This is a genomic window from Methylobacterium cerastii, assembly GCF_022179125.1.
In the GTDB taxonomy this organism is placed as follows: domain Bacteria; phylum Pseudomonadota; class Alphaproteobacteria; order Rhizobiales; family Beijerinckiaceae; genus Methylobacterium; species Methylobacterium cerastii.
On the sequence record NZ_BPQG01000029.1, the window covers coordinates 55807 to 98709 of the forward strand.

Genomic DNA, 42903 nt, shown 5'->3' on the forward strand with positions numbered 1-42903 from the left:
ACCCGCGTCCCGCCGGCGGTGGCATCGGGGATCGTGTCCCAGCCGTAATGGCCCTCGCCGGTGCCGCGCATGGCTTCGGGGAACAGCAGGACCTCGATCGCGGTGCGCGGGTTCTCGCCCTTGGTGGCGGTGCCGACGAAGGTGCCCTCCTTCACGTCGTCGAGGCTGGCCTTCACCACCGAGACGAACTTCGTGTCGTCGCCGAGCGCGATCGTCTCCGACACGCCGTCGATGGTCTTCAGGGTGATCGCGCCCGGCGCGACCGCCTCGATCGTGCCGCGCAGGCGCTCGACGACCGGGGCGGCCTGGGCGCCGCCGACCGAGAGGAGGCCGGCGAGGGCGAGAAGCGGGAGGCGTGTCATGAGGGGCCTGTCGTTTAGGAGGGCCTGACGGTCCGGCACGATCGTGCGGGAGCCTGCGGCCGTGGCGCGTCCGCTACCATGCCGGCGCCGGGCCCGGCACCCGCCGGCCGGCGCGGCCATCCGCCTCGCCGGGGCTCGCCCGCGGGACCTTGCCGGGAAACCTTTCCGGCCGATCTGGTGTTCGAACCGACGGGCCTCTCGCCCGCTCCACCACCGGACAGGCATGCAGATCCACCTCGACGCGGTCGGCGGCATGGCCGGCGACATGTTCGTCGCCGCCCTCCTCGACGCCTTCCCCGAGCACGCCGAGGGCGTGTCGGCAAGCGTGCGCGCCGCGAGCCGGGCGGGCGTCGCCTGCCGCGTGCTGCCCCACAACGACGGCATCCTCCAGGGCAGCCGCTTCCTGGTCTTCGGACCCGGCGCGCCCGACCCCACGCCGCAGGCCGCGCTCGCTGCGACGCACCGGCACGAGCACGGCGACCACGAGCACGGCGACCACGATCACGACCATCACGATCACGCGCATCCCGATGCGCACGGTCCGTCCCACACCCACGACCACGCAGGCGACCACGATCACCGGCCGTGGTCCGAGATCCGCGCATCGCTCGAACGGGCCGACCTCGACGCGGCGGTGCGCGGGCATGCGCTCGCGATCTTCGGCCACCTCGCCGAGGCCGAGGCGCGCGTGCACGGCATCCCGGTGGAGCGGGTCGCGTTCCACGAGGTCGGCGCCTGGGATTCGATCGCCGACATCGCCGCCGCGGCCCACCTCGTCGCCGCGCTCGGCGCCACCCGCTGGAGCGTGGGCGCCCTCCCCCTCGGCTCCGGGATGGTGCGCACGCAGCACGGCCTGCTGCCGGTGCCGGCCCCGGCGACCGCGCTACTGCTCGAAGGCTTCGCGACCCGCGACGACGGCGTGCCGGGCGAGCGGGTGACGCCGACGGGCGCCGCGATCCTGCGCCATCTCTGCGGCGGCGCCGAACCGGCGCCGACCGGCCCCCGGCGGCTCGGGCGCTCCGGCGTCGGATTCGGCACCAAGCGCCTGCCCGGCCTGAGCAACTGCGTCCGCGCCCTCGCCTTCGACGAGACGGCGCCAGTGGCGTCCCCGGAGGCGCATCCGGACCACCGCACCATCGCGGTGATCGCGTTCGAGGTCGACGACCAGTCCGGGGAGGACCTCGCCATGGGGCTCGATCGGCTACGGATGCGCGATGACGTGCTCGACGTCGTGCAGATGCCGGTCTTCGGCAAGAAGGGCCGGATGATGGCGCATGTCCGCCTGCTCGCCCGCGCCGACGCCCTCGATGCGGTGGCGGCGGCCTGCTTTTCCGAGACCGCCACGATCGGCCTGCGCCACGCGCTCGTCGACGGCCGCGCCCTGCCCCGCCGGGCCGCCACCGTCGCGGTCGCCGGCCGCGACGTGCGGGTCAAGCTCGCCGAGCGCCCGGGCGGCCGCACCGCCAAGGCCGAGGCCGACGACGCCCGCGCGGAGGGCGGCCACGCCGCCCGGACCGCCCTGCGCCGCGAGGCCGAGCGGCTCGCCCTCGACACCCCGGAGCCGAAATCGTGAGTTCGCCCCCCATCCGGCTCGAGGCCGTCCTCGTGGAGATCGGTTCCGTCGCCGTGGCGGTGAGCGGCGGCGTCGACAGCGTGACGCTGGCGGCGCTCGCCCACCGCGTCCTCGGCCCCGACGCCGCGCTGATGGTGCATGCCGCCTCTCCCGCCGTGCCGGCGGAGGCCACCGCCCGCGTCCGCGCCGAGGCGGCGCGCGCCGGCTGGAGCCTGCGGGTGATCGAGGCCGGCGAGTTCTCCGATCCCGCCTACCGCGCCAACCCGGTGAACCGCTGCTTCTTCTGCAAGACCAACCTCTACGGCGCGATTGCCCGCGTCACCGACCGGACGATGGCTTCGGGCGCCAACCTCGACGACCTCGGCGAGTACCGCCCCGGCCTCGACGCCGCGGCCGAGCACGGCGTCCGCCATCCCTACGTCGAGGCCGGCCTCGACAAGGCGGCGGTGCGGCGCCTGAGCCGCGACCTCGGCCTCGGCGCGGTGGCGGACTTGCCCTCCGCCCCCTGCCTGTCGAGCCGGGTTGAGACCGGCATCCGCATCGAGCCGGAGGTGCTGGCCTTCATCCACGCGGTCGAGCGCCGCGTCGGCGCCGCGCTGGGAGCGGGGGGCGATGCGAAGCGCGCCGTGCGCTGCCGCGTGCGCGCCGCCGGGATCGTGGTCGAGCTCGACCCCACGAGCCTCGCCGCGCTCGACGGGCCCGGGCGGGGCGAGCTCGAAGGCTGGATCGCGGCGCAGGCGCCGGGACGCCTCGCTGCCGGCGCCGTCCGCTTCGAGCCCTATCGCACCGGCAGCGCCTTCCTCGTCGGCCGCGGGGTCGGGGCAGGAGCGTCGGCATGAGCGTGTCCGACGAGTTCACCCTGGACTTCGCCCGCGCCGACCGGATCGGCCTCGAGGAGGCGGTGTACTGCGCCGGCAAGTCGCCCGCGCAGGTCGACGCGATCCTCGATGCGGCGGCCGAGCGGGCGGCGCGCTTCCTCCTCACCCGCCTCGACCCGGACAAGCACGCCGCCCTGCGCGCCGTCCATCGGGAGGCGCTGGATTACTGCCCGGTCTCGCGCACGGCCGTCTTCGGCGTGGCGCGCGCGGTGGAAGGGCCGGCCCGCATCGCCGTGGTCGCCGCCGGCACCTCCGACGTGCCGGTCGCCCGCGAGGCGTTGCGGACGCTGGCCTACCAGGGCCGCGCCGCGACGCTCGTCGCCGACGTCGGCGTCGCCGGCCTGTGGCGGCTGACCCGCCGGCTGGAGGAGATCCGCGCCCATCCGGTGGTGATCTGCGTCGCCGGCATGGACGCGGCGCTGCCGAGCGTGCTCGGCGGCCTCGTCGCCGGCGCGGTGATCGGCGTGCCGACCTCGGTCGGCTACGGCGTCGCGGAGGGCGGCCGCACGGCCCTCGACGCGATGCTCGCGAGCTGCGCCCCCGGCCTCGCGGTCGTCAACATCGACAACGGCTACGGCGCGGCCTGCGCCGCCCTGCGCCTGCTCCACGCCGCCGAACGCCTCGCGGCCGCCTGAACCGACCCGTCGTCCGAACACAGGAGAATCCCATGGAACGCCGCAGCTTCCTTCAGAGCGCCGTCGTCGGCGCGGGCCTCGCCGCAGCCGGCGGAGGCGCCGCCACCGCGGCCGTCGACCCGGCGGCCCTGCCCGGCAACCGGCCGTCCGATCCCGCGAGCCTCCCCCTCGTCACCGATCCGGGCGAGCGCCGCGGCGAGATGCTCTACCGGTCCTTCGGCCGGCATTCCGACAAGATCTCGGCCATCGGCATGGGCGGGTTCCACCTCGGCAAGAGCGCGGTGACGGACGACGAGGCGACGCGGCTGATCCACCAGGGGATCGAGCGCGGCATCACCTTCATGGACAATTGCTGGGACTACAACGAGGGCCGCTCCGAGCTGCGCATGGGCGCGGCGCTGCAGGACGGCAGCCGGCGCGACAAGGTGTTCCTGATGTCCAAGATGGACGGGCGCACCAAGGAGGAGGCGACGAAGCAGATCGACGCCTCGCTGCACCGCCTGCGCACCGACCGGATCGACCTCGTCCAGCACCACGAGATCCTGCGCTACGACGACCCCGACCGGGTCTTCGCCGAGGGCGGCGCGATGGAGGCCTTCGTCGAGGCCAAGAAGGCGGGCAAGCTGCGCTACATCGGCTTCACCGGCCACAAGGACCCGCGCATCCACCTGCAGATGCTGGAGGTCGCCCACGAGCGCGGGTTCCAGTTCGATTCGGTGCAGATGCCGCTCAACGTCATGGACGCGCATTTCCGCTCGTTCGGCCACCTCGTGCTGCCCTACCTCGTCCAGAACGGCATCGCGGCGCTGGGCATGAAGACCTTCGGCGACGGCGTCATCCTGAAGAGCGACGCGCCGATCGAGCCGATCGAGTACTTGCATTTCGGCCTCAACCTGCCGGTCTCGGTGCTGATCACCGGCATCCAGAGCCAGCGCGACCTCGATCAGGCCTTCGAGGCGGTGAAGACGTTCCGGCCGATGGACAAGGCGGCGGTGGCCGAGTTGCTCGGGCGCAGCCGGCCCTACGCGCTGGAAGGCAAGTACGAGCTGTTCAAGACCAGCGCGACCTTCGACGGCACCGCCAAGAACGCGGCGTGGCTCGGGGAGGACGTCCCGGGGGTGAAGACCCTCGCCCCGACGATGGAGTGATTTTTGCCAGGGTGTCGGTGACCGCTGGCGCCCGCCGCCTATCCCTTCGATGATCGATCCGACCCTACCGTCAGGACACACCATGAAGCGCCTCGCCGCCCTCGCACTTCCCGCCCTCGTCCTGCTGCCGCAGGCGGCATTCGCCCATCCCGGCCACGGCGAGGCCGCGGGCCTCGTCCACGGCTTCCTGCACCCGGTGAGCGGGGCCGACCACGTCCTCGCTATGGTCGCGGTCGGGCTGCTCGCGGGCCTGCGGGGCGGACGGGCCCTGTGGGCGCTGCCGGCCTCCTTCCTCGCGCTGATGGCGGTGGGCGCGGGGCTCGGCATGGCCGGGTTCGCGCTGCCGCTGGCCGAGGCCGGGATCGCCCTCTCGGTCGTCGCCTTCGGCCTCGCGGCGGTGTTCGGGCTTCGGCTGCCGCTCGCCGCGCTCGGTGCCCTCGTCGGCGGCTTCGCCGTCTTCCACGGTTACGCCCACGGCGCCGAGATGCCCGAGACCGCCTCCGGCCTCGTCTACGGACTCGGCTTCCTCGCCGGCACCGCCCTGCTCCACGCCGTCGGGCTCGGCCTCGGCCTGGTCGCGGCCGGAACCCGCCGTACGGTCATGGCTCCCATGCTCGGCGGCACGGTCGCCGTCCTCGGCGTCGCGCTGATCGCGAGCCATTTCTAAGTCGAGACCTCCGGCGGGCCAGGAACCCGCCGGAGTTTCGCCGCACGAGATCTACGGTTCATCTTTCAGGATCGCGGAGTTTTCCAAACCTCGACTGTAATCCTGCTAGTTTGGAACGATTATGATTTGAGCATGTGACGAACATGCCTCTTCCAATTTCGGCGCGGCCGGGTATGCGATGCTCCCCATGCGCGCGCACCGTCTCCTCCTCCCCCTGCTGGCCCTTCCCCTGCTCGCCGCCTCCGCGGTCGCCAAGGAGATCCCCGTCGGGCCTCACGTGACCCAGAACGGTCTCGAGGTCGCGGCGGTGTACCTGCAGCCGATCGAGATGGACCCGCCCGACATGATGCGCGCGGCGGCGCAGTCCGACCTGCACCTCGAGGCCGACATCCGCGCGGCCAAGGACAACCGCAACGGGTTCGCCGAGGGCGACTTCGTGCCCTTCCTGGCCGTCACCTTCGAGGTGGTGAAGCTCGACGGCGACAAGCCCACCGACCAGAAGGTGGCGGGCGCGCTGATGGGCATGGTCGCCAACGACGGCCCGCATTACGGCGACAACGTCAAGCTGTTCGGGCCCGGGCGCTACCGCCTGAAGCTCACCGTGGCGCCCCCCGGGCCGCACGCGCATTTCGGCCGCCACGTCGACAAGGAAACCGGGGTGGCCGAGTGGTTCAAGCCGTTCGACGTCACCCAGGACTTCACCTTCGCCGGCATCGGCAAGAAGGGCGCGTATTGAGGATGCGGACAGCGACCAGCCTCCTCGCCCTCTGCGCGCTCCTCCTCGCACCGCTCGCGGCGCGCGCCGACGACATGCCGGTGATCAAGGTCGAGATGAAGGACGGGGTGATCCTTCCCGCGATCATCGAGGTTCCGGCCAAGACCCGCTTCAAGCTGGAGATCTCGAACACCGGCGCCTCGCCGGTGGAGTTCGAAAGCCTCGAGCTGAAGCGCGAGAAGGCGCTCGCCGCCGGCTCGACCTCGTCGATCATCTTCCGCACCCTCGATCCGGGCAGCTACGACGTCTTCGACGACTTCCATCCGGAGGCGAAGGCGACGCTGGTGGCCAAGGATCCGGTGGCGAAGTAGCCGGTGGCCGGCGCGACCCTCAGCCCCGGCCGGGAGGCCTGGATCGACGCACGCCTCGCCGCCTTCGGCGACTGGCTCCGCCGGCACGGCGGCGTGCTGCGCGGCATCCAGTGGGTTGTGGTCGGCGTCTACGTCGTGCTCGTCGCCGTGCCCGCCTTCCTGCCGCTGCCGGACCGCTCCGCGCACCTCTGGTCGAACCTGACGCTGCTGGCGCAGTTCGCGTTCTGGGGCGTCTGGTGGCCGTTCGTGCTGGTCAGCATGGTGGTGGCCGGCCGCGCATGGTGCGGGGTCCTGTGCCCCGAAGGCACGCTCACCGAGTTCGCCAGCCGCTGGAGCCTCGGCCGCGCCGTGCCGCGCTGGATCACCTGGGGTGGATGGCCGTTCCTGGCGTTCGCCGGCACTACGGTCTACGGCCAGATGGTCAGCGTCTACGGCTACCCGAAGCCGGTGCTCGCCGTGCTTGGCGGCTCGACCGTGGCGGCGATCCTCGTCGGCGCCGTCTACGGGCGCAACAAGCGGGTGTGGTGCCGCTACCTCTGCCCGGTCAACGGCGTGTTCGCGGTGCTCTCGAAGCTCGCGCCGGTGAGCTTCCAGGTCGACGGCGCCGCCTGGAGCGCCTCGCCGAAGCCGCTCCGGGCCGACGGCTTCAACTGCGCGCCGCTCGTGGCGGTCAAGACCATGCGGGGATCGGGCGCCTGCCACATGTGCGGGCGCTGCAGCGGCTATCGCGGGGCCGTGCGTCTCGCCCGCCGCTCGCCCAACCACGAGATCGTGCACGTGGCCGGCGACGAGCCGTCGCTCGACCAGACCGTGCTGATCCTGTTCGGCATGATGGGTCTCGCCGTCGGCGCGTTCCAGTGGTCGTCGAGCCCCTGGTACGTCGACGGCAAGCAGTGGCTCGCCACCTGGCTGATCGAGCGCGGCGTGACTTGGCCGCTGGAGACCTCGGCGCCGTGGTTCGTGCTGACGAACTACCCCGAGCACAACGACGTGCTCACCCTCCTCGACGGCGCGATGCTGCTCGCCTACGTCGGCGCCGCCTGCCTCGGGATCGGCTTGGCGCTCACCGCGCTGGTGGCGCTGGCCACCCGCGCGGCCGGGCCGTGGTCGATGACCCGGTTCCACCACCTGACGCAGGCGCTGATCCCGATCGCCGGCTGCGGCGTCTTCCTCGGCCTCTCGGCGCTCACGGTCTCGTTCCTGCGTGGCGAAGGCATCGCCCTGCCCTACGTGAACGAGGTCCGCGCCGGCCTGCTCGCCGGGGCGAGCCTGTGGAGCCTGTGGCTGGCTTGGCGGATCGCCGGGCTGTCGGCCGCCGGCCCGCGCCGGGTCGCGGCCACCCTCTGCATCGGCGCCGCAGCCGGCCTCGCGGTCGCGAACTGGGCGCTTCTCTTCTGGATCTGGTAGCGCGCGCGCTTCCTCAACGCGAAAGCCGGGATATCCGCATGATCGGAGCCTTCGTCATCGCCTTCCGCGAGGTCATCGAGGCGGGCCTCATCATCTCGATCGTGCTGGCGGCCACCCGCGGCATCCCCGGGCGCGGCCGCTGGGTCGCCCTCGGCATCGTCGGGGGCCTGGCCGGCGCCGCCCTCGTCGCGCTGTTCGCGGAGAAGATCTCGGACGCGTTCGAGGGCGCGGGGCAGGACCTGCTCAACGCCGCCGTGCTGATCGTCGCCGTGCTGATGCTGGTCTGGCACAACACCTGGATGGCGGCCCACGGACGCGAGCTCGCCGGCGAATTGCGGGCGGCGGGCGAGGCGGTCCGCTCCGGGCGGCGCACCGCGGCGGCGCTGGCGCTGGTCGTCGGCGCGGCGATCCTGCGCGAGGGCGCCGAGCTCGTGCTGTTCCTCTACGGCCTCGTGGCCTCCGGCGCGTCGGGCGCCGACCTGCAGGCCGGGGCGCTGGCCGGCGTCGGCGCGGGCGTCGTGCTCTCGGGCATCAGCTATTTCGGCCTCGCCTCGATTCCGAGCCGCTACGTGTTCTCGGTGACGAGCGCGCTGATCATCTTCCTCGCCGCCGGCCTCGCGGCGCAGGCGGCGCAGTTCCTGTCGAACGCCGGGATCGTCACCGGGCTCGACCAGATCCTATGGAACTCGTCCGGCCTGATCCCGGAGAACGGCTGGCCGGGCCGCGTGCTGCACGCGCTGGTCGGCTACACCGACCGCCCGACCGTGCTCCAGGGCATCGTCTACGTCGGGACGATCCTGGTGATGGTCGGACTGATGCAGATGACCGCCCAGAACAAGCGCCGGGCGCTGCGCACCGCCTGATTCGATCGCCCGGTCTATCCGGCCGGACGGTCCCTCCTCGCCATCGCGGGCTCGCCTTCGGCGCCCCGGGATGACCGGGCGGGTGCAGAGCAAACAAAAAGCCCGCCGCGATCGGATCGCGGCGGGCTTTCTCGTGCCGGGCTCCCTGTGCGGGAGCGGGCGGATCACTCGGCGGCGGGGGCGGCCTTCGCCTTGTCGGCCTTCGCCTTGTCGGCCTTGGAGACCTTGTTCTTGTCTGTGCGCTCGGCGATGCGGGCGGACTTACCGCGGCGGTCGCGCAGGTAGTACAGCTTGGCCCGGCGCACCTTGCCGCGGCGGACGACCTTGATCGAATCGATCAAGGGGCCGTGGACCGGGAACAGGCGCTCGACGCCCTCGCCGTAGGAGATCTTGCGGACGGTGAAGCTCTCGTTGAGCCCGCCGCCGGAGCGCGCGATCACCACGCCCTCGTAGGCCTGGACGCGGGTGCGCTCGCCTTCCTTGACCTTGACGTTCACGATCACCGTGTCGCCGGGCTGGAAATCGGGGATGGTCTTGTTGAGTCGAGCGACTTCTTCCTGCTCGAGCTGCTGGATGATGTTCATGAATAGCTCCGGCCGTCGCGCCGCGCCGCCCCGGATGGGCTTGCGGGCGTCAGGATTTCGGCATCCTGTTTTGAGTTGGCGCCGCGATACACCAAGTGCCCGCGCTTGTCGATTGCCGGCCCTGGTTGAGAAAATCACGTTCGCGGTCCACATGGAGGGCGGCGCGCATGCGCCGTTCCCGGCCGGCCTTGAACCGGCGCAGCGGACGAGGATTGTGTCAGATATGTTCATCCAGACCGAAGCGACCCCGAACCCCGCCACCCTGAAGTTCCTGCCCGGCCGGGTGGTGCTGCAAGAGGGCACCTTCGAGGCCAAGGATGCGGAGGGCGCCGCCCGCTCGCCGCTGGCGCAGCGCCTGTTCGACGTGCCCGGCGTCGCCGGCGTGTATTTCGGCCACGACTTCATCTCCGTGACCAAGGCCGACGGCGTGAACGAGTGGCCGCAGGTCAAGCCGGCGCTGCTCGGCGCGATCATGGAGCACTTCCAGTCCGGCGTTCCGGTGATGGCGGAAGGCGCGACGCAAGCCGAGGACGACGCGGAGGAGTTCTACGACGCGGCCGACCACGACACCGTGGTGACGATCAAGGACCTGCTCGAGACCCGCGTGCGCCCGGCGGTGGCTGGCGACGGCGGCGACATCACCTTCCGCGGGTACAAGGAGGGCGTCGTCTACCTGGAGATGAAGGGCGCCTGCTCCGGCTGCCCCTCCTCCACCGCGACGCTCCGGCACGGCGTGCAGAACCTGTTCAAGCACTTCCTGCCGGAGATCCGCGAAGTCCAGGCGGTCTGAGGCGGCCGGGCGCTTCCACCCGAAGCGCCCGTCACCCGAAGCACCCGTCACCCGAAGCGCCCGTGCAACACCTGCGCCCGAACCGCTCCGCGACGGCCGCCCCGCACTGACGGGCGCGGCCGTTTTGCCTTAGGCTCGCCCCTTCCTTCACAGGGTGAGCGGGAGCGAAGCCCCGGCGAACGGGAGTGGGCGTGCATATCCTGGCCATCGACACGGCACTCGAGCTCTGCTCGGCCTGCGTCGCCACCGAGACGACCGACGGCGTCGACCTGCTCGCGCAGGAATCGATGACGCTGGCCCGCGGCCACGCCGAGGCGCTGCTGCCCCTCGTCGAGCGGGTGATGGCCCGGTTCGCGGGCGGGTTCGAGGGCCTGTCGCGCGTCGCCGTCACCGTCGGCCCCGGCAGCTACACCGGCCTGCGCGTCGGCCTGTCGGCGGCCCGCGCCGTCGGCCTCGCCGCGAACATTCCCGTCGTCGGCGTCACCACCCTGTCGGCGCTGCTCGCGCCGCAGCTGGCGCTGAACGGCGACGGCCTGGTCGCCGCCGCGATCGATGCCCGCCACGGCGCGGTCTACCTCCAGGCGATGAGCGCGGGCGAGGGGATCGTCGTGCCGCCGACGCACCTGCTTCTCGAGGAGGCCGCCGACCGGCTCGGGGCCGGCCCGGTCATCCTCGTCGGCTCCGGCGCCGCATCGCTGGCGGCGGTGCTCCGCGCCCGAGGCGTCGCGGTGACGGTCGCGGGCGCCGCCGGCCCCGACATCGCCTGGGTCGCCTCGCTCGGCCTGGTCGCCGACCCGGCCCACGCCCTGCCCCGGCCGATGTACCTGCGCGGGGCCGACGCCCAGCCGCAGGACCGCGCGCGGATCGCCCGGCGATGACCCGCCCGGTCTCGCCCTTCTGGCCGCTGGAATGGTGGCTCGCCTGGTGGGAGGCCTGGGGCCCCGAGCCCTACGTCGCCCCCTTGCGCGAGGCCGACCAGGCGCGGACGCTGGCGCGTCTCCACGCCACCGCCTTCGCGCGGCCCTGGGACGCGCACGAGTTCGAGCGGATGCTGTGCGAGCGCGCGACGCAGGGGCACGCCCTGTGGCGCGCCGGCGCGATGCAGGGCTTCGTCCTGTCCCGCAAGGTCGCGGACGAGGCGGAGATCCTCACCGTCGTGCTGGCGCCCTCCGCCCGCGGCGGGGGCCTGAGCCACCGGCTGCTGCGCGAGCACCTCGGGCACCTGGCGCTGATCGGTGTCGCGCACGTCCACCTGGAGGTCGACGAGGGCAACGCCCCCGCGCTCAGGCTCTACGCCCGGCACGGCTTCACGCAGGTCGGCACGCGGACCGGCTACTACGCGCAGGCCGACGGCAGCCGCGCGACTGCGCTGACCATGCGGGCCGACCTGACGTGAGCGGCCGGTGACGCGCGTCGGGGTGGCCCTGCGGCTGGTCGTCTGCGCGTTGGCCTTCGCGCTGCTCGCCGGGCCGCACTGGCTGGCCCTGCGCTTCGGCGAGCGCCGCGGATGGGGCCTCGCGCCCGCCCTGTTCCACCGGGTGTTCCTGGCCCTGTTCTCGGTGCGGGTGACGCAGAGCGGCACCCCGCCCCGCCCCGGCGAGGCCGCCCTGGTGCTCGCCAACCACGTCTCCTGGCTCGACATCATCGCCATCGGCTCGCTGCGGCCGCTCTCGTTCGTGGCGAAGTCCGAGATCGCCGGCTGGCCGGTCGTCGGCACGCTCGCCGCCCTCCAGCGCACGGTGTTCATCGACCGGGCGCGGCGGGGCGCCACCGCCACCGTCAACGCCGCGATCGGCGACCGGCTGGCGCGGGGCGAGCTCGTGGTGCTGTTCGCCGAGGGCACCACCGGCGACGGCACCCGCCTGCTGCCGTTCCGCTCCTCGCTCGTCGGCGCGGCGCGGGCCGCGATCCAGGCCGAGACCGACCGCATCCGCCTGCAGCCGCTGGCGATCACCTATCCGCGCCGCAACGGCCTGCCCGTCGGCCGGGTCGAGCGCCCCGAGATCGCCTGGTACGGCGACATGGACCTCGCCCCCCACCTCGCCCTGTTCTTCGAGAAGGGGCCGATCGACGTCCACGTGGTCTGGGGTCAGCCGATCGCCTTCGAGGCCGGCACCGACCGCAAGGCCGTCACCGCCCAGGCCGAGGCGGCGGTGCGCGCCGCGATGAAGGGCGCAGGGTCGGCGCCGGGCCCTGCGGCGACGGTGGGACCCGCCCCCGCCCGGCCGCTCGCCGGGCTCCCGGATGGCACGGCGGCGGCCTGATCCCGTCAGGCCGGCTCGGACGCGTGCGGCACGGTCGCCGTCAGCCGCAGGTTCATCGCCTTCAGGACGCGCACCGTCGTGTCGAGGCTCGGGTTGCCGTCCTCGGAGAGCGCCTTGTAAAGGCTCTCGCGCGATAGCCCGGAGGTGCGGGCGATCCGCGTCATGCCGCGCGCGCGGGCGGCGACGCCGAGGGCGTGCCGGAAGAGCGCCGTGTCTCCCTCCTCGAAGGCCGCGGTGAGGTACTCCGCCAGCGCCTCGTCGGTCTCCAGGTAGTCGGCGGAATCGTAGGGCTGCGTCTCGGTCATGCGCCGTCTCCGTCCTGCAGGCCCGCCGCCAGGGCCTTGGCCTGCACGATGTCGCGTTGCTGGCTGCTCTTGTCCCCGCCGCAGAGCAGAACGATCAGGGCCTCGCCGCGGCGGACGAACTACAGGCGATAGCCCGGCCCGACATCGACGCGCAGCTCGCTCACCCCGGAGCCGACCGGTTTCGCATCGCCGGCGTTTCCCGCGGCGAGCCGGTCGATCCGGATCGCGATGCGGGCCTTGGCGCACTGATCCCGCAAGGCGCGCAGCCAAGCGTCGAAACCAGCCGTACGGCGGATGCGGATCATCATCTTTTGTATTCTATAGGATACGGTCTTGCAAGCGTTTGGGCCGGGTCGCGACGGCACGGCCGATCTATGGTAGACGCGTTCCGCCTCGGCGGCGGAGATGCTCGCGCGCCGTATCCCAAGGAACCCGGGACCCGACGCGGTGTCGAAAAAAGCCTTCGTCAAATCCTACGGCTGCCAGATGAACGCCTACGACGCCGCCCGCATGGCGGACGTCTTGGCCGAGCAGGGGTTCTCCGCCACCGACCACGTCGAGGAGGCGGACGTGGTGGTGCTCAACACTTGCCACATCCGCGAGAAGGCGGCCGAGAAGGTCTATTCCGAGCTCGGGCGCCTGCGCGTGCTCAAGGATGCGCGCCAGCTCGAAGGCCGCGACACCCGCATCGTCGTCGCCGGCTGCGTGGCGCAGGCCGAGGGCGCCGAGATCCTGCACCGCGCGCCCGTCGTCGATGTGGTGGTCGGCCCGCAGAGCTACCATCGCCTGCCGGACCTGCTGGCCCGCTCGCACGCCAAGCGCGTGGTCGACACCGAATTCCCCGTCGAGGACAAGTTCGACCACCTGCCGGCGCGGCGCACCGCGGGCGTCTCCGCCTTCCTCACGGTGCAGGAGGGCTGCGACAAGTTCTGCGCGTTCTGCGTCGTGCCCTACACCCGCGGCGCCGAGGTCTCGCGCTCGATCGCGGCGGTCGTGGCGGAGGCGGAAAGGCTCGCCGCCGGCGGGGTCCGCGAGATCGGCCTCGTCGGCCAGAACGTGAACGCCTACCACGGGCTCGCCAGCGATGGCGGGACCGCGACGCTCTCCGACCTGATCCGGGCGGTGGCGCGCGTGCCCGGCATCGCCCGCATCCGCTACACCACGAGCCACCCCAACGACATGGGCGACGACCTGATCGCGGCGCATGCCGAGATCCCGGCCCTGATGCCCTACCTCCACCTGCCGGTGCAGTCGGGCTCCGACCGCATCCTCGCGGCGATGAACCGCAAGCATACCGGCGACGCCTACCGGCGGATCATCGACCGGGTCCGCAAGGTCCGTCCCGACATCGCCCTGTCCTCGGACTTCATCGTCGGCTTCCCCGGCGAGACCGACGCCGAGTTCGCCGACACGATGCGTCTCGTTTCCGATGTCGGGTTCGAGAGCGCCTACTCCTTCAAGTACAGCCCGCGCCCCGGCACGCCGGCCGCCGAGCGCGCCGACGCGGTGCCGGAGGACGTCATGACCGCCCGCCTCCATGCGCTGCAGGCGCTGCTCGATGCGCAGCGCCACGCGTTCCAGCGCGCGGCGGTGGGCCAGGTGGTCGAGGTCCTGGTCGAAAAGGTCGGCCGCCGGCCGGGTCAGGTCGCGGGCAAGACGCCGCACCTGCTCGCCGTTCAGTTCGACGCCCCCACCTCCTGCATCGGGCGGATCGTGCCAGTGCGCGTCGTCGAGGCGGGGACCAACAGCCTGTTCGGCGAGGCGATCGAGGCCGCCGCGGCGGCGTGATCCCGGATCGCGCTGCGCGATCCGGCCCCCGCGACCGTGGGACGGCGGCAATCCGCCGGGTCTCATGGGCTCCTGCCCACGAGGCTCGGCATGAGCGATGAAGGGAGTGTTCGTGGCGTCATTCGACGGAACGGCCGGGCGCGGTGGCCCCTTGCGCGGGCGCGGGCCCGCCGCGCGGCCGGTCGGCCCCGGCGCTGTCCACGACGAGCCGGTCGAGGTCGCGCTGACCTTCGACGACAACCGCCTCGCGAGTCTCGTCTTCGGCCAGTACGACCAGAACGTCGCGCATGTCGAGCGGCGGCTGGAGGTGACGGCCACCGCGCTCGGCAACCACCTCGTGCTCAAGGGCTCGGCCGACGCCACCGAGCGCGCCCGCCGGGTGTTCGAGAAGCTCTACGCCCGGGTGCGGACCGGCTGCGGCACCCTGACGCTCGGCGACGTAGACGGCGCGATCCAGGAGGCCACCGTCCAGGGCCAGCTGTTTCCGGCGGCCGTGGTCGCCGCCGAGCCCGACCGGCCGCATTTCGAGCAGATCGCCACGCGCAAGCGCGGCGCGGTCCGCGCCCGGAACGCCGCGCAGGACGCCTACATCAAGGCCCTGCGCGCCAACGAGCTCGTCTTCGCCGAGGGGCCGGCCGGCACCGGCAAGACCTGGCTCGCGGTCGGCCACGCGGTCTCGCTGCTGGAGCAGGGGCACGCCGAGCGGCTGATCCTCTCGCGCCCTGCGGTCGAGGCCGGCGAGCGCCTCGGGTTCCTCCCCGGCGACATGCGCGACAAGGTCGATCCCTATCTCCGCCCGATCTACGACGCGCTCTACGACTTCATGGAGGCGCGCCACGTCGATCGCGGCCTGCAGACCGGGGTGATCGAGATCGCGCCGCTGGCCTTCATGCGCGGGCGCACGCTCACCAACGCGATCGTGCTGCTCGACGAGGCGCAGAACACCACTTCGATGCAGATGAAGATGTTCCTGACCCGGCTCGGCGAGAACTCCCGGATGATCGTCACCGGCGATCCGAGCCAGGTCGACCTGCCGCCGGGGCAGAAGTCGGGTCTCGTGGAGGCGGTGAAGGTGCTCGACGGCGTCGAGGGCATCGGCCGCATCACCTTCCGCGACGTGGACGTGGTCCGCCACGACCTCGTGCGCCGCATCGTCACCGCCTACGAGGGCGCGGCCCACGGCGAGGCGGATGCCGACCGCAACCCGAATCCGCGCCGCCGGCCGCTCGCGTGATGCCGCACGAGATCGACGTCGCGGTCGAGGACGCGCGCTGGGACGACGCGGTCCCCGGGCTCGAGGCCTTCGTGATCCGCGTCGTCGAGGCCGGACTCGCGGCGGCGCCCGATTCGCCCGCCGGCCCGGTCGAGGTCAGCGTCCTGCTCGCCGACGACGCGACCGTGCAGGACCTCAACCGGACCTGGCGGGGCAAGGACATGCCCACCAACGTGCTGTCGTTTCCGGCTGCCCCGCAGCCGGCGCAACCCGGCCTCGCGCGGCCGCTCGGCGACGTCGTTCTTGCGTACGACACGTTGGTGCGCGAAAGTGCCGAGCAGTCGAAGCCGCTCGCCCACCACATCGCGCACCTCCTGGTCCATGGCACCCTCCACCTGCTCGGCCAGGACCACGAGACCGGCGACGCGGACGCCGACGCCATGGAGGCCCTGGAGGTCGCGGCGCTCGCGACCCTCGGCGTGCCGGACCCTTACGCGGAACCCGTGGCCGGCTGAGCGGCGACGCCCCAAACGATCCCAGATACGAGAGACATGACCCACGATCGAAGTCGCGGCGCGGCCCAGGCCGCGCTCAGTTCCAACGAGGCGGAATCGGGTGCGCGCGAGCCCTGGTACGACCGTCTCCTCCAGGTGCTGCACCTGAAACCGCGCGATTCCCTGCGCGGCGACATCGAAGACGCCCTGGCCGAGCCTGATTCGGGCGAGAACGCGTTCTCGCCGCTCGAGCGCGCCATGCTCAAGAACGTGCTCGGGCTGCACAAGGTGCGCGTCGACGACGTGATGATCCCGCGGGCCGATATCGTCGCGGTCTCGGTCGAGACCGGCCTCGGCGACCTGCTCAAGCTGTTCCGCACCGCAGGCCATTCCCGCCTGCCGGTCTACGGCGAGACGCTCGACGACCCGCGCGGCATGGTCCACATCCGCGACTTCGTCGATCACATCGCGGCGCGCGCCGAGGCCGCCCCGCGCCGGAGCACCGCTCAAACGAACGGCGTTGTGCAACCCGTTGCGGGCGAGGAGCCCGTCGACGCGCCCAAGCCCGCCCCGCGGGTGCGCAAGTCGCCGGGCCGGGCGCTCCGCACGCTCAACCTCGGCAACGTCGACCTCACCGCGACGCTCGCCTCCACCCGGATCCAGCGGCCGGTCCTGTTCGTGCCGCCCTCGATGCCGGCGATCGACCTGCTGGTGCGGATGCAGGCCACCCGCACCCACATGGCGCTCGTCATCGACGAGTACGGCGGCACCGATGGGCTGATCTCGATCGAGGACCTGATCGAGATGGTCGTCGGCGACATCGAGGACGAGCACGACGTGGTGGAGGGCCGCCTGGTGCAGCGCCTGGAGGGCGAGGCCGAGGTGTTCGTGGCCGACGCCCGCGCGCCGCTCGCCGAGGTGTCCGAGGCCACCGGCGTCGACCTCGTCGCGGCGGTGGGCGAGATGGCCGAGGAGATCGACACGATCGGCGGCATGATCGTGACGCTGGCCGGCCGCGTGCCCTCGCGCGGCGAGCTCATCACCGGCCCGGGCGACCTCGAGTTCGAGGTGCTCGACGCCGACCCGCGCCGACTGAAGCGCCTGCGCTTCCAGCGCGGCCCCGCCCGCATCGCCGCGTCCGCGGTGCCGCTCGCCCTGCCCCCACCCGCCGCGCCCCCGCCCGCCAACGCGATCGAGACGCCCGCCCCGTGACGCCCGCCTCCGAAGCGCCGCCGGCGGCCGCGTCGCCGGGTGGTGCGGTCGCGCGCCTGGCGGGCGGCGTCATGCTCCTGCGCGGCTGGCGCCGGCTGGGCGCGAGCTTTCTCGCCGGCAGCTTCGGCGCCCTGGCCATGCCGCCCTTCGGGTTCCTGCCGGCGCTCGCCGTGTCGCTGGCCGTCGCGATCTGGCTGGTGGACGGGACGGCCGGCTCGCGCAGTACGCGGCCCGCCCGGCTATGGCCCTGCGCGCTGATCGGCTGGGCCTGGGGCTTCGGCTACCTGTTCGCCGGGCTGTGGTGGCTCGGCTCCGCCTTCCTCGTCGAGGCCGACGTCTTCCTGTGGGCGCTGCCGCTCGGCGTCCTCGGCCTGCCGGCGGCGCTCGGGCTGTTCTACGCGGCGGGCTTTGCCGTCGCCGGCCTGCTCTGGGTCCGCGGCCCGGGGCGCATCGCCGGCCTCGCCTTCGGGGTGGCTGGCGCCGAATGGGTGCGCGGGCACGTCTTCACCGGCTTCCCCTGGAACACCCTGGGCATGGCGGTCGGGCAGAACCTCTGGCTGATGCAGTCGGCCTCGCTCGTCGGACTCTACGGCCTGACGGTGCTCGCGATCCTCGTCTGCGCGGCGCCGGCGACGCTGGCCACCGGCTCGCATCCGCGCAGCCGCTTCGGCCCGAGCGCCGCCGCCGCGATCGTGCTGGCCGCGATGGCGCTCTACGGCGCCGAGCGCGTCGATCCCGAGGCCGACCCGGTCGTGGTGGGGGTGCGCCTGCGGCTGGTGCAGCCGAACCTGCCGCAGGACGCGAAGTTCCGCCCCGAGAACCGGCAGGACATCGTCGATCGCTACGTCGAGCTGACCCGGCGCCCGCCGGAGGATGGCGGCGCGGCGCCGACCCACATCCTCTGGCCGGAATCGGCGTTTCCGTTCCTGATCCAGCGCGATCCGGCCGCGATGGCGCAGGTCGGCGCCGGGCTGGCGCCAGGCCAGCACCTGATCACCGGTGCGGCCCGCGCCGAGGAGCCGCTGCCCGGCGAGCGCCTGCGCTACTTCAACGCGATCATGGCGATCGAGCCCGGCGGCCGCATCGTCGACAGCTACGACAAGGTCCACCTCGTGCCGTTCGGCGAGTACCTGCCGGCCCCCCTCGACGCGGCCTTGCGGGCTTTGGGCCTGCGCCAGTTCGTGGCGGTGCCGGGCGGCTTCTCCGCCGGCACGCTGGCCGGCCAGCGCATCCTCGACGTGCCCGGACTGCCGCCGGTGGCGGCGACGATCTGCTACGAGGCGATCTTCCCCGGCGCGATCCTGCCGGCGGGGGCCGCCGGCGCCGACCGGCCCCCGGGCCTGATCCTGAACGTCACCAACGACGCGTGGTTCGGCGACACGCCGGGCCCTCGCCAGCACTTGGCGCAGGCGCGCCTGCGCGCCGTCGAGGAGGGCCTGCCGCTGGTGCGCGACGCCAACACCGGGATCTCCGCGGTGATCGACGCGCACGGGCGCGTCGTCGCGCAGCTACCGATCGAGCAGGAGGCGGTGCTCGACGCCGACCTCCCCGTCCGCATCCTCGGCGGGACCCTCTACGGCCGGGTCGGCGACTGGCCCTTCGCGGCGATGCTCGCCGCCTGCCTCGCGGGCGCCCTCCGGGCCCGGCGGCTCGCGTGAGGCCGTCGCGGCCCGTCCCGCCCCTGCTGCTGACCTGCGGGCTGATGGCGGTGGCGTTCAACCTGCGTCCGGCCTTGAGCACCGTCGGGCCGCTGCTCTCGTCGATCCGCGAGGCGACGGGGCTCTCGGCGGCCGGCGCCGCGGTGCTGACCACGCTGCCCGTCCTCTGCCTCGGCCTCGCCTGCGCGCTGACGCCGCTCGTCCTGCGCCGGCTCGGCGCCGACCGCGGCGTGCTCCTCGGCATCGTCGTGGTCGCGGCCGGCCTGTCCCTGCGCGGTCTCGGCGGCTTCGCGTCGCTGTTTTCCGGCACGGCGGTCGCCGCCTTCGGCATCGGGCTCGCCAACGTGCTGCTGCCGGCGGTGGTCAAGCGCGACTTCCCCGGTCGCGCCGGGGCGATGACCGGGCTCTACACCATGACCCTCTGCCTCGGCGCCGCCGCCGGCGCCGGCTTTGCGGTGCCGATCGAGCAGGCGCTCGGCCGCGGCTGGCCGGCGGCGCTCGCCGTCTGGGCCGTGCCGGCCCTCGTCGCCGCCTTCGCCTGGGCGCCCTTGACCCGCGCCGTGCCGGAGCGCGCGGCGGCCGCCGCCCCGGGCTCGCTCCTGCGCGATCCGCTGGCCTGGCAGGTCACCGCCTTCATGGGCCTGCAATCCTCGCTGGCCTACGTGCTGTTCGGCTGGCTGCCGGCGATCCTGCAGGGGCGCGGCCTCTCGGCGCTGGATGCCGGGCTCGTCGCCTCGGTGGTGACCCTGCACCAGGCGCCGGGCGCGCTGGTGGTGGCGATGCTCGCCGCGCGCGTGCGCGACCAGCGCGGCTGGATCCTCGCGGTGCTGGCCGCGACGCTCTGCGGCTTCCTCGTCCTCGCCTTCGGCCCGGAGGGTCTGCGGTTCCCCGCATCCGGGCTGCTGGGCCTCGGCATCGGCGGCTGCTTCGGGCTCGGCCTCAGCCTCCTCGTCCTGCGCACCCGCGACGCCGCCTCGGCCGGCGCCCTCTCGGCGATGGCGCAGGGGATCGGCTACGTCTTCGCCTCCCTCGGGCCCCTCGGCTTCGGCCTCGCCCACGAGGCCACCGACGGCTGGGTCCTCCCCGCCGCCCTGTTCGCGACGATCATCGCCGCGGCGGGGCTCGCCGGCATGGGCGCCGGGCGCGACCGGGCGGTCGGCGGCACGGCCTGAAGGGCGGAGCGTGCGCGCCGCGGACTGATCCGCTCGATCGCGGTCGCAGCACGCGCCCTCCCCGCAGGCGGCCCTCCGCTGTTGCGCTGCGGCGACGGCGGCGCCTTGCGGAAAACGCCGTTAACCGACCGGTTACCATGACGACCTAGCGCCTTGCACCGAGTGCGGCGCGCTTCCGCGCCGACCGGGCGTGGACCATGACCGTCATCGAGCTGGCCCTGATCGGATGGGCCGCGGCGAAGCCGCATCTCGACCTCTTCGGAACCCTCGGGCTCCTCCTCGGCTTCATCGCCGGGATCATGCCGCATCGGCGCGGGATGCTCCTCGCCTCCGCCGGCTGCGCCGCCGCCTTCGGCCTGCACTACCTGCATCTCGGCGCGTTCACCGGCACGGCGATGTGCGCCATCGCCGTCCTGCAGAACTTCGTCTCGATGCGGGCGATCGGGCCCGAGGGCCGCGCCGCCTGGGTCGCCCCGCTCTTTGCCGCGACCACGCTGGTCACCGTCGGGATGACCCTGGCGACCTGGAGCGGCTGGCCGTCGGCCTGCGCCGGCCTCGGCGCCCTCCTGGCGACGGGCGCCCGCCTGCAGGGAGACCCGCAGGGCATGCGGCGCCTCTTCCTCGGCGCCAGCCTGTGCTGGGCCGTCCACAACGGCCTCGTCGGCTCGGTCTTCGGCCTGACCTGCGACCTGCTGACCGTGTCGGGGCTGACGCTCTCGCTCATTCGGCACCAGCGTCGCACGCCGCACGCGCTCTCCGCCACCTGAGGCCGGGCCGCCGACGCTCACGCCACGCGGATGTGGGTCGCCACCCGCGGCGGCTCCTCGGCGCCGGTCGCCGCCTCCAGGATGCGCATGTCGAGGCGGCCCTCCGCGTCGCGGAACACGTCGTAGACCATCCGGTCGACCACGCTGTTGCCCTCGCCGAAGATCAGCACCCGCGGCTTGTGGGCGATCACGTCCTCGACGTCGCCGTAGTTCGCCGAGGCGATGATGACCTCGTCGCCGACCTGACAGGTGCGGGCGGCGGCGCCGTTCAGGATGCAGCAGCGCGAGCCGGCGGGGCCGTACAGCACGTAGGTGCTGATCCGCGCCCCCGACATCTTGTTCCAGATCTCGACGAACTCGAGCGGGTCGAGCCCCGCCTCGCGGCACAGGTCGGCGTCCAGGGTGATCGAGCCGTGGTAGTTCAGGTCGGCGCCCGTCACGCGGATGCCGTGCAACTTGGCCCGAACGAAGCTCTGCATCGCGTTCCCCCGAGGCCGGGCGACGTCGGCCCGCCGAGAGCATGTTCCGTGATCTCCGGATCACGGAACATGCTCTCTCCTATTGTGTGGTCGCATTTTCTTCACGCGAGCCGGCATCCACCTCGCTTGAAAATACTTTCGTCTTCGGCCGCCCTCCGAGTCGGGGCGGCTTCTTCGTGCTTGATAGGGCGGCGCGGGACCGCGTGGCAATCGAGCCGGCGGTTGCCGCTGCGCTAGTCCTTCCGCCGCAGTCGGCTCGCGAAGAAGCCGTCGAGGCCGCCGCGCTGGCTCTCCGAACCTTCGAGGTGGGCCGGCAGTGTGCGCAGGTCGCCGTCGGCGTTGATCAGGGCGTCGAGGCCGCCGACCTCGTCCGGGCGAACCGGCACCCGCTCGAAGGCGGCGTTGCGCTTCAGGAAGGCGGCGACCTGGCGCTCGCCTTCCTCCTGCTCCAGCGAGCAGGTGCAGTAGACCAGGCGCCCGCCCGGCCGCACCAGGGTGGCGGCCTTGTCGAGGAGGCGCGCCTGGAGGAGGTGCAGGCGGATCAGGTCGGATTCCGTCTTGGTCCAGGCGACGTCCGGGTGACGGCGGATCGTGCCGGTGGCCGAGCACGGCGCGTCGAGCAGCACCGCGTCGAACGGCTCCGGCGGATCGAAGGCGAGCGCGTCGCCGACGACGACCTCCGCCGTCAGCCCGAGGCGGGCGAGGTTTTCGGACAGGCGCTCCAGGCGCGGGGCCGAACGGTCCAGGGCGGTCACCACGGCGCCCTGGCTCGCGATCTGGGCGGTCTTGCCGCCCGGTGCGGCGCAGAGGTCGGCGATGCGCTCGCCCGCGCGCGCGCCGAGGAGCCGCGCCGGGATCGCGGCGGCGGCGTCCTGCACCCACCACGCGCCCTCGGTGAAGCCGGGAAGCTCGGAGACCGGGACCCGCAGGTCGCCGAGCCGGAGCGAGCCGGTGGGCAGCGCCACCGCGCCGAGGCGCTCGGCCCAGTCGCCGGCCTCGCCCTTGAGCGTCAGGTCGATCGCGGCGCCGCCCAGGTGCGCGCGGGCGATGGCGGCGGCGGTCTCCGGCCCGTAGGCCGCGCGCCAGCGCGCGGCCAGCCAATCCGGGGTGTTAGCTTCGAGCGGATCGCCGGCCTCCGCCAGGATCGCCTCGCGCTCGCGCACGATCCGGCGCAGGACCGCGTTGACGAGGCCGGCCAGATGCCGCGCCTGCGGGTCGGCCTTGGCGAGCCGCACCGCGAGGTCGACCGCGGCGTGGTCGGGGACGGCGAGGTCGAGGATCTGCGCGGCGCCGGTGGCGAGGAGTGCGACGAGGCGCGGCTTGTCCTCGGGCAGGCCCTGCTCCATCCGCGCGGCGAGCGCCGCCTTCAGGAAGCCAAGCCGGCGGAAGGTGACCGTGGCGATGGCCCGCGCCAGCCCGGCGTCGGCGGCGTCGAGCCCCGCGACGCGGGCGCCTTGCGCCAGCGCATCCTCCAGGGCGAGGGCGCGGTTCTGTCCCAAAAGGTCGGCGACGACGGATTGCGCCACCCGGCGCGCGGCGAGGCCGGCCGCGTCCGCTGCGGATTCAGGTGTCGATTTCGGCCCCGGGCGCGGACCCTTGGTCGCGCCCGCCGCCCGCGCCGGCCCGGACGCGTTGCGCCCTCTGCCCATGGATGCCACTTCTCGAACGACCCTTCGTGCCGGCAACCCGCCGCCGGACCCCGATGCCCTCCCATTTGAGCGAGTCCGATGCAAGTTGAAACCAATCCCGACGCCGCCGAAGCCGGTCCAGTCGAATCCGGCGGCGAGCCCGCCGCCCGTCCCCTCACCCCGGCGGCCGAGCGCGCCCTGACGGAGGCGGCCGAGCGCCGCAGGGCGATCGACGCGCGGGCGGCGGCGGTCTCGGCGGCCCCCGAGCGCCTCGGGCGCGGCGGGCTCGAACCGGTGCGCTACGACGACTGGGAGGTGAAGGGGCTCGCCGTCGACTTCTGATCGCAAGTTCCGACCAGACGGGGCCGTTGGTCGCGCGAAGCCGCCGGAACGACCGGGCGAGCCTGCTGTTGGGCTCGCGAAGCGCAGTGCGAGACGAGGCCCCCGATGATCACCAAGGTATCGAGCAAGGATGCGCCGAGCGGCGCCCACGGCGAGGTCGCGCTGGCGAAGGGCGAGCTGGTCGGCATGCGGATGTGGCGCGACGAGCCGCCGGCCGACGACAAGCCGAGCACCACGTCCGATTACGAGACCGTGGGCTACGTGATCTCGGGCCGGGCCAAGCTGGTGCTCGAGGACCGGACGGTCGCGCTCGAGCCGGGCGATTCCTACTGCGTGCCGGCCGGGACCGTGCACACCTACCACATCCTGGAGACCTTCACGGCGATCGAGGCGACGGCGCCGGCCGCCGCCTGATCTTGCGGGGTTCTGGAGCCAATCCTCAGCGCGTCACGTAGACCGGGGTGCCGACCGAGACGCGGTCGTAGAGATCGACCACGTCCTGGTTGTACATCCGGATGCAGCCGTAGGAGGCCCAGGTGCCGACCGAGCTCGGGCGGTTGGTGCCGTGGATGGCGTATTCGCCGCCCGAGAGCGTCATCGCCGCGGCGCCCATCGGGTTGTGCGGCGAGCCGCCGGCGATCAGGTTCGGCAGGCGCGGGTTGTCGCGCTTGACCTCGCTCGGCGGCGACCAGGCCGGCTGCACGTACTTCCCGTCGATCGCCTTGGTGCCGAACCATTGCTTGCCGGGCTTCCCCACCGCGACGGGGTAGCGGATCGCAGTGCCGTCGCCGTTGACGAGGTAGAGCCGGCGCTGCGAGACGCTGATCACCACCGAACCCGGCATCGCCCCGTCCGCGAACGGCACCACCTCGCGCGCCGCCACCGGCGTCGCCACGAGGCCGGCCAGCATCGCGCCGCCGAGGCCCGTGGACACGTATTTCCTGACCGACATCTGGGGATTTCCTTCGCAGAGCGTGACCGTTCGCTGCAGCAGTAATCCACGGCCAAGCTCTGCGTTCCAGCTCGTCCTTCGAGGACTGCGGGTTTGCTCACGCTCTTCGCGGAAGACGGTAAAAAGCGCTCGATGTCCTTTCGACAAAGGCGAACGTTCGTCGAAGGATTTGCTTTACCGCTCGAACAGACGCGCGGCCGTCGCGTCCTGCGCCTGCCAGCCGTGGCGCACGAGCTCGGGGTCGGCGTGCTCCTCCACGGGGAGGCCGACGCAGAGGTAGGCGACGAGGTGCCAGCTCTCCGGCACGTCGAGCAGCGTCCCGATCCGGGCCGGCTCCAGGATCGAGACCCAGCCGGTGCCGAGGCCGCGGGCGCGCGCCGCGAGCCAGAAGGTCTGCACGGCGCCGACCACGGAGTAGCGCAGCATCTCCGGCATGGTCGCCCGGCCGAGGCCGTGGCCGGCCTCCGTCGCGTCGTCGCAGAAGACGGCGAGGTGCACCGGGGCCTCGCGCAGGCCCGCGAGCTTCAGGGCGCGGTAGCGCGCCTGGGTCTCGTCGTCGTAGCGCAGGGCCGCGTCGGCGTTGCAGCGCTCGAAGCTCGCGACCACGCCGGCGCGGCGGGCGGGGTCGGCGACGCGCACGAAGCGCCACGGCTGGCTGTTGCCGACCGACGGGCTGCGATGGGCCGCCGCCAGGCTCTCGCGCAGCAGGGCCTCGTCCACCGGGTCGGCGCGGAAGCGGCGCACGTCGCGGCGCCACGCGAACAGGTCGTCGAGCGCCTGCCGGAAGTCGTCGTCGAAGCGGGGCGGGCGGGCGTCGGTCATGGTCGGCCCGCCTCATAGCGGGTTTCGGCAGGGTTTGCGCGTTCCTGCTCAGCGCGCCGGGCGCGAACAAAAAAGGCCGCCCTTGCGGGCGGCCTGAAGTCCTTGGGTCTCGAAACCTCTGGGATGTCGCGTCGTGCGGTCCGGTGACGCCCGCGGGCTGGGGAGCTCGGGATGCGGACGACCGTCGGGGCACGACCCGACGAGGGTTCGGCCCTCGTTGTCGAGTCGCAACACGGCCCGGGAAAGGCGTGATCGGGGCGAAACCGCGGCATTTGTTTCTTGGGCGTGTCCTGTCCGCAACGAACGAATCGGTGAACGCGGCCTTGTCCGGGACCCTTGCGGGCCGGCCGCCCGAGGCCCATCCTCAACGATCGGTAGCAGGACCCACGGCGGAGGGACGATGAGCGAGCGCGCAAGCGGCGAGATCCGGACAGACGAGTCGACGGCCCGCGTGGTGCCCTTCCCCAGCCCGTCCACCGCCCCGCAGATCGCGTTCGACCGGCACGAGCTGCGCACGATCTTCAACCTCTACGGCCGCCGGGTCGCGGAGGGCGAATGGCGCGACTACGCCCTCGATTTCCGTCGGGACAAGGCGGTGTTCTCGATCTACCGCCGCACCTCCGAGATGCCGCTCTACCGGATCGAGAAGGACCCCAAGCTCGCCCGCCGCCAGGGCGCCTACGCCGTGGTCGCCGCCACCGGCGTGGTGCTCAAGCGCGGCGCCGACCTCGCCCGCGTGCTCGCGGTGCTGGAGAAGCCCCTGCGCGCGGTGTGAGCCCGAGCCCGATCCCTTTCCTTTTCGGGAGAGGAAGCCACCGCGCGCATGAAAAAGGCCCCGGCATTCCCGCCGGGGCCTTTTTCGTTCGTCCGGTTCGGAATTCGCTTAGCGGCGGTCGCCGAGGAGCGAGAGCAGGAACTGGAACATGTTGATGAAGTCGAGGTACAGCGTCAGCGCACCGTTCACCGACATCTTGGCGGCCGCCTCGCCGTCGAAGCCGCTGGAGAGATACATCTCCTTCAGCTTCTGGGTGTCGTAGGCGGTCAGCCCCGCGAAGATCAGCACGCCGAGCACCGAGACGGCGAACTGCAGCGCCGACGAGGCCAGGAAGATGTTGACGATCGAGGCGATCATGATGCCGATCAGGCCCATGATCAGGAACGAGCCCATGCCCGAGAGGCTGCGCTTCGTGGTGTAGCCGTAGAGGCTCAACGCGCCGAAGGTCGCCGAGGTGATGAAGAACACCCGCACCACGCTGGCGCCGGTGAACACCAGCAGCAGCGTCGACATCGAGGCGCCCATCACCGCCGCGAAGGCGAAGAACATCGTCCGCGCCGACGAGGCCGACATCCGGTCCATCCGCATCGAGAAGACGAGGATGAAGGCGAGCGGCGCGAACATCAGGACCCACTTGAGCGGGCTGTTGTAGAGCGTCTGGCCGAACGGCGTCAGGGCGAGACGCCCGGTCGCGGTCGCGGTGGTGGCGGCCATGTTGAGGCCGAGCGCGACCAGGCCCGAGATGCCCAGGCCCACGACCATGTTGTTGTAGACGCCGAGCATGAAGGTCCGCAGGCCCTGGTCGAACGCGACCTGGGTGCCGGCCTGCGACGGCGCCTGGGCGCCGTAGCGGAAGGGAGAGTTGTCGAATGCCATGGGAGTGACCTCGGAAGGCTCGCTCGTGCGTGGTGTTTGAGACGAGGCCCACGCAGGGGACCTCTGGCGCCGTCGAGCGCCTCGGGTTGGAATATGTTGCTTTCGGCCGCCCCGCACAAGAGCCCGATAGAGCTTGGAAAAGCGCTTTTGGTGAATCCGCGGCCGTTAATTTTGTTCACGAAGTCTGGGATTAAAGTTCGGTCATACTTCGTCGCGCATCAGGATTGCCGCATCTTACGATTGTCGCAAGTACGGCGCCGGCTTCTGGCCGAGGATGCGCCAGGTGCCGGTGAGCCCCAGCACCACGGCGAGCACCACGGCGGCTGCCGCCGCCACCAGCGCCCCCGACAGGTCGAGGACGAAGTCGAGGCGCATCACCTTGGTGACGATCACCCAGCCGGCCAGCGTCCCGGCCAGCAGCCCGAACAACGCGGTGACGAGGCCGAGCGCGCCGTATTCGAGGCCGTAGGCGGTGAGCAGCCGTCCGCGGGTGGCGCCGAGCACCTTCAGCACCACGGCGTCGTAGAGCCGCGCCCGGTGCCCTGCGGCGATGGCGCCGGCCAGCACGAACAGGCTCGCCAGCACCGCCACCGCGCTCGCCCCGCGGATCGCCAGCACCAGCCGGCCGACGAGGTCGCCGACGGCGTCGAGGGCGTCCTTCACCCGCACGCTGGTGACGGAGGGGAACGTCTTGGCGACGTCGCGCAGGATGCGGTTCTCGATCGGTCCGTTCGTGCCGCCGGGCAGGGTCAGCGTCGCGAGGTCCGAGTGCGGCGCCCCGCGGAACGTGCCGGGGGAGAACACCATGACGAAGTTGATGCCGAGGTTGCGCCACTCGACCTTGCGCAGGTTGGCGATGGTGGCGGTGAGGTTCCTGCCGAGCACGTTGACGGTGACGCGGCTGCCGACCTTCAGGCCGAGGTTCCTGGCCAGCTCCGCCTCGAACGAGACCAGCGGGGTCTTGGCCTCCTCGGCCGTCCACCACTTTCCGGCGACGATGTTCGAGCCCTCGGGCACGTCCTCGGCGTAGGTGATGCCCCGGTCGCCGTCGAGCACCCAGGCGGCGTCCTCCGGCGGCCGGATCTTCTCGGCCGGCACGTCGTCCAGCGCCACGATGCGCCCGCGCATCATCGGCACCCGCTCGATCTTGGCGGCGGGCGCCTGGCGCGCGAGGAAGTCGTGGAAGGCGTTCGAGTCGGCCGCCGGGATGTCGAGGAAGAACAGGTTCGGCGCGCGTGCGGGCAGGGTCGCCGAGATCGTGCGGCGCACGTTCACGTCGATCAGGCTCAAGGTCACGAGGAGCGTCACGCCCAAGCCCAGCGACAGGACGATGGCCGGCGTCAGGGCGCCCGGGCGGTGGAGGTTGGCCAGCGCCATCCGCGGCGCGGTGCGCTTGGGATGCGGCAGCCGGCGGGCGAGCACCATCACGCCGACCGCGACGAGGCGCAGCAGGCCGAAGGCGATGCCGGCGGCGGCGATGAAGATCAGGGCCACGCGCCGGTCGAAGGCGGTGCCGACGGCGAGACCGACCAGGGCGGCGAGCGCCAGCGCCAGGATCAGTCGGTAGCGCGGGCGGATGCGGGCGGCGGCCGGGTCGACGGTGTCGCGAAACAGCCCCGAGACCGGGACGTCGTGGGCGCGCCCGAGCGGCGTGATCGCGAAGGCCAGGGCGGTCAGGAGCCCGTAGGCCGCCGCCTGAAGCAGTTGCAGCGGCGCCAGCGTCGGGTTCAGCGGCAGCGGCAGGCTGTCCCGGAACAGCGCGTCGAGGACGAACGGCAAGGCGGCGCCGACGACGAGGCCGATCGCCGTGCCGAGGCCGGCGATCAGCATCACCTGCGTCAGGTACAAGGCGACGACCTTCGAGCCCGGCGCGCCGACGCTCTTCAGGGTGGCGATCGAGGGGCGCTTGCGCTCGACGAAGGCGTTGACGGCGTTGGCGACGCCGACCCCGCCGACGATCAGCGCGGTGAGGCCGACCAGCGTCAGGAACTGGGTGAAGCGCTCGATGCTCTTGGAGAAGCGCGGGTCGGCGTTGGTACGCGCCCGCATCTCCCAGCCGGCCTGTGGCGCCGCGGCGGCGATTCGCGCGGCGGCGGCGTCGAGGCCCGCGTCGTCGGCGCCCGGCAGGATCAGCCGGTAGCTCCAGCGGTTGAGGCTGCCCGGCTGGACGAGGCCGGTCCGCCGCAACGCGTCTTGCGACATGATGAGCCGCGGCCCGAAGCCGATCCCCCCGGCGATCTTGTCCGGCTCGGAGACGATGGTCGCGCGGATGGCGAAGGGCCGGCCCGCGAGGGTGAGCCTGTCGCCGACCTTGAGGTCGAGGCGGGTCAGGAGGGCGGGGTCGGCGAGCGCTCCGTCGATCCCGTCCCGCTCGGCGAGCAGGCCGGCGAGCGGCGCCTGCGGCTCGGTGACGAGCTCCCCAGCCGACGGGTAGCCGGAATCGACCGCCTTCAACTCGACGAGCGCCGCGCCCTCCCCCGCCACCGCCATGGCGCGGAGCGAGGCGACCACGTCCACCCGCCCCTGCGCGTCGAGGGCCGCCCGCTCGGGTTCCGTCGCCTCGCGGTTGATCAGGCTGTAGCTCAGGTCGCCGCCGAGGATGCGCTTGCCCTCCCGCCCGAGGCCGTCCGACAGCGAGCGCGAGATCGAGGCGACGCCTGCGATCGCCGCGACGCCGAGCGCGATGCAGGCGAGGAACACCGCAAACCCGCCCAAGCCCCCGCGGAGCTCGCGGAGCGCGAGCCGTAGGGTGAGGGGAAGGCGCGAGGGGGGCGTCCGGTCCTGTCGGGAAAGGGTGCCGTGCATCAGGCCGCCACCGGCTCCTCGATCCGTCCCGAGCGCAGGCGCACGGTGCGGTCGCAGAGGCGGGCGAGCCCCGGATCGTGGGTGACGAGGACGAGCGTCGCGCCGCGGTCGCGCTTGAGCGCGAACAGCAACTCGACGATCTGGCGCCCGGTCGCCTCGTCGAGGTTGCCGGTGGGCTCGTCGGCCACCAGGATCGCCGGGTCGGGGGCGACGGCGCGGGCGATGGCGACGCGCTGCTGCTCGCCGCCCGAGAGCTGGGCCGGGTAGTGGTGCAGCCGGTGGCCGAGGCCGACGGCCTCGAGCTCCCGCTTGGCGCGGGCCTGTGCCTCGGGCTTGTCGGCCAGCTCCAGCGGCAGGGCGACGTTCTCCAACGCCGTCATCGTCGGGACGAGGTGGAAGGCCTGGAACACGATGCCGATGCGCCGGCCGCGGAAGCGCGCGAGCGCGTCCTCGTCGAGGCGCCCGAGGTCGGTGTCCTCGATTCGGATCGCGCCGGAATCGGGCCGCTCCAGCCCCGCCATCACCATCAGCAGGGTCGACTTGCCCGAGCCCGACGGCCCGACGAGGCCGACCGCCTCGCCGCGGGCGACGTCGAGGGAGATCCCGCGCAGCACGTGGACGCGGGCGGCGCCCCGGCCGAGGCTGAGGTCGATGCCGGAAAGGGCGATGGCCGGCGTTCCGGACGCGGGCATTTCCGGCGAGGGCTTGCTGGAAGAGGGCTTGTCGTCGGTCACGGCTGAGCCGATCTGTGCGGGATGGCGAACATGCGGGACGGAGATCACGGTTGGCGGACGAACGTTCGGTGCGCTTCGGCACGACCCGTGCCGACCGAGGCTCGTGGAGCCGATATGGCGACCGCGACGGAACTACGCCATGACGGCCGGCGCAGGACGATCCTGATGGCCCTGTTTGCCGCAGCGGGGCTGGTCCTGTCGATGGCCGGCGTCGCGCCGGCGAAAGCCGACCCGCCGCCCGGGCCGAAGCCGATCCGTCTGGTGGCGTTGGGCGACAGCCTCACCGCTGGCTACCGCCTGCCGGCGAGTTCCGCCTTCCCGGCGGTGCTGGAGCGGGCGCTCGCGGCGAAAGGTCGGACGGTGACGGTCGCCAACGCCGGCGTCTCGGGCGAGACCGCCACCAACGGCCTCGACCGGGTCGACTGGTCGGTCCCCGACGGCACCGACGGCGTGATCCTGGAACTCGGCGCCAACGACATGCTGCGCGGCACCGACCCGGCCGTGACGCGGAAGGCGCTGGAGGCGATCGTCGCGCGGCTGAAGGATCGCGGCATCCCGGTGCTGCTCGCCGGCATGCGCGCCTCGACCAACCTCGGACCCGACTACGTCGCGCGCTTCGACGCGATCTACCCCGACCTGGCCCAGAAATACGACCTCGTGCTGTACCCGTTCTTCATGGCCGGCATGGTCGGCGACCGGGCCTACACCCTCGACGACGGGCTCCACCCGAACGCCAAGGGCGTCGACGTGATCGTGGCCGGCATCCTGCCCTCGGTCGAGGCCTTCCTCGGGCGCCTCCCAGCCAAGGCGCCCTGAGATGCCGCGCCTATTCACGGCGCTCGCCCTCCCGCCGGAGATCGCCGCCGGGTTGGCACCGTTCCGCGGCGGCCTGCCCGGCGCCCGCTGGATCGAGCCGGCGGATTACCACGTCACCCTGCGCTTCCTCGGCGACGTGCCGGTCGCCCTGGCCGAGGACGCGGTGGAGGCGCTCTCCGAGATGCGGGCGCGCCCGGCGATCGCGGTGGTGCTGGACGGCCTCTCGGTGTTCGGCGGCGACAAGCCGCGCGCGCTGCTGGCCAGCGTCGCGGCCAACCCCGACCTGATGGACCTCCAGGCCGAGCAGGAGCGCCTGATCCGAAGGGCCGGCGCCGAGCCGGAGCGGCGCAAGTTCGTGCCGCACGTGACGCTGGCGCGCCTGCGCCGCGAGGCCACGCCCGAGGCGGTGGCGATGGCCTTGTCGCAGGCGCCGATCTTCACGCCCCAGCGCTTCTCCGCGACGGAGGTGGTGCTGTACTCCGCGCGCGACTCGACCGGCGGCGGGCCGTACGTCGCGGAAGCCGCGTTTCCGTTCGCCTGAAGGGGCCTACAACCGCCGCAGCGCCACGCTCTCGATGCGGTGGCTCGCTCCCTTGGCCAGGATCAGGCTGGCGCGCTGGCGGGTCGGCAGGATGTTGTCGCGCAGGTTCGGCAAGTTGATCGTCGACCACAGCCGGTCGGCGATGGCGAGCGCTTCCGCCTCCGGCACCTCGGCGTATTTGCGGAAGTACGAGCGGGGGTCGCGGAACGCGGTCTGGCGCAGGCGCATGAAGCGCATCACGTACCACCGGTGCAGGTCGTCCTCGTGCCCGTCGAGGTAGATCGAGAAGTCGAAGAAGTCGGAGACGAACGGGATCGCGGTGCCGTCGCGCGGCAGGCGCGCCGGCTGCAACACGTTCAGGCCCTCGACGATCAGGATGTCGGGGCTCTCCACCACCCGCTCCTCGCCGGCCACCCGGTCGTAGACGAGGTGGGAGTAGAGCGGCGCGGTCACGCGCTTCCGGCCCGATTTCACGTCGTGCAGGAACTGCAGCAGGGCGGCGGTGTCGTAGCTTTCCGGGAAGCCCTTCCGGTCCATGATGCCCTGCGCGGCGAGCTCGGCGTTCGGCAGCAGGAACCCGTCGGTGGTGACGAGGTCGACCTTCGGGGTGTTCGGCCAGCGCGCGAGCAGCGCGGTGAGCACGCGGGCCGTGGTCGACTTGCCCACCGCCACGGAGCCGGCGAGCCCGATGATGTAGGGCGCCTTGGTCTCGCGCTCGGCCATCAGGAAGCGCTGGGTCGCCTTGAACAGCCCCTGGCTCGCCGCAACGTAGAGCGAGAGCAGCCGCGACAGCGGCAGGTAGATCGCGACCACCTCCTCCAGCGAGATCGGGTCGTTCAGCGATTGCAGGCGCTCCACGTCCTCCTGCGTCAGGGTGAGCGGCGTGTCGGCGCGCAGCTGCGCCCAGGATTCGCGGCTGAACAGGCGATAGGGCGAGATCCGCTCGGGCCCGTCGCCCGTGACCGGGTTCTGCCCCGTCACCGGATTCTGGCCGGGGGCGAGCGCGGCCGCCTTCATGCCGGCGGCCTCGACGCCTTCTCGGCGATGCCGCTCTGCGCGGTGCGGCGTTCCAGCTCCGCCATCACCGCCGACAGCTCGACGCCCCCGGCGCGCAGCAGCACGACGAGGTGGTAGAGCACGTCCGCCGCCTCGTTGGTCAGGCCGGCCTTGTCCCCCTGCACCGCGGCGATGGCGGCCTCCACCGCCTCCTCGCCGAGCTTCTTGGCGGCCTTGGCCGGGCCGCCGGCGAGCAGCTTGGCCGTGTAGGACTGGTCGGGCGCGGTGCCGGCGCGGCTCGCCACGAGGCGTGCGAGGTCGTCGAGGGTGTAGGCGGACATACAAGACCCGTGCGGCAGGGTTCGAAGGCGACGATGCCGTCGCCGGAACCTGCGTCAACGGCGGGCGCCGGGCAAGCGGGGAGCCGGCGCAGGAGCGCGTCGCCACCCGCATTTCCGCGACGGCCGGCCGGAATTGTCGGAAAAATGGTTCCGGATCGTGCCATGCCCAGGCCCTGCTATGGGAATGGGTTCACCGCACGGGACCGGGTTCAGGCGTCCAGCCGCATGGCGAGGCCGGCCGCCGCCATGTGCACCTTGGCCTCGGCGACGCTGTGCTGCCCGAAATGGAAGATCGAGGCCGCCAGCACCGCGCTGGCATGGCCCTCGGCGACGCCGGCCACGAGGTCGTCGAGCCCGCCGACGCCGCCAGAGGCGATCACCGGCACGGTCACCGCGTCGGCGATGGCGCGGATCAGCGCGAGGTCGTAGCCCGAGCGCGTCCCGTCCCGGTCCATCGAGGTGACGAGCAGCTCGCCCGCCCCCTTGGCCGCCACCGTGCGGGCGAAGGCGATCGCGTCGAGGCCGGTGGGGGTGCGGCCGCCATGGGTGAAGATCTGCCACGCGTCCGGCTCGCCCGGCGCCGAGGTGCGCTTGGCGTCGATCGCCACCACGACGCATTGCGCGCCGAACTTCTCCGCGGCCCGCGCCACGAGGTCGGGGTCGTTCACGGCCGCCGTGTTGATCGCGACCTTGTCGGCGCCGGCGAGCAGCAGCGCGCGCACGTCCGTCACCGCCCGCACGCCGCCGCCGACGGTGAGCGGCATGAAGCAGGCCTCCGCCGTGCGGCTCACCACGTCGAGCAGGGTGCCGCGCGCCTCGTGGCTCGCGGTGATGTCGAGGAAGCAGAGCTCGTCGGCGCCGGCCGCGTCGTAGGCCTTGGCCGCCTCCACCGGATCGCCCGCGTCGCGCAGCTCGAGGAACTTCACGCCCTTGACGACGCGGCCGTCCTTGACGTCGAGGCAGGGGATGATGCGGGTCTTGAGCACGGGGGCGGCCCTTCAGGCGGTCGTGTCGTCGGGGTCGATCGCGAAGGGACGCGTCAGCATCTCGTCGCGGGTGTAGGGGCAGGTCTCGGGGAAGGTCGCGAGGGGCAGCCGGGTCTCCCGCGCCGCCCTCAACCGGGCCGTGTCGTAGGCGCGTTCGAGCGCCTCGTCCAACCGGCTCTTGAGGCCGGGGTTGTCCTTCAGCACGAAGGATGCCTCCTTGCACTGCTCCTTGATCGACAGCGTCCAGGACCGCGTTCGGCGCGCCGGCTGATGATCGAACTTCAGCATGTGCAGGAGGAGGACGCGCCACGCGCTGACGAGGCTGTTGAACTCGCTCTTGCCCAAGCTCTCGATCTCCTCGGCGAGGTTCTGCAGATCGAGGGCGGTCAGGTCGCCGGCCCGGAGGCGCGCGCTCTGCTCCTGCGTCCAGGTGTAGAAATCGTCCGCGTAGGCCGTTCCGGCCTCCGCCGGTCGCGCCGCCTTCGCCAAAGCCGTCATCGCAGCCTCCCGGCAAATCCTTGACCGGGCGAGACTATCACGAGGCGGCGTTGCCGCGCGCGGCCTTGATCGCGAACAGCGCCGCCCGCGGGTCGATGCGGCCGTCGTAGAGGGCGCGGCCGGTGATGGCGCCGGCCAGCATCGCGCAATCGGGCTCGAGCAGGCGGTGCACGTCCTCGATCGAGGCGAGGCCGCCCGAGGCGATCACCGGGATGCTCACGGCTTCGGCGAGCGCCACCGTCATCTCGATGTTGAGGCCCTTCAGGATGCCGTCGCGGGCGATGTCGGTGTAGATGATCGCCGAGACGCCGGCATCCTCGAAACGGCGGCCGAGGTCTTCCGCCGTCATGCTGGAGGTCTCGGCCCAGCCCGCCACCGCGACGCGCCCGTCCTTGGCGTCGATGCCCACCGCGATCTTGCCCGGATGGCGCCGCGCCGCCTCGTGGACGAAGGCCGGGTCGCGCACGGCTGCCGTGCCGATGATCACCCGGGCGACGCCCTTCTCGAGCCAGCCCTCCAGCGTCCGCATCTCGCGGATGCCGCCGCCGAGCTGCACCGGGATGTCGATCTCGGCCAGGATCGCGTCGACCGCGGCCGCGTTCATCGGCGCGCCGGCGAAGGCGCCGTCGAGGTCGACCACGTGCAGCCAGGAGAAGCCCTGGTCGGCGAACGCCCGGGCCTGCGCGGCCGGGTCGTCGTTGAACACCACGGCCTGCGCCATGTCGCCCTGCACGAGCCGGACGCAATGTCCTTCCTTGAGATCGATGGCCGGATACAGGATCACGCGGACGCTCGTTTCTTCTGGGCGGTCGATGGAGGACGCGGCATCTACGGACGCCAGCGCAGAAAGTTCGCGAGCAGGGCCAGCCCGAGATTCTGGCTCTTCTCCGGGTGGAATTGCGTGCCGGCGAGGTTGTCGCGCGCCACCATCGCGGTGACGGGACCGCCGTATTCCGCCTCGGCGACGACCTCGTCCGGGCGATCGGCCTTGAGGGCGAAGCTGTGCACGAAGTAGGCGTGCAGCCCGTCCGGCCCGGTGCGGATGCCGTCGAGCAGGGGATGGTCGCGTGCCGGCGCCAGGGTGTTCCAGCCCATGTGCGGGATCTTCAAGGCGGGATCCGACGGCCGGATCGGCCCGACGTCGCCCGAGATCCAGCCGAGGCCGTCCGTGGTCTCGTATTCGAGGCCGCGGGTGGCCATGAGCTGCATGCCGACGCAGATGCCGAGGAACGGGCGCCCCGATCCGATCGCCGCCTCGCCCATCGCCTCCACGAGGCCGGGGACGGCGTCGAGCCCGCGGCGGCAGTCGGCGTAGGCGCCGACGCCGGGGAGCACGATCCGGTCGGCGCGCGCGACCGCATCCGGATCGCCGGTGACGACGATGCGGGTCTCAGGCAGGCCGGCTTCGCGGGCGGCCCGCTCGAAGGCCTTGGCCGCCGAGTGCAGGTTGCCCGACCCGTAATCGATGATCGCGACGGTCTCGGCGCTCACGGTCTCTGTCCCTTGAAGACGCTCACCGGCCGCCCTGCGCCGGGAACAGGCCGATCACCGGCTCGACCGCGCGGGCGCCGGCGAACTCGGTCGAGGTTCGCACACTCGGCGTGCGGGCGGGGTCGAGCCAGCGCGTCATCGCCTTGGCCTCGGCCTCGTCGGCATTGAAGGCCACCACCGCGTCGCGCGCCGGCCGGCCGTTGCGGGCAAGCGTCCAGCGCCGGAGCGAGGACGCCTCGAGCCCGATCAGGACCAGGACCAGCAGCGTGATGACGGTGCCGGCCGCCGGCGACAGGCCGAGGCCGTAGCCGACGAGGGCCGTGGCGCCGAGCCCGGCGAGGACGAGCAGGGCGGCGAGCCAGAGGCGGTGATACAGGAACCACAGGACCGAGAAGGCGAAGGCCGTGCCTGAGAACCCGTCCGGCACCAGCTGCGCCCGGTCCAGGTCGTGCGCCTCGCCGGGGCGGGCCTCGTGCGGCAGATGGAGCGTGTAGCTGCGCATCCTCATGGCGACCCTCTTCCTCCCCCGTCACGCCTTCGAACTGGCGCAACCTTCGCGAACGCGCCGGTAACCCTAGAGCGAACCCCGGCCCAGAGCGAACCCCGACCTAAAGCGAACCTTTGGTCGAGGGCACCCGCCCCTCCTCCCGAGGATCGACCGCGACGGCCTTCCGCAAGGCGCGGGCCAGCCCCTTGAAGCAGCTCTCGGCGATGTGGTGGGCGTTGTCGCCGTAGAGCGTCTCGACGTGGAGCGTGATGCCGGCGTTCATGGCGAAGGCCTGGAACCACTCGCGCACCAGTTCGGTGTCGAAGGCGCCGATCTTCTCGACGCGGAACGCGGTGCGGAACACCAGGAACGGCCGGCCCGAGATGTCGATCGCGACGCGGCTCAGGGTCTCGTCCATCGGCATGTGGATGTCGGCGTAGCGCGCGATCCCGCGCTTGTCGCCGAGCGCTTTCGCGAAGGCCTGGCCCAGCGCGATGCCGCAATCCTCCACCGTGTGGTGCTGGTCGACGTGCAGGTCGCCGGTCACCCGGGCCTCGACGTCGAACAGCCCGTGCCGGGCGAAGAGCTCCAGCATGTGGTCGAGGAAGCCGACGCCGGTGGCGATCCCGATCTTGCCGGTGCCGTCGAGGTCGATCGAGACCGAGACGTCGGTCTCCGCCGTCTTCCGGCTGATGCTGGCGCTGCGCATGGGCTTCGTGATTTTTCGTTGGCCGGGCCGACGCGGCCGGCTTTGGTGCCTTCTAGTGCGGAAGCCGTCGCCGGGGAAAGGGGCTGCTCAACCGTTGAGCACGCGCCCCGCCACCGCGTCGAGCTTGGCCAGCAGCTCCGGGTCGCGGTGGGACGGCGCCGTCATGATCGCGCCGTCGAGCGCCCGGTGCGAGCCCGCTGGGCAATCCTCGCGGGTCGCGGGCAGGTCGCGGGCGAGCCGCGCCACGAGGCGGGCGGCCTTGTCGGCGTTGGCCCGCGCCACTGCGACGACGGCGGCCACGTCGACCGCGTCGTGGCCCGGATGCCAGCAGTCGAAATCGGTGACCATCGCGATGGTGGCGTAGGTGATCTCGGCCTCGCGGGCGAGCTTGGCCTCGGGCATGTTGGTCATGCCGATCACGTCGAACCCTTGCGCCTTGTAGCTCTTCGATTCGGCGAGCGAGGAGAATTGCGGCCCCTCCATGCAGACGTAGGTGCCGCCGCGGTGCACCGCGATCCCCTCGGCCTCGGCCGCGTTCGCGATCCGCTTCTGCAGGTTCGGGCCGACCGGGTGGGCGAGCGAGACGTGGGCGACGCAGCCGTTGCCGAAGAACGAAGACGGACGCCCCACCGTCCGGTCCACGAACTGATCGACGAGCACGAACAGGCCCGGATGCAGCTCGTTGCGGAACGAGCCGCAGGCCGACAGCGAGACGAGGTCGGTGACGCCGGCCCGCTTCATCGCGTCGATGTTGGCGCGGTAGTCGATGCCGGTGGGCGAGAGCCGGTGCCCGCGCCCGTGCCGGGCCAGGAACACCACTTTGGTGTCGCCGACGTGCCCGATCCGCAGGGCGTCGGACGGCTCGCCCCAGGGCGAGGCGACCCGCTCCTCGCGCACGTCCTCGAGCCCCGGCAGGTCGTAGACCCCGGACCCGCCCATCACACCGAGCACCGCTGCCGTCATGTCGTTCGTCCGTTGAGACTGGTGGGGTACGGGATCCGCGACGGAGCTCTCTCTGCCAGGGAGAGAGGGTTGGGGTGAGGGCCGTGATCTCTCCGGAAAGCTCACGCCCCTCATCCTGTCCTTCTCCCCCTGGGAGAAGGGACCCGCGCAGGTCTCGGCGAGGTCGAGATCTCCGCGACCCGCTATCACGATCCGCGTGCGGCGCAAAAACGCGAACGGGCCCCGCGAGGGACCCGTTCGGTCGTCCGTGGATCGATCGCGCGATCAGCCCGCCTTGTGCAGCTCGGGCTGGAGGCCGTGGACCTCGCCGCCGACGTCGGCCCAGACGCGCTTCTTGACGTAGTAGAGCAGGCCCGAGAGCAGGATCAGGAACAGGATCACCCGCAGGCCGAGCGCCTTGCGCGCCATCATGTGCGGCTCCGCGGCCCAGGCCATGAAGGCCGCGACGTCCCGGGTGTACTGGTCGACCGTCTCCGGCACGACCGGCTGGCCGGCCTCGTTCTTGGCGTAGGTGACCTGCCCGTCGCTGATCGGGTTCGGCATCGCGATCAGGTGGCCGGGATAGTACTTGTTGTAGTGCACCCCGTCCGGCACCTCGGTGCCCTTCGGGGGCTCCTCGTAGCCGTTCAGCACCGCGTGGATGTAGTCCACGCCCTGCTCGGAATAGCCCACGAAGGGGAGCGCATCGGTGATGAACCACGGGAAGCCGCGCTCGAAGGTGCGGGCCTTGGCGAGCACCGAGAAGTCCGGCGGCGCCTTGCCGCCGTTGGCCGCGGCGGCCGCCTGGTCGTTCGGGAAGGGCGGCGGGAACTTGTCGGCCGGGCGGCCGGGCCGCTCGAACATCTCGCCCGCGTCGTTGGGGCCGTCCTTGACCTGGTAGGTCGCGGCCAGCGCCTTGACCTGGCTCTCCGAGAAGTCGGGGCCGCCCTCCTCCGCGAGGTTGCGGAAGTCCACGAGCTTCATCGAGTGGCAGGCGGAGCAGACCTCCTTGTAGACCTGGAAGCCGCGCTGGAGCTGGGCCTGGTCGAACCGGCCGAACACGCCGGCGTAGCTCCACTTCAGGCGGGGCGGCTGGTTGCCGCCGTGGGCGTCCTCGGCGGAGGCCGCCGAGGAGCCCAGCGGGGCGCCGAGGGAAAGCGCCAGCAGGGAGGCGGCGAGAAGGCTCGAGAGTTTCATCGTCGGTTCCGGTCCTGCCCTCAGCCCTTGGTGGTCGGCGCCGCGGCGGCGCCCGCCGGCATCCCCGACCCGCTCACCTGCTTGCCCGGCCCGGTGACGCTCTCCAGGATCGATCCGGGCAGCGCCTTCGGGGTCTCGATCAGGCCGACGATCGGCATGACGAGAAGGAAGTGGGCGAAGTAGTAGAAGGTGCAGATCTGCGAGGCGATGACGTAGCCGCCCTCCGGCGGCTTGGCGCCGAGCCAGCCGAGGATGACCGTGACCGCGAGGAACAGCCAGAAGAACTGGCGATAGATCGGGCGGTAGTTGCACGAGCGCACCCGCGACGTGTCGAGCCAGGGCGCGAGCGCCAGGATCAGCACCGCCGAGAACATCAGGATGACGCCGCCGAGCTTCGAGGGCACCGCGCGCAGGATCGCGTAGAACGGCAGGAAGTACCATTCGGGCACGATGTGGGCCGGGGTCACGGCGGGGTTGGCCGGGACGTAGTTGTCGGCGTGGCCGAGGTAGTTCGGCTGGTAGAAGATGAACCACGCGAACAGGATCATGAACACCACCACGGCGAACACGTCCTTGATCGTGGCGTAGGGGGTGAAGGGCACCGCGTCCTTCGAGGACTTGATCGGGATGCCGGTCGGGTTGTTCTGGCCGGTGACGTGCAGCGCCCAGACGTGAAGCACCACGACGCCGACGATCATCCATGGCAGCAGGTAGTGCAGCGAGAAGAAGCGGTTGATCGTCGGGTTGCCGACCGAATAGCCGCCCCAGAGCAGGCTCTGGATGGTGTCGCCGACCACGGGGATCGCGGCGAGGATGTTGGTGATGACGGTGGCGCCCCAGAAGCTCATCTGGCCCCACGGCAGGGTGTAGCCGAGGAAGGCGGTGGCCATCATCAGGAGATAGATGATCACGCCGAGGATGTAGAGCACCTCGCGCGGGGCCTTGTACGACCCGTAATACAGCGCCCGGAAGATGTGCACGTAGACGGCGACGAAGAACATCGAAGCGCCGTTGGCGTGTGCGTAGCGCAGCAGCCAGCCGTAGTTCACATCGCGCATGATGTGCTCGACGGAGTTGAACGCCTGGGTCGCCGAGGGCTCGTAATGCATGGCGAGCCAGACGCCGGTGACGATCTGGATGCCGAGGAACGCCATCAGGATGGCGCCGAAGGTCCAGAAGTAGTTCAGGTTGCGCGGCACCGGGAAGGCGACGAACGAGGAATGCACCAGCCCGAGGATGGGCAGGCGCGCCTCGAACCACTTCGCGACGCGGCTCTTGGGGACGTAGGCGTTGGCGTGAGCGCTCATGGGATGTCCCTCGTGTCTCAGGCCGCGGCCTTGGCTTCCTCGCCGATGCGGATCTTCGCGTCGGTCTGGAAGGAGTAGGGCGGGATCGGAAGGTTGATCGGGGCGGGGCCGCGGCGGACACGGCCGACGGCGTCGAACTGCGAGCCGTGGCAGGGGCAGGCCCAGCCCTCGAAGTTGCCCTGGTGGCCGATCGGCACGCAGCCGAGGTGGGTGCAGTTGCCGTAGACCACGAGCCACTGGTCGTGGCCCTTCTTGACCCGCGCGCCGAAGGGGGCCGGATCGGAAAGCTGGCCCTCTGGAATCGCCTTCATGTCCGTCACCTCTTTCTCGGTGAGCTTGCGGACGAAGATCAGCTTGCCGCGCCAGAACACGTTGACGATCTGGCCGTCGGTGATCGGGGTCAGGTCCACGTCGATCGGCGCGCCGGCGGCGATGGTCGCGGCGTCCGGTGCCATCGAGGCGACGAAGGGCCATGCGACGGCGCCGACGCCGACCGCGAGGCCTGCGCCCGTGGCTAGGAACATGAAGTCGCGGCGGGTTCCGTCCGGGGCGGCTGTGCCGGTGGACGCGGCGGCGGAGGTGTTCGCCAAAGTCGTCAATCTCCCAGTGTGCCGTCGCCCGGTGTCGTGGCGTCGGGCGGGTCGGTGGAGCGCTCCCGAGCGGATGGAATTCCGGGCACGCCCGACGCGTCGGGCCGCCCGCGCAGGGTGGACCAGAGCATCATCGTTCTAATCTGTGCAATGCGACCGCACGTCGCCCGAAGTCAAGCCAAGCTGCGCGGTAGGGCGACACGGAGCGGCGTTCCTCGCGACACGGATCGGCCTTCCTATCGTGTCGTCCTACCGCGCCGGCGGTAGGGCGGTCAGCCGGCGCCAGCGCGCGGTGAGCAGAACCGCCACCACGAACAGGCCGGCGCAGAAGCCGAGCCAGATCCCGTAGCCCTGCAGCCCCGCGCCCCAGGCCAGCGCCGCGCCGGCAGGCACGCCGACGCCCCAGTAGCCGCCGACGGCGATCCACATCGGCACCTTCGTGTCCTGCAGGCCGCGCAGCATGCCGAGGGCGACCGACTGCACCCCGTCGGCTACGGCGAACATGGCCGCGAAGCCGAGGAAGCCCACCGCGTAGGGCATCACCGACGCGTTGGCGGGTGCGTCGACGTCGAGGAACAGCCCGATCAGCAGGCGCGGCGCGCCGAGTTGGAGGCTGGCGCAGACCAGCATGAAGCCGAAGCCGAGTCCCAGCGCGACGCGGCCGGCGAGCCGCACTCCGGCGCGGTCGTGCGCACCGTGCCGCAGGCCGATGCGCACGGTGGCGCCCTGCGCGACCCCGTTCGGGACCATGAAGCAGAGCGCCGCGATCTGGATCGCCACCGCGTGCGCGGCGAGCTGCGCCGCGCCGAACAGGCCCATGCCGAGCACCGCCGCCTCGAACAGCCCGGCCTCGGCCAGGCCTGTTCCCGCCATCGGCAGGCCGAGGCGGAACAGGGCGGAGAGCCGCGCCGCATCGAAGCGCCAGACCCGATGGAGCAGCCGGTACTGTCGCAGGCCGCGGTCGCGTAGGATCACCGCGACGAGCACGAGGAGCGTGAAGGACGCCGCGCAGGTGGTGGCGATGCCGACCCCGACCAAGCCCATGCCGAGGCGCCCGGGCCCCTCGAAGGCGAGCCAGATCCCGAGGCCGACGTTGACCGGTAACGCCAACAGGCTGGCGGCCAGCGGCCAGTTCGGGCGTTCCAGCGCCGCGAAGGCGCCGCGCATGACCATGAACAGCAGAGCCGGCCACATCGCCCATTGCAGCGCCCGCATGTAGCGGCCGGCGGCCTCGGCCAGCGCCGGCGGCTCGCCGATCGCTTCGAGCAACGCCTGCGTGTGCCACAGGCCGAGCATCAGCGGGATCGCGACGAGGGTCGCGGCCCAGAAGCCGGCGCGCACGATGCGGCGCACGGCGTCCGAATCGGTGCGGTCGCGCCCGAGCGCCTCCGCGATCAGAGGCGCCACCGCCGAGGTCAGGCCGATGCCGCAGATGAACAGGATGAAGTACAGGCTGGTGGCGAGCGTCGCCGCGGCGAGCTCGGAGGCTCCGAGTCGCCCGAGCATCACCGTGTCGGCGGTGATCAGCCCGTGTTGGGCGAGATTGGTAAAGACGAGGGGGGCGGCGAGCGCGAGCGTCGCGCGCAGCTCCGTGATCCAGGGCCGGCGAAACGGGGGCCGTCCCTCAACGGCGGACGCCGCGAGGCCGAATGCCGGCATGTCTTGGTCTCTCGATTTGGACGTTGCTCAGAGCCGACCTTCCCTCCCCCCTCTGCGGGGGAGG

Annotated in this window: 48 protein-coding genes and 1 pseudogene (1 of these 49 only partly in view); 25 read left to right on the top strand and 24 right to left on the bottom strand. The window is 72.1% G+C overall.

The annotated features are described in order from the left end of the window. On the bottom strand, positions 1–362 hold the 5' portion of the coding sequence (locus tag MFF13_RS10110; protein WP_147754602.1) for a metal ABC transporter permease. It extends 310 nt beyond the left edge of the window; only the first 362 of its 672 coding nucleotides appear in the window; its start codon is at positions 360–362; its stop codon lies off the left edge, out of view. A gap of 223 nt (positions 363–585) precedes the next feature. Between MFF13_RS10110 and larC the strand changes: the two genes are divergently transcribed. From larC to MFF13_RS10155, 9 genes are all read left to right on the top strand, one after another. Further along, complete coding sequence (larC, locus tag MFF13_RS10115) at positions 586–1935, top strand: nickel pincer cofactor biosynthesis protein LarC (RefSeq protein WP_147829657.1); 1350 nt, start codon at positions 586–588, stop codon at positions 1933–1935. Beyond that, entirely contained in the window at positions 1932–2774 is an 843-nt protein-coding gene (gene larE / locus MFF13_RS10120) for an ATP-dependent sacrificial sulfur transferase LarE (RefSeq protein WP_238272107.1), read from the top strand. The genes larC and larE overlap by 4 nt, the downstream gene beginning before the upstream one ends. Then, complete coding sequence (gene larB, locus MFF13_RS10125; RefSeq protein ID WP_147754832.1) at positions 2771–3448, top strand: nickel pincer cofactor biosynthesis protein LarB; 678 nt, start codon at positions 2771–2773, stop codon at positions 3446–3448. The genes larE and larB overlap by 4 nt, the downstream gene beginning before the upstream one ends. Before the next feature lie 32 nt (positions 3449–3480). Further along, positions 3481–4596, top strand: a complete 1116-nt coding sequence (locus tag MFF13_RS10130) for an aldo/keto reductase (RefSeq protein WP_147764388.1) — start codon at positions 3481–3483, stop codon at positions 4594–4596. 82 nt (positions 4597–4678) lie between these two features. Next, positions 4679–5263, top strand: a complete 585-nt coding sequence (locus tag MFF13_RS10135; protein WP_238272108.1) for a HupE/UreJ family protein — start codon at positions 4679–4681, stop codon at positions 5261–5263. A gap of 187 nt (positions 5264–5450) precedes the next feature. After that, a complete protein-coding gene (locus MFF13_RS10140; RefSeq protein WP_238272109.1) occupies positions 5451–5999 on the top strand; it encodes an iron transporter in 549 nt (182 codons plus the stop codon). A 2-nt stretch (positions 6000–6001) separates the two neighbouring features. Further along, positions 6002–6349, top strand: coding sequence for a cupredoxin domain-containing protein (locus MFF13_RS10145; RefSeq protein WP_147754579.1), 348 nt, complete (start codon positions 6002–6004; stop codon positions 6347–6349). Between the two features lie 3 nt (positions 6350–6352). Then, positions 6353–7756, top strand: coding sequence for a 4Fe-4S binding protein (locus MFF13_RS10150; RefSeq protein ID WP_147754578.1), 1404 nt, complete (start codon positions 6353–6355; stop codon positions 7754–7756). Between the two features lie 38 nt (positions 7757–7794). Beyond that, positions 7795–8619: an FTR1 family iron permease gene (locus tag MFF13_RS10155; protein WP_147764392.1), complete on the top strand. Its 825-nt coding sequence runs from the start codon at positions 7795–7797 to the stop codon at positions 8617–8619. A gap of 164 nt (positions 8620–8783) precedes the next feature. On the opposite strand, the gene rplS is transcribed toward MFF13_RS10155, so the two are convergent. Further along, positions 8784–9203 carry a 50S ribosomal protein L19 gene (gene rplS / locus MFF13_RS10160; protein ID WP_147754160.1) on the bottom strand — a complete coding sequence of 140 codons (420 nt, stop codon included), beginning with the start codon at positions 9201–9203 and terminating at the stop codon, positions 8784–8786. Between the two features lie 223 nt (positions 9204–9426). Here rplS and MFF13_RS10165 point away from each other — a divergent pair, with 223 nt between their 5' ends. The 4 genes from MFF13_RS10165 (at position 9427) to MFF13_RS10180 (ending at position 12257) form a co-directional block, all read left to right on the top strand. Next, positions 9427–9993: a NifU family protein gene (locus MFF13_RS10165; RefSeq protein WP_147754159.1), complete on the top strand. Its 567-nt coding sequence runs from the start codon at positions 9427–9429 to the stop codon at positions 9991–9993. Between the two features lie 191 nt (positions 9994–10184). Continuing rightward, complete coding sequence (gene tsaB, locus MFF13_RS10170) at positions 10185–10871, top strand: tRNA (adenosine(37)-N6)-threonylcarbamoyltransferase complex dimerization subunit type 1 TsaB (RefSeq protein WP_147754158.1); 687 nt, start codon at positions 10185–10187, stop codon at positions 10869–10871. Further along, positions 10868–11389 (top strand): GNAT family N-acetyltransferase, encoded by a 522-nt coding sequence (locus tag MFF13_RS10175; RefSeq protein ID WP_147754157.1) that lies wholly within the window; start codon positions 10868–10870, stop codon positions 11387–11389. Before tsaB ends, MFF13_RS10175 begins: the two co-directional genes overlap by 4 nt. A 7-nt stretch (positions 11390–11396) precedes the next feature. After that, positions 11397–12257 carry a lysophospholipid acyltransferase family protein gene (locus MFF13_RS10180; RefSeq protein ID WP_147754156.1) on the top strand — a complete coding sequence of 287 codons (861 nt, stop codon included), beginning with the start codon at positions 11397–11399 and terminating at the stop codon, positions 12255–12257. A 5-nt stretch (positions 12258–12262) separates the two neighbouring features. On the opposite strand, the gene MFF13_RS10185 is transcribed toward MFF13_RS10180, so the two are convergent. Together MFF13_RS10185 and MFF13_RS10190 are read right to left on the bottom strand one after the other, a co-directional pair. Then, a complete protein-coding gene (locus MFF13_RS10185) occupies positions 12263–12562 on the bottom strand; it encodes an addiction module antidote protein (RefSeq protein WP_147754155.1) in 300 nt (99 codons plus the stop codon). Further along, positions 12559–12867: pseudogene (locus tag MFF13_RS10190) on the bottom strand (type II toxin-antitoxin system RelE/ParE family toxin). The gene MFF13_RS10185 and the pseudogene MFF13_RS10190 overlap by 4 nt, the downstream one beginning before the upstream one ends. 100 nt (positions 12868–12967) lie before the next feature. Here MFF13_RS10190 and miaB point away from each other — a divergent pair. The 7 genes from miaB (at position 12968) to MFF13_RS10225 (ending at position 20866) form a co-directional block, all read left to right on the top strand. Continuing rightward, the gene (gene miaB / locus MFF13_RS10195) at positions 12968–14350 is read left to right on the top strand and encodes a tRNA (N6-isopentenyl adenosine(37)-C2)-methylthiotransferase MiaB (RefSeq protein ID WP_147754154.1); all 1383 of its coding nucleotides are present in this window, start codon (positions 12968–12970) and stop codon (positions 14348–14350) included. A gap of 151 nt (positions 14351–14501) precedes the next feature. Then, complete coding sequence (locus MFF13_RS10200; protein ID WP_373322510.1) at positions 14502–15584, top strand: PhoH family protein; 1083 nt, start codon at positions 14502–14504, stop codon at positions 15582–15584. After that, positions 15584–16078, top strand: coding sequence for an rRNA maturation RNase YbeY (gene ybeY / locus MFF13_RS10205; protein WP_187273671.1), 495 nt, complete (start codon positions 15584–15586; stop codon positions 16076–16078). Before MFF13_RS10200 ends, ybeY begins: the two co-directional genes overlap by 1 nt. A gap of 36 nt (positions 16079–16114) precedes the next feature. Then, complete coding sequence (locus MFF13_RS10210; protein WP_238272111.1) at positions 16115–17269, top strand: hemolysin family protein; 1155 nt, start codon at positions 16115–16117, stop codon at positions 17267–17269. After that, positions 17266–18927 (top strand): apolipoprotein N-acyltransferase, encoded by a 1662-nt coding sequence (lnt, locus tag MFF13_RS10215; RefSeq protein ID WP_147754774.1) that lies wholly within the window; start codon positions 17266–17268, stop codon positions 18925–18927. The genes MFF13_RS10210 and lnt overlap by 4 nt, the downstream gene beginning before the upstream one ends. Beyond that, a complete protein-coding gene (locus tag MFF13_RS10220) occupies positions 18924–20099 on the top strand; it encodes an MFS transporter (protein ID WP_238272112.1) in 1176 nt (391 codons plus the stop codon). Before lnt ends, MFF13_RS10220 begins: the two co-directional genes overlap by 4 nt. A 197-nt stretch (positions 20100–20296) precedes the next feature. Then, positions 20297–20866 (top strand): YgjV family protein, encoded by a 570-nt coding sequence (locus MFF13_RS10225; protein WP_147754664.1) that lies wholly within the window; start codon positions 20297–20299, stop codon positions 20864–20866. 17 nt (positions 20867–20883) lie between these two features. Here MFF13_RS10225 and panD read toward each other — a convergent pair whose 3' ends face one another. Both panD and MFF13_RS10235 read right to left on the bottom strand, forming a co-directional pair. Further along, positions 20884–21345 carry an aspartate 1-decarboxylase gene (gene panD, locus MFF13_RS10230; RefSeq protein ID WP_147754665.1) on the bottom strand — a complete coding sequence of 154 codons (462 nt, stop codon included), beginning with the start codon at positions 21343–21345 and terminating at the stop codon, positions 20884–20886. A 233-nt stretch (positions 21346–21578) separates the two neighbouring features. Next, positions 21579–22994, bottom strand: coding sequence for an RsmB/NOP family class I SAM-dependent RNA methyltransferase (locus MFF13_RS10235; protein ID WP_147754666.1), 1416 nt, complete (start codon positions 22992–22994; stop codon positions 21579–21581). A gap of 78 nt (positions 22995–23072) precedes the next feature. Here MFF13_RS10235 and MFF13_RS10240 point away from each other — a divergent pair, with 78 nt between their 5' ends. Further along, positions 23073–23315, top strand: coding sequence for a DUF1674 domain-containing protein (locus tag MFF13_RS10240; protein ID WP_147830912.1), 243 nt, complete (start codon positions 23073–23075; stop codon positions 23313–23315). A 105-nt stretch (positions 23316–23420) separates the two neighbouring features. Further along, the gene (locus tag MFF13_RS10245) at positions 23421–23729 is read left to right on the top strand and encodes a cupin domain-containing protein (protein ID WP_147761886.1); all 309 of its coding nucleotides are present in this window, start codon (positions 23421–23423) and stop codon (positions 23727–23729) included. Between the two features lie 25 nt (positions 23730–23754). Here MFF13_RS10245 and MFF13_RS10250 read toward each other — a convergent pair whose 3' ends face one another. Together MFF13_RS10250 and bluB are read right to left on the bottom strand one after the other, a co-directional pair. Continuing rightward, positions 23755–24225, bottom strand: coding sequence for a L,D-transpeptidase (locus MFF13_RS10250; protein ID WP_373322511.1), 471 nt, complete (start codon positions 24223–24225; stop codon positions 23755–23757). Positions 24226–24441: 216 nt separating this feature from the next. Next, positions 24442–25089, bottom strand: a complete 648-nt coding sequence (bluB, locus tag MFF13_RS10255; RefSeq protein ID WP_147750572.1) for a 5,6-dimethylbenzimidazole synthase — start codon at positions 25087–25089, stop codon at positions 24442–24444. 400 nt (positions 25090–25489) lie between these two features. Between bluB and MFF13_RS10260 the strand changes: the two genes are divergently transcribed. Continuing rightward, positions 25490–25864, top strand: a complete 375-nt coding sequence (locus MFF13_RS10260) for a DUF2794 domain-containing protein (RefSeq protein WP_147750571.1) — start codon at positions 25490–25492, stop codon at positions 25862–25864. Between the two features lie 108 nt (positions 25865–25972). Here the strand turns inward: MFF13_RS10260 and MFF13_RS10265 are convergent, their stop codons facing one another. The 3 genes from MFF13_RS10265 to MFF13_RS10275 all read right to left on the bottom strand — a co-directional run bounded on the left by MFF13_RS10265 (position 25973) and on the right by MFF13_RS10275 (position 30237). After that, complete coding sequence (locus MFF13_RS10265; protein ID WP_147750570.1) at positions 25973–26740, bottom strand: Bax inhibitor-1/YccA family protein; 768 nt, start codon at positions 26738–26740, stop codon at positions 25973–25975. A 234-nt stretch (positions 26741–26974) separates the two neighbouring features. Continuing rightward, positions 26975–29545 carry an ABC transporter permease gene (locus MFF13_RS10270; RefSeq protein WP_238272113.1) on the bottom strand — a complete coding sequence of 857 codons (2571 nt, stop codon included), beginning with the start codon at positions 29543–29545 and terminating at the stop codon, positions 26975–26977. After that, on the bottom strand, positions 29545–30237 hold the full coding sequence (locus MFF13_RS10275) for an ABC transporter ATP-binding protein (RefSeq protein ID WP_147750582.1): 693 nt from the start codon (positions 30235–30237) through the stop codon (positions 29545–29547). The genes MFF13_RS10270 and MFF13_RS10275 overlap by 1 nt, the downstream gene beginning before the upstream one ends. Positions 30238–30444: 207 nt before the next feature. On the opposite strand from MFF13_RS10275, the gene MFF13_RS10280 reads away from it, so the two are divergent. Next, positions 30445–31095 carry an arylesterase gene (locus MFF13_RS10280; protein ID WP_147750568.1) on the top strand — a complete coding sequence of 217 codons (651 nt, stop codon included), beginning with the start codon at positions 30445–30447 and terminating at the stop codon, positions 31093–31095. Position 31096: 1 nt separating this feature from the next. After that, positions 31097–31636, top strand: a complete 540-nt coding sequence (gene thpR, locus MFF13_RS10285; protein ID WP_147812911.1) for an RNA 2',3'-cyclic phosphodiesterase — start codon at positions 31097–31099, stop codon at positions 31634–31636. Positions 31637–31642: 6 nt separating this feature from the next. On the opposite strand, the gene coaA is transcribed toward thpR, so the two are convergent. From coaA to MFF13_RS10350, 13 genes are all read right to left on the bottom strand, one after another. Beyond that, positions 31643–32653 (bottom strand): type I pantothenate kinase, encoded by a 1011-nt coding sequence (gene coaA, locus MFF13_RS10290; RefSeq protein WP_147750566.1) that lies wholly within the window; start codon positions 32651–32653, stop codon positions 31643–31645. Continuing rightward, on the bottom strand, positions 32650–32973 hold the full coding sequence (locus MFF13_RS10295) for a phosphoribosyl-ATP diphosphatase (protein WP_147750565.1): 324 nt from the start codon (positions 32971–32973) through the stop codon (positions 32650–32652). Before MFF13_RS10295 ends, coaA begins: the two co-directional genes overlap by 4 nt. Before the next feature lie 209 nt (positions 32974–33182). Next, positions 33183–33959 (bottom strand): imidazole glycerol phosphate synthase subunit HisF, encoded by a 777-nt coding sequence (gene hisF / locus MFF13_RS10300; protein WP_147750564.1) that lies wholly within the window; start codon positions 33957–33959, stop codon positions 33183–33185. A gap of 12 nt (positions 33960–33971) precedes the next feature. Continuing rightward, positions 33972–34457, bottom strand: a complete 486-nt coding sequence (locus MFF13_RS10305; RefSeq protein WP_238272114.1) for a DUF29 domain-containing protein — start codon at positions 34455–34457, stop codon at positions 33972–33974. 37 nt (positions 34458–34494) lie between these two features. Then, positions 34495–35241: a 1-(5-phosphoribosyl)-5-[(5-phosphoribosylamino)methylideneamino]imidazole-4-carboxamide isomerase gene (gene hisA / locus MFF13_RS10310; RefSeq protein ID WP_147750562.1), complete on the bottom strand. Its 747-nt coding sequence runs from the start codon at positions 35239–35241 to the stop codon at positions 34495–34497. 44 nt (positions 35242–35285) lie between these two features. Beyond that, the gene (gene hisH / locus MFF13_RS10315) at positions 35286–35948 is read right to left on the bottom strand and encodes an imidazole glycerol phosphate synthase subunit HisH (RefSeq protein ID WP_147750561.1); all 663 of its coding nucleotides are present in this window, start codon (positions 35946–35948) and stop codon (positions 35286–35288) included. A gap of 22 nt (positions 35949–35970) precedes the next feature. After that, positions 35971–36450, bottom strand: a complete 480-nt coding sequence (locus tag MFF13_RS10320; RefSeq protein ID WP_147750581.1) for a DUF2628 domain-containing protein — start codon at positions 36448–36450, stop codon at positions 35971–35973. A 106-nt stretch (positions 36451–36556) separates the two neighbouring features. Next, on the bottom strand, positions 36557–37144 hold the full coding sequence (gene hisB / locus MFF13_RS10325) for an imidazoleglycerol-phosphate dehydratase HisB (RefSeq protein WP_147750560.1): 588 nt from the start codon (positions 37142–37144) through the stop codon (positions 36557–36559). An 87-nt stretch (positions 37145–37231) separates the two neighbouring features. Next, positions 37232–38107, bottom strand: coding sequence for an S-methyl-5'-thioadenosine phosphorylase (locus MFF13_RS10330; RefSeq protein WP_147750559.1), 876 nt, complete (start codon positions 38105–38107; stop codon positions 37232–37234). A 264-nt stretch (positions 38108–38371) separates the two neighbouring features. After that, complete coding sequence (locus MFF13_RS10335) at positions 38372–39283, bottom strand: cytochrome c1 (RefSeq protein WP_147750558.1); 912 nt, start codon at positions 39281–39283, stop codon at positions 38372–38374. Positions 39284–39303: 20 nt separating this feature from the next. After that, positions 39304–40590, bottom strand: coding sequence for a cytochrome b (locus MFF13_RS10340; protein ID WP_238272115.1), 1287 nt, complete (start codon positions 40588–40590; stop codon positions 39304–39306). A gap of 17 nt (positions 40591–40607) precedes the next feature. Further along, on the bottom strand, positions 40608–41180 hold the full coding sequence (gene petA / locus MFF13_RS10345) for a ubiquinol-cytochrome c reductase iron-sulfur subunit (protein ID WP_147750556.1): 573 nt from the start codon (positions 41178–41180) through the stop codon (positions 40608–40610). Positions 41181–41429: 249 nt separating this feature from the next. After that, positions 41430–42839 (bottom strand): MATE family efflux transporter, encoded by a 1410-nt coding sequence (locus MFF13_RS10350; RefSeq protein WP_147750555.1) that lies wholly within the window; start codon positions 42837–42839, stop codon positions 41430–41432. Positions 42840–42903: the final 64 nt, after the last annotated feature.

Bases quoted from the DNA above. Each gene is read 5' to 3' on its own strand.
- MFF13_RS10240 (WP_147830912.1), top strand. From the start codon at position 23,073: ATGCAAGTTGAAACCAATCCCGACGCCGCCGAAGCCGGTCCAGTCGAA.
- larB (WP_147754832.1), top strand. From the start codon at position 2,771: ATGAGCGTGTCCGACGAGTTCACCCTGGACTTCGCCCGCGCCGACCGG.
- MFF13_RS10350 (WP_147750555.1), bottom strand. From the start codon at position 42,839: ATGCCGGCATTCGGCCTCGCGGCGTCCGCCGTTGAGGGACGGCCCCCG.
- MFF13_RS10295 (WP_147750565.1), bottom strand. From the start codon at position 32,973: ATGTCCGCCTACACCCTCGACGACCTCGCACGCCTCGTGGCGAGCCGC.
- MFF13_RS10305 (WP_238272114.1), bottom strand. From the start codon at position 34,457: ATGACGGCTTTGGCGAAGGCGGCGCGACCGGCGGAGGCCGGAACGGCC.
- coaA (WP_147750566.1), bottom strand. From the start codon at position 32,653: ATGAAGGCGGCCGCGCTCGCCCCCGGCCAGAATCCGGTGACGGGGCAG.
- miaB (WP_147754154.1), top strand. From the start codon at position 12,968: ATGCTCGCGCGCCGTATCCCAAGGAACCCGGGACCCGACGCGGTGTCG.
- MFF13_RS10280 (WP_147750568.1), top strand. From the start codon at position 30,445: ATGGCCCTGTTTGCCGCAGCGGGGCTGGTCCTGTCGATGGCCGGCGTC.
- MFF13_RS10225 (WP_147754664.1), top strand. From the start codon at position 20,297: ATGACCGTCATCGAGCTGGCCCTGATCGGATGGGCCGCGGCGAAGCCG.
- MFF13_RS10140 (WP_238272109.1), top strand. From the start codon at position 5,451: ATGCGCGCGCACCGTCTCCTCCTCCCCCTGCTGGCCCTTCCCCTGCTC.
- larC (WP_147829657.1), top strand. From the start codon at position 586: ATGCAGATCCACCTCGACGCGGTCGGCGGCATGGCCGGCGACATGTTC.
- ybeY (WP_187273671.1), top strand. From the start codon at position 15,584: ATGCCGCACGAGATCGACGTCGCGGTCGAGGACGCGCGCTGGGACGAC.
- MFF13_RS10265 (WP_147750570.1), bottom strand. From the start codon at position 26,740: ATGGCATTCGACAACTCTCCCTTCCGCTACGGCGCCCAGGCGCCGTCG.
- MFF13_RS10165 (WP_147754159.1), top strand. From the start codon at position 9,427: ATGTTCATCCAGACCGAAGCGACCCCGAACCCCGCCACCCTGAAGTTC.
- MFF13_RS10275 (WP_147750582.1), bottom strand. From the start codon at position 30,237: ATGCCCGCGTCCGGAACGCCGGCCATCGCCCTTTCCGGCATCGACCTC.
- MFF13_RS10145 (WP_147754579.1), top strand. From the start codon at position 6,002: ATGCGGACAGCGACCAGCCTCCTCGCCCTCTGCGCGCTCCTCCTCGCA.
- panD (WP_147754665.1), bottom strand. From the start codon at position 21,345: ATGCAGAGCTTCGTTCGGGCCAAGTTGCACGGCATCCGCGTGACGGGC.
- MFF13_RS10330 (WP_147750559.1), bottom strand. From the start codon at position 38,107: ATGACGGCAGCGGTGCTCGGTGTGATGGGCGGGTCCGGGGTCTACGAC.
- MFF13_RS10245 (WP_147761886.1), top strand. From the start codon at position 23,421: ATGATCACCAAGGTATCGAGCAAGGATGCGCCGAGCGGCGCCCACGGC.
- MFF13_RS10320 (WP_147750581.1), bottom strand. From the start codon at position 36,450: ATGCGCAGCTACACGCTCCATCTGCCGCACGAGGCCCGCCCCGGCGAG.
- MFF13_RS10155 (WP_147764392.1), top strand. From the start codon at position 7,795: ATGATCGGAGCCTTCGTCATCGCCTTCCGCGAGGTCATCGAGGCGGGC.
- MFF13_RS10340 (WP_238272115.1), bottom strand. From the start codon at position 40,590: ATGAGCGCTCACGCCAACGCCTACGTCCCCAAGAGCCGCGTCGCGAAG.
- MFF13_RS10270 (WP_238272113.1), bottom strand. From the start codon at position 29,545: ATGCACGGCACCCTTTCCCGACAGGACCGGACGCCCCCCTCGCGCCTT.
- MFF13_RS10135 (WP_238272108.1), top strand. From the start codon at position 4,679: ATGAAGCGCCTCGCCGCCCTCGCACTTCCCGCCCTCGTCCTGCTGCCG.
- MFF13_RS10260 (WP_147750571.1), top strand. From the start codon at position 25,490: ATGAGCGAGCGCGCAAGCGGCGAGATCCGGACAGACGAGTCGACGGCC.
- MFF13_RS10185 (WP_147754155.1), bottom strand. From the start codon at position 12,562: ATGACCGAGACGCAGCCCTACGATTCCGCCGACTACCTGGAGACCGAC.
- bluB (WP_147750572.1), bottom strand. From the start codon at position 25,089: ATGACCGACGCCCGCCCGCCCCGCTTCGACGACGACTTCCGGCAGGCG.
- MFF13_RS10235 (WP_147754666.1), bottom strand. From the start codon at position 22,994: ATGGGCAGAGGGCGCAACGCGTCCGGGCCGGCGCGGGCGGCGGGCGCG.
- MFF13_RS10335 (WP_147750558.1), bottom strand. From the start codon at position 39,283: ATGAAACTCTCGAGCCTTCTCGCCGCCTCCCTGCTGGCGCTTTCCCTC.
- thpR (WP_147812911.1), top strand. From the start codon at position 31,097: ATGCCGCGCCTATTCACGGCGCTCGCCCTCCCGCCGGAGATCGCCGCC.
- hisB (WP_147750560.1), bottom strand. From the start codon at position 37,144: ATGCGCAGCGCCAGCATCAGCCGGAAGACGGCGGAGACCGACGTCTCG.
- MFF13_RS10210 (WP_238272111.1), top strand. From the start codon at position 16,115: ATGACCCACGATCGAAGTCGCGGCGCGGCCCAGGCCGCGCTCAGTTCC.
- MFF13_RS10130 (WP_147764388.1), top strand. From the start codon at position 3,481: ATGGAACGCCGCAGCTTCCTTCAGAGCGCCGTCGTCGGCGCGGGCCTC.
- MFF13_RS10175 (WP_147754157.1), top strand. From the start codon at position 10,868: ATGACCCGCCCGGTCTCGCCCTTCTGGCCGCTGGAATGGTGGCTCGCC.
- rplS (WP_147754160.1), bottom strand. From the start codon at position 9,203: ATGAACATCATCCAGCAGCTCGAGCAGGAAGAAGTCGCTCGACTCAAC.
- MFF13_RS10250 (WP_373322511.1), bottom strand. From the start codon at position 24,225: ATGCTGGCCGGCCTCGTGGCGACGCCGGTGGCGGCGCGCGAGGTGGTG.